Source organism: Deinococcus roseus, from assembly GCF_014646895.1.
GTDB classification, from domain to species: Bacteria; Deinococcota; Deinococci; order Deinococcales; family Deinococcaceae; genus Deinococcus_C; species Deinococcus_C roseus.
Map to the genome: position 1 here is coordinate 1 of NZ_BMOD01000009.1, position 57671 is coordinate 57671.

Genomic DNA, 57671 nt, shown 5'->3' on the forward strand with positions numbered 1-57671 from the left:
CACTCTGCCCATTTTTGTTGTCTCAGATGAGTTTTTGCTGAATGGGCCAAACAGTCCCGCATAGGTGCAAAATCTCAGTTAATGGATTCAAATGGAGCACTGCCTGTAGGTTGAAGGGATTCGGCTCCCAGGAGCACTGGCCAGAGCTCCCGAGGAGGCATGGATGTCACCCCAAACCAAAAAATCCAATGCTCAGGAATAAATCAAGGGTACCGTCCTCATTTATGGACATGTAGTAGTGCTGCTTTCGTGTCAGCAAAACAAAAGTTCAAGAAATGCCAAAGTATACAATTTTCTGCTCACCGTATTGATGGTACAAATAAACACAATAACTTATTTTAAGATGAATCATTTTGAGTATAAGATTTCCATACATAAATTATAATCAGTGATATAAAGACAGTATTTGAGTCTCTAGAGGAGAAATTGCGACTTCCAAAAGTGATTTGGGGACAATTTAAATTGTCCCCAAATCACTTTCTCTATCTCATGTCTTCTTTTAAATACTGAGTCTTTAATTCTAAATTTAGCAACTGGAAGGCCAGATGTAAAAAGTAAGTGTTGCTGTTTTGCTGGGATCGCCAATGCTTCTAGCAGAAACCACCAGTGGAACCGTCTGCGTACTGCAGTTACGAGGGACAGGAAGATATCCATTTATAGGTTTAATCTCACTGGTATACTCTATTGCACCATAATTTCTGTAATCATTTACCGCCATTCCACTAAAGGGATAGTTTCCCGAAAATACGGTCCCGCTTTGTTCACAATAGTTTCCCCCACATAAGTATACATATATTGATTTGATCTTTACAGTGTACCTAAAGAATTTTGTAGGATCTATTTTGCTTCGAGCTTCAACAATGGCCTCTGGGTTTCCAGAGGTGTTTCTTGGTGCAATATAAGTGAAATCAAGAGGATCAGATCCTACAATACCACTTCCAGGTCCTTGAATACTCCATGTAACACCTGAATTATTGGCATCAGGGCCAACAGAGGCACGTAAATTAATAATTTGACCCGACTCTACAGTTGCCTCACCACTGTAATTATATTCTTGCTCATTAGGGGGTCTATAAATCACTACAGAAACAGGAGTCAATCCAATATAAAAAGTGACTCTCTTTGAAGGGTCATTTTTACTAGTGAAAACAATATATTCAGTTGTATCATTGGGCAATGCCACAGGAGCGGTGAATTCAAGCCTATAATCATCAAGAATATTAATTCCCCCTCTACCCGTATAAGAGTAGTCCCATTTTCTTGTTGTGTAACCATCAGATAGCTGTGTAGCATCATTTTGCACATCTACATTTATAATATATTTTTTTCCGGCAGTTGTTAAAATTGATCCCGAGTTATTACTAAGAGCAGAAATACTGATTGGATACATGGAAACAGCAAATTTATCTTGACCATATTGCTTGTAGTCATTATAAATTCCTGTAATATATTTCACACTTGTATCAGAATTTCTTTTAGGCAACTCTACAACGATTTCGGATTGATCTGTCATGCCTTTCGGGTAACCCACAATACTAGCACCTTCCGGCAGATCCCATGAGATTTTAGATTTATCTGGATTTACAAAACCATCTAACGCTAAATACAAATTAAATCTCTGACCAGATTTTGCAAATAAGTATTCATTAGTTCTAGCTGGATTTCTATATGCATCAACCGATACATAAGGAAGAAAATGAATTTTTTGATAAGTCATCTCAATTTTATCACCCCAATTAGAAGGATTAACAGCATCATCTGGATACGGAGCTTCAGGTATAATCAGATCTTTCACAGAAAAACTAGTAACTGCTTCATAATCTGTACATACAGAAGGCAATGTGCATACGAAACGAACTTTAAATGTTGTTGATGCACCTGGAGCAAGTAAGGTTGCCGCACCTGGAGGAGTTTCAACAGTTGCTGCAACACCAGATCCAATACCATGACCCACAATATAATTAGATATCGCTAAATTAAGGACAGAATTATCATTATTTCTAATTGTAATAGGAACAACAACTTCATCTCTTACACTTACAGTAGTCTCAAAGTATTTCGGCCAGTATGTAAATCCATGTGGACATGGAGGTACTATTACATTAAGCTGAGAAACTACATCGTAAAAACTTCTCCCAAAAAATACACAGCTAAAATACAGCATTTCATCTTTAGAAAATGCGTCCAAGTTATCGTCATAACTATCATTCAATTGCAAAGCGCCAGTACCAAGAAGACACAACGCTAACGCATAGGAACTAAGACCCTTGCATCCAGCCATTGCCCCAACAGAAGTAGCAACATCAATTGCCAAATTTTTAAGAAAATTCTTTTCCCCATCCAATACTTTATCGAGTAAAGATTTGCAAGAATCACAACTACTAGATCTAACCAGTGAGTCCATAACAATATTTTGCTTTTTAAGTGTCTGATTTTCAGATTCTGAGTTCCTCAAAAGTGGGTGAATGTACTCGATTAATATTTTCCTTCCAACACTATTAGTAAATTCAGAATTAAGCAAATTAGAAGAATTTACAAAATCCACAACATTCCCTATTTCAATACTCTTATGTCTTTGCAAGTCTTCGAAAATAGCTTTCTCTCCTAAAATAGAGATGCTATAAATTCCTTCTATAATCCGATTTTTAATATTGATAAGATATATTTTATCTTTCCCCAAATAGTTTCCAGTAATCCTAACTCTATACGTTCCTTCAGAAAACTTGTGCACAAGAGCACTTTCGGGAGTAAATGCAATGTCTCTTGCTTCTATGCTTGTACTTAAAATACCCATGATTTCATTTTTTGGATGAGATATGGGATTAAGCGTCTGAAACGACACAGGAGATCGCGACTGGCTTTGACTAGACCATTCGAGAATTATTTTTTCTTGGGAAGAATTTCTTTTGTACCAAATAGATATGTCGTACAACTCTCCAGAATTAAGCTTTATAGTTCCAGCACCCACAGATAATGTGTTTTCACTCCAATTATCGATTACAACTTTTCCATTGACTATAACGCGACTTAGTGCATCACTATTTTTTGCAAAGTAAAAAGTATATTCTTCACTGTACTGGGGCTTGATGCTCCCACTCCAGCGCACACTGTAGCTCTCAGGAGAAACATAAGGTGCTGGTGAATACCCTCCCCAGTCAAAGTTCACACCAGCATCCAGACGCTCCAACCTCTTGTTGGTGAAATCTGCATTGTCAAAGTATTCTGCTTTGAGGCCCTGTTGCGTATCGCTGAACGTTGCTTTCTGAGACACAGGTGCAGCAGGCATGATCACAGAATGCCGCTGGTAGATTCCCTTCTCCACTGCAAAGGTTTTGCTGATACAGTTCTTGTCGTTGGCATATCCAGGGGTGCCCAGGTTCCAGTTGGTCTGGGTGGTTGCAGTGGCAGCATTCACCACAGGTTCCCCGTTCGCATCCAGCGTTGCAGAAGCAATTTTCTGGTTGTACAGGTTCCAGCCCAGCACAAAATCTGCACGGGTGTCCAGCCAGCTGTTCAAGGCCACCTGATCCCCAGAAGCAATGGTGCTGGGACGGGTGTAAGCAATCCCCTGGTGCATCAGGAATCTGCGGTCATTGGTCACGCTGTTGTTGTATCCCCGCAGGATGAACTTGAATTTGGGCAAGGGGTTTATGCTGGTCTGGTAGGTTTTCACTCCTGTGGGCTCGTAGACCACATAACTGGGGGTGGTCACCTTCAGGTAGGCTTCCTGATACGGCATGTCCACCTTCACCCAGTCGGTTTTGTTGGCTCCTGTGGTGGGATCCTTGTAGGTCGCCTGAATGATCTCCTTGCGGGTCTTCGCTGCAGGGTCCAGGTAGAACTCCAGCTTCAGGTTCTGCCCTCCGGGGAAGCGCACCCGGTTTCCGTTGATGCTTGGGGTGTAGGTCTGGCTGCCTGAATTGATGATCTCGTTGCCGCTGGCATCCTTGATCACGTTGCCACTGGCATCCAGCAGTTTGAAGGTGTTGGCAATGCTGACCACAGGAAGGTCATATTGTTTGGCACTGCCTGAATACAGCGGACCATAGCTGGCGCTGGCAGACAGGGTGAGCTGTGGAACGGTTTTTCCGGTGGACACCTCGATCCCGGAGATGGACACGGCAGGGCTGTACAGGTACTGGTAGATCAGCGGGCTGGGGTAGGTCACGCCACCTGTGCTGTTGTAGACATAGGTGTTGAGGCTCACGTTGCCAGAAGCAGGCAGGTCCGTGGTGAAACTGGAGTAATTGAGGGGAGTGGTGCCATCATTGAGGTACACCCACTGTCTCCACATCGGTCCACTGCTGCCATAGGGATAATTGCCACCTGGAGGGATGTTGGTGCACAGGGGAACGGTGCCCAGGGGAAGGATGTCCGGGGTGATTTCGGTGGTGGGATTTGGGGACGGACTTTTAACAGCTGGGGGCGTGAACAGCCCACAGCCAGTCAATCCGAGTGCTGCAAGCAGCACCAGACCGCGTTTCAGATTGTGCATTTATTGACCTCTTGGAGTGTGTGGAAAGCTATGGAACGATTGGATTTTGGAACAGACAATTTTATAGAATCATTTCACCTCTGTTACCAGAATACAGCATCATAAGGATTTGGTGAGGTTGTATTAAGATCAATTCACATGAGGTGTCCAGACAGGTATTTCTGATCAAATCCCTTTCTACAAGAAGAAAATCCCTCATGGCATCACCCAAAAACAACCAATGCCCTCCATCCTGATCGGTTCAGGTTCTGTCCGGGTACAATGAACACCCATGAAACGCCTCTTGGGTCTCACCCGCCTGATTGCAGTGCTGGGCGTGGTGTCCAGCCTGATCCTCTCTTTCTTGATGTTCCTGTTCGTGGCCGTGCGCACTTTTGTGCTGGCAAAAGAATCGCTGCAGCACATCAGCGAAGCCAAAACCGGAAAAAATCTGCTGGTGGCCAGCATCGAACAGGCCGATGCACTGCTGGTCGCCACTGCACTGCTGGTGATTGGTTTTGGTCTTTACTCCCTGTTTGTGGGGAAAATCGACAGCATTCCCTCTTTTCTGGAGGTCAAATCCTTCACGGACCTGAAAGACAAACTGGTCAATGTTTCGGTGGTGGCCCTGGTGGTGGCTTTCTTCTCTCTGGTGATTGAACACCTGAACGACTGGGGGGTGCTGGAGGTGGGTGCGGGAATCGGCGCTGTGGTTCTGGCGGTTTCAGTGTATGGATTTGTGAACGGGAAATCCAAAGAAACAGAGCAAGAACTGGAAAAAGAGCAGCCCTGACAGGCTGCCCTCTGGTTTGACGCTGGAGTCAACGGATCACAAAAGTGGCCTGCTGCCCAGAAAAATCTGCTTCTGAAGGCTGACTGCCTCCCACAAACACATCATAGGTTCCGGGCACCATCAGGCGCTCTCCCTGTTCATTGACCAGACCCAGTTCACGCAAACCCAGCTGGAATTGCAGTTGCTGGGATTCTCCTGCCTTTAATGGGGTGCGAGCAAATCCTGCCAGCCACTGTCTGGGGCTGCCTGCAGGTGCATTTCTGGGTCGAATGTACAGCTGGCTGACCTCTTCCCCGTCCCGCTGGCTGGTGTTTTTGACCTGCACGGTCACTTTCAGGCCGTCGCTGGCAGAGAGGGTCTTGCTGGACAAAGCAAGGGCAGAGTATCCAAAGCTGCTGTAACTCAGGCCATACCCGAAACCCCACAGGGGCTTGCCCTGGTAATAACGGTAGGTTCTGCCCTGAATGGCGTAATCGTTGAAATCGGGCAGGTCCTGCAATCCAGAATAAAAAGTGATGGGAAGCCGTCCGGCAGGATTGCTCTTGCCAAACAGCACATCTGCCACAGCATGCCCTCCCTCCTCACCGGAGTACCAGGACACCAGAATGGCTCCAGCTTTCTCTCTGGCATAAGAAATCGCCTGGGCACTGCCTCCCGTCAGGACCAGTGCCACGGGTTTTCCCGTTTCGATCACAGCTTTCAGAAGGTCTTCTTGCACCTGTGGGAGCCTGATGTCTTTGCGGTCTCCACTGGGGTTGTCCGGGCTCTCGTTCTCCTCGCCTTCCTGATGGGGGGTGATGCCCAGCACCAGCACCACCAGATCTGCATCTTTTGCCTGTTGCAAGGCCTCTGGCAAGTAAGGATTTTCACTGCCCAGGATGGGAGAGCCTTTGCTGTAAGAGAGTTTGATGCCTTTTTCCTGCGCCGCTTCTTGCAGCCCCTCCAGCAGGGTGGTGCTTTCTGAGGGGGTGCCGTTGTAATTGCCCAGCAGCACGTCTTCATCACTGGCGGTTGGGCCAATCACCGCGATGGATTTCACCGCTGAAGAAATGGGCAAAAGATTGTTCTGGTTTTTCAGCAAAACCAGGGATTTCTGGGCAGCAAGGCGGGCCAGCTGGCGGTTTTCTGCAGAGTCCACCACCGAGTAAGGAATCTGGTTGTAGGGCACCCGATCTTTCGGGTCGAACATGCCCAGTTTGAAACGGGCCGTAAAAAGCCTTTCCAGGGCAGTGTCCAGGTCTTTTTCGGTCAGCAGGCCCTGCTGCAATGCCTGGGGAATGCCGGTTCTGAAAGCATCTGCACACTCCAGATCCACCCCTGCTTTGATGGAAGCAGCAACAGCTTCAGCAATGTTCTTGCTGTATTGATGTCCATTGAACAGGTCGTACAACGCCCAGCAGTCGGTCACCACGTAACCCTGAAACCCCCATTTGTTGCGCAGCAAGTCTGTGAGCAGAAAGGGACTGGCACTGGCGGGCACCCCATTCAGGCGGTTGTAGGCAGACATCACCGACTCCACTTTGCCTTCCTTGACGGTCATTTCAAATTGGGGAAGATATGTGTCATAAAGGTCATGCAAACTGACCCTGGCATCAAAACTGTGTCTCAAGCCTTCTGGTCCAGAGTGCACCGCAAAATGCTTGGCTGTGGCCACGGTTTTCAGGTATCTGGGGTCATCTCCCTGCATGCCTTTGATGAATTGCACCGCCATTTTTCCGGTCAGATAAGGGTCTTCTCCATAGGTTTCGTGGCCCCTTCCCCAGCGCGGATCCCGAAAAATGTTGATGTTGGGGCTGAAGAACGTCAGCCCCTGGTAACGGGTGGTGTCGTAATTCAGTTTGGCGATCTGGTACTTGGCCCTTGCCTCGTCTGAAATGGCATCTGCCACCTGATGCATCAGCTTTTCGTCCCAGGTGGCGGCCAGGGCAATGGCCTGCGGGAACACGGTGGCCAGACCATTTCTGGCCACGCCGTGCAGGGCCTCGTTCCACCAGCCGTAACCTGGAATGTCCAGCACATCGTTGAACACCGGAGGGGCCTGGTCCATGAGCTGGGAAACCTTCTCTTGCAGGCTCAGGTGGGAGATCAGGTCGGTCACCCGCTCTTTCAGTGGAGCTTCAGGATTGAGATACAGCGGATCGGCAGCCAGGGCAGGTGGCAGCAAACAGAAGGTCAACAGGCTCAGTGCCATTCGGATGTTCACAGGGGCCTCCAATGCAAATGATGGTGCCCGCATCATACAAAGAAAAGCCTTTGAAAAATGATTTCATGGCTCATCAAAGTTTTCAGAAAATTTCAAAAGCATGCAGCAAAATCCACAAGAAGGTTGGACCTTGTTAAGACAAAGCATCCTGGTGCTTTTGATGGTCAACGGATTGATCCAGCTTCAGGCATGCTGAAGCCAGCCTCAAGGACATTTCAGGATTTTCAACATCTTGTGGCTCCTCCAGATCCCAGAAGAAAAATCTGTCTAGGCAGCCACATGAAGGGCATCTGAATAAAAAGCCCTCTTTGTGGAATAATCTGAAAAAGAGGTTAATGAACCCGTAATGTTTTGCTTACATGTCGGATGCAGGGCACGGGTGGCATTCCTGGCAAGGAGGCTTTGACCCGGAACGCACCCCAGGGGTGCCCACAAGAGTGAAGCACCACACCTGCAGCCTGTTGCTGTTGTGATGATGCACTCGGGAACAGACTGACCCACCTCACAATCCAGATTTGCCTCAATCAGAAACCCTGACCCTTCTGATGGGTCTTTTTATGGCACCTGTTGACCCGGATCAAAACAGTGATCAAACCGGTCAAAACTTTTGCAACAGGTGTGGGGTGGTTTGTTGTCTCAGACCCGCCCTGTCTTTCCATGCTGTTCGCCAACGCTGTCTTCTCACTGTCTGGTCTGGACAAGCATCCCAGCACACAAGAGGTTTTTCATGAACAAACGTTTCTGTGCACTTCTGGCCCTCACCACCCTGCTCGCCGCCTGCGGAACCACCCCCCGCGTGAACCAGGTGACCCCTCCCTCCAACAACCCCTCCAACATTCTGGGCTATGTGGACATGACCATCGGAGAAAACCCCCAGTTTCAGTGGGTGCAAAAAGATGCCAATGGCCAGTTTGTTCCCCAGAGCCTCGAACAGATTCCCCAGGGCATTGACCTGCAATTGCTCAGCAACGGCAACCCCTGGCTGGACAACGACCACGAACGCATCCTGATGTCCACCTACAAGGTGCGCAACGGCAAAGGCTCCACCGCATATCCCCAGCAGAAAAACGTCACCTTTCTGGCGATGGACAGCTACTACACCATCGACCACACCTCGATCATCAGCATGCGTGATGCCTACAACCAGGTGTTCTACAGCTCTGCTGTGGCCAACCGCATCATGCCCACCCATGGATCTTCGGTTTCCATCAGCCCCAACAGCATTGAGCCCAACCACTACACCACCATGGCCAACAGCGCCTACTCGGACCTGGTGTACTACACCGAAAACGAAATCCAGCACCTGCAAGGCACCAACAATGTGTTCCCCTGGGGCTTCGCGGTGCGCCACTGCCTGAACACCTCCTGCACCAGTTACGACCGCACCCTCCCCGCCAACCCCAACCTGTACCAGTACGATGGCAAGGTCACCTTTGCTTACAAGGTGCCTTTCTCTGCCTGCCTGCTCAGGTCCGTGCATGTGCTTTTCATGGTGGTCAAAGACGATGCCGCCGCTCCTCGCATTGTGCAAAGCGAAGACGAGCAGGCCAACAAGACCATCGCTGGCCTGGGCAGTGCACCTGCAGGCTGGAATGTGCTCAAACTCAATGGTTCCACCCTCTCCGGCGGCACCCTGTTGCAAAACGTGCGCATCACCGGCACCAGCAGCAGCCCTGAAGTGGTGATCAGCAAAAACACTGCTCCCACGGGCATCAACGTCAGCTCCACCAATGTGGCTTCTTACACTGCAGGTGCCGTGGTGGGCAACCTGACCCCCGTTGACAGCGGTGTGGCAGACATCTACAGCTACACCGTCAGTGACAGCCGTTTTGAAGTGGTGGCCGGGGTGCTGAAACTCAAAGCAGACCAGGCCATCGGCCTCACCCCCACCAGCATTCCCCTCACCGTCACGGTGACCGACAGTGCTGGCGGAACCTTCAACAAATCCCTCAACATTGCCGTGGTTCCCTCGGGCGGCCTGCGTGACCACACCTTCGGAGGGGGCCTGGGCATCGACATCACCAGTGTCAGCTCCAACGACGACCAGAGCTTTGGCCTGGATTTGCAAAGCCAGGGCAACAATGCTGGCAAAATCATCCAGGTGGGTCAGACCTTCAACCTCAACATGCCCGGCACCGGCAACGTCTACGACTTCGCCCTGGTGCGCCACAATGCAGATGGCTCTCTGGACACCAGCTTCGGCACCGGTGGCATGGTGATTGATCACGTTTCCAACGTTGCCAACGCCAGTGCAGGCAGTGATACCGCCCGCACCATCAAAGTGCTGCCTGACGATTCCATTCTGGTGGCTGGCATTGCCCGTGGGGGTTCCAGCACCAGCGCTGACTTCGCTCTGGTCAAGTACACCTCCAATGGCACCCGGGACCTCACCTTCGGCAGCAGTGGCAAGGTCCTCAGCAGCATCGGTGCAGGTTCGGCAGCAGATCAGGCCAACGGCATCGCCGTGCTGAACGACGGCAGAATCCTGCTGGCAGGCACCACCGTGACCAGCACAGGCAGGGACTTCGCCCTGGCCCTCTACAGCCCCAACGGTGTGCTGGACAGCACCTTTGGCACTGGCGGCAAAAAAGTGGATGTGGTGAGCAGCGGGCACGATGAAATCGCTGCTGTGGCCCTCGATGCCAATGGCAAAATCGTGGTGGCAGGCTACACCACTGTTGCAGGCAGCACCGATGTGGTGGTGGCCCGTTACAACACCGACGGCACTCCAGACAGCACCTTCGGCACCGCAGGCAAGACCGTCACCTCTGTGGTGGCAGGCAACGACAGGGCCAGCGGCCTGGTGATCCAGAGCGATGGCAAGATCGTGGTCTCTGGCACTGCTGTCAACAACACCACCGATGAAGATTTCGTGGCTGTGCGCTACAACGCCAACGGCACCCTGGACAGCACTTTCGGCAATGCTGGCACCACCACTGTCAGCTTTGGGGCAGGCACCGGAGTGGACCAGAGCAATGCACTGGCCCTGCAAAATGACGGGAAACTGCTGCTGGTTGGGCGCACCAAAACCGGCGTGGGCAGCTATGATCTGGCCCTGGCCCGCCTGAACGCCAACGGCACCCTGGACAACACTTACGGCAAGGATGGCAAAGTGATCACCTCTGCTGCCCCCAGCAGCGACACCGCCCAGGCGGTCAAAGTGCTCGGCGACAACAAGATCATCCTGACGGGCTCCACTTTCATTGATGGCAAAGCCAACGATTTCGTGCTGGCCCGCTACATCCCCTGAGCAAACAGGAACAGCACAAAAAGCAAAAAACAAAAGACAGACCGGAACATTCCGGTCTGTCTTTCTGTGGGATGGGACCTGTAGGATGGGGCTGCTGGAATGACAGCCGAAAGGTTCAGCCGCCCCAGGTCTGGTCACTGACAAGGGCAGCACATGCAACCAGAGACAGCAGGATCTGGCGTTTCATGGCAACCTCCTTTGAAATCAGATGTGCCCTGAGGACAAACAGATCAACAGTGAAAAATAGTCATGGTTTTTATTGGTGGCCTGTCCATTTCCAGAAGTTCATTCCTTTCTGGCTGCCCAGAGGAAGCCCCGCAGGGTCAGGGCTTCCACCTCGGGCACCTGCATGTCCGACAGGGCGTGTCCCAGAGAGTGGTAGAAGACCCGACCTTTGCCGTGCTGACGGGTCCAGGCAATGGGCATCACCGTTCCAGCAATCCAGGGGGCATGCTGGTCATCGAAGGTGGTGGTGGCCAGCACATGGTTGGCAGGATCCACATGCATGTAGTACTGCTCGGTTTGCACCTGAAAATCCTGCAATCCCTGCGAAATGGGATGGTCGTGGTCTTTGATCTGCACTGAATAAGGCCGGATGTTTCCAGGGTGGCAGACAAACTGCCCTCCGGTCATGAACTGGAATTCGGTGTCTTCCCGGAAAGCATCTCCCATCCCCCCATGAATCCCTGCCAGCCCGGTGCCGTTCAGAACAGCCTCGCGGATCAATTGGCTGGCCTGCGGGGTGAGTTTGCCCATGGTCCAATGCGGCACGATCAGATCCACCTGCACCGACTCCGGGGTGATGTCCTCGATGCGGTCCAGGCTTTGCACCTCAAAACCGTTGCGCTCCAGACGCTGTCTGAACCAGGTGTTGAATTGGGCGGGCGCGTGGCCTTCCCAGCCTCCGTAAACAATCAATGCTTTTGGCATGTGGGGTCTCCAGTCAGGATGTGAGAGGGGGCTGTTTTTGCTGCGACGTCGCAGCAGTAGGGTTTTCGATGTGTCACACCAGGGATTCTCTTTTCCAGCTTTTGTTCAGGCAAAGAGGCTCCGGATCTGGTCCAGGGCTTCCGGATTGGCCACAGCTGTGACGTTGCGCACCGGGCGACCATTGGCCAGATCGGTGACGGCCAGTTCCAGCAATTTGCCGTTCTTGGTGCGGGGCAAATCTGGCACGGCTTCGATGCGGCCCGGAACATGGCGTGGGGTGCAGGAAAGGCGGATTTTCTGCTGGATCTGCTTTTTGAGGTCTGCGGACAGCAGGGCCTCATCTTTCAGGCGCACCAGCAGCACCACCTGATCTTCCCCACCCACACTGCGCATGAACACCAGGGCCTCCAGAATTTCGGGGAAAGACTCCACCTGCCTGTAGATTTCTGCAGTCCCAATGCGCACCCCTCCGGGGTTGAGGGTGGCATCACTGCGCCCCAGCACCCGGAATCCGGTTTCTGTTCTTTGCACAAAATCACCATGGTGCCAGACGCCGGGGAAACGCTCAAAGTAAGCCGCCTGATACTTCTGGTGGTTCGGATCGTTCCAGAACTGCAAAGGCTGAGAAGGGAACGGACGGGTGCAGACCAGTTCTCCGGTGGCTGGACCCTGCAAAGGTTTGCCTTCCTCTGAGTACAGCTCAATGCCCATGCCCAGCATGGGAACCTGCAATTCTCCGGGATGGATCGGAGCCAGAGGGTTCCCTCCCAGAAAGCAACCACAAAGGTCGGTGCCCCCAGAAATGGAGCTGAGGTGCAGGTCAGACTTGATGTGGCAGTACACGTATTCAAAGCCTTCTTCCGAGAGCGGAGAACCTGTGGAAGCGAGGGTCTTCAAAGCAGAGAGGTCATGTTTTTGACCCGGAGAGAGCTCCAGTTTCCTGAGGGATTCGATCCATTTTGCAGACACCCCCAGAAAGCTCAGTTGCTCCTGCTCTGCAATTTTGAACAGGTGCTCAGGACCGGGCCAGAAAGGAGATCCGTCGTAAAGCACAATGGTGGCTTTGCTGGCCAGGGCCGTGACCAGCCAGTTCCACATCATCCATCCGGTGGTGGTGTAATACATCACCCGGTCTGCAGGCTGGATGTCACAGTGGAGCTGGTGCTCTTTCAGGTGGTTCAGCAGAATGCCCCCGGCCCGGTGCACAATGCACTTGGGTTTCCCGGTGGTTCCACTGGAATACAGGATGTAAAGGGGGTGGTTGAACTCAAACGCCTCTGCTGCTGGAATGGGCAGGTCATGCTGGATGGCCTGCAGAAATGGCTTTGCGTTTGGAACAGCTTGCAGGTCCATGTCTTCAGACTGGTAGGAAACCACCAGCACTTCCCTCACAGAGGGCAAGCCCTCCACAATTTCAGCCAGTTTTCCCAGGCAATTCTGGGGCTTGCCGTTGTAGGTGTATCTATCAGCAGCCACCAGCAACACCGGTTCAATCTGACCAAAACGGTCCAGCACCCCATCCACCCCAAAATCCGGCGAGGTGGAAGAGTAAATGGCCCCGATGCGTGCAGCTGCCAGTGCAGTGACCACAGCTTCCAGGCAATTGGGAATCCAGGCAGCAATGCGGTCTGCAGGTTTCACCCCAGCAGCCACAAAATAAGCAGAGAGCTTTTCCACCTGGGAACGCAATTCATCCCAGCTCAGGGACCTTCTGCGGCCTGTTTCGCTGTGCTCGATGATGGCTTCCTCTGGACCAGAATGCCTGAGCACATTCTCCGTGAAATTGAGTCTGGCCTCTGGGAAAAACTGGGACAGCATCATGCCTGCAGAATCATCCAGAACAGTTGCCCCACGGGTTTCTGCCTGGATTTGCACAAAGTCCCACAAGAAGCTCCAGAATTTTTCTGGATGATCCAGGGCAAAACGGTTCAGGTCGGTGTAGCTCTGGAAGGATTGTGCTGTTTCCTGTTCCAGACGCTGCCAGAAATGGTGCAGCAGCGTGTTTTGAATGCGCTCAGGCGAGGGTGCCCACAGCGCCTGGCTGGATTGTGTTGTCATGCCCTCAATATAACCCGCCCCTGTTGCAAAAAGGGAACAGGGAGAACAGTTGCCGAGGGCCGAGAGCCGAGGGCGGAAGACATGCTTTCCTCAACCCTGAGGGGTGGTTTATTTCTCTGACAAATGCCAGCCCAGCACATCCAGCCCCATGGCCAGTTCATCTGCTTCAGGGCTGTCCAGACGCACTTCATACCAGAGCTGCATCTTTTGAAGTTTTTGAGGGTCCAAAGTCCATGCCAGCACCTGCTGGTTAAGCCTGGAGTTTTCTTTCAGCCACTTGCCTGATTTCAGGTCTGCCAGATTCAAATACACAAATTCAGCGAAATGAACCCAGGGTTCCCAGGATTCCTGGCTGTCCCAGAGCTGCAGATAAGGCTCCAGGGTGTATTCTGCCCGGGCCAGTTCTTCAAGGTCCTGCCCCACATTGGCTGGAGGTTCAATTTGCAACAGCTGTTTCCACCACAGCAAAAGCACGGCCCTCACGCTTTCCTGTTCTTCCTCTGACCAGGAAGTCCAGTGGGCGTAAGAAAGTTTATAAAGAGGCAACAAATTGCCCTTTTGCACATGCAATTCCAGCAATCTGGGCAGGAAATGCCTGAAGTCCTCTTCGCTGCCCCAGGTGGTCATGGCTTTGAAAGCGTATCTGGACAGATCCTCTGCTTCCAGAAAACGCAGGGGTTTTGAGCGGATCCGGGCATGGTCCCCATTTTTGACACAGCAGGGGCATCCCTCCACCCGGTCATGCAGGGTGTCATTCTGAAACACCTGATACACCTTTTCCAGGGCTTCTTGCATATGAGGATCCAGAGCTTCCCTCATGAAGACAGGCTTCCCAGCAGATCTTTGACCCTCTGGGTGTCTCCCTGTCGGATCAAACGCAAAGGATTGCGGTTGCCCAGTTGACGTGAACGTCTGGAGAGCCAGCGGGTGGCCTGATCCCCCAGGAGTGCCCTGGCCTGCTGATGCACATCCAGAAAATCCAGCAGACAGCGCACGGTGTGGAGTGACCCGGGCTCATGTGGAGCAAGCCCTGTGAGGTCTGAGAAGCCCTGCACATCCAGTCCAGTGCCCTTTGCAAACTGCTGAAAATACACCTGGCAGGTCACAGGGTGGGAAACAGCCTCCTCTGTGGCATGATCCGGGTGGGATTTCACCACTTCAAAAAGCGCATGAATCTGGTCCACAGACAGGATCTGTGTCTCACAAGACATCAGGCTTTCCAGGCGCTCAAGCAGAATTTTCAGGTCGGTCATGTGAAATCCAATGTATCAGGGTTCTGGCAAATCCATCAGGCGTCCGGCACTGCTGATCCAGTTGGCAGAAAGCGCAGCACGGGCTTCTGGGAGATTGTGTTTTTTCAGGGCTTCCAACAAATTCCAGTGTTCGGTCACGCTGGGGGCAGCACTGCCCTGGGTGCGGTAGTAATACCATTCCAGACGCATCAGGCGGGTTTTCATCTCGCTGACCAGTTTGTACAGCTCCGGGTTGCCGCTTTTTTGCAGCAAAACCCCGTGAAAAGCCTCGTCGTTTTTGAGGGCAGAGCGGGAATCCTGCTGGCTCAGGGCATCCTGGAAGTCCCGGTTGGCCTGCTCCATGGCCTGCAAGTCTGCTTCCTGCAATTGGGGAAAAGCCAGTTCCAGTGCCAGGTCTTCCAGGTGGGCGATGATGGGGTAGGCGTGCTGGCTGCTGCGTAAATTTAAGGGAGCCACCCGGGTCCAGCGGTTCTTGGCGGTCTCGATCAGGCCCTCGTCTTCCAGTCGGCGCAGGGCTTCCCGCACCGGGGTTCTGCTGACCCCCAGTGTCGTGGCGAGTTCCTGGTCGCGGATGTTTTCTCGGGGAGCCAGGGTGCCCTCGATGATCCAGGTTTTGAGGGTCCGGTACACCTCGTCACGGGCCAGGGCACGTTTGAGGGGAACCAGATCGGCAGGGACGGGTGACATCGCCTTCAATGTAGCACATTCGCATTTTCGGTTGTAATATGTAATATATTACTTAAAGGGGCAAATGAACCCCAGCCTGGAGCACCAACCATGCAAACCCGAGGAGCACCATGACCCTGACCCTCCGACAATCTGACTTTAAACTGGGCTTTCTGGCCGTTGTTCCCCTGTGGATTGGCTTTCTGCCCTTTGCCATTTCTTACGCACTGCTCGCCAGAACTGCAGGTCTATCCATCTGGGAAACCCAGCTGATGAGCCTGACGGTCTTTTCAGGTGGAGCGCAATTCATAGCAGCCAACATGTTCCTGCAGCAGGCCAACCTGTTCAGCGTGGTGCTCACCACTTTCCTGCTGAATGCACGTCACCTGCTGTATGGCCTCTCTGTGAGCCAGAACCTGAAGCTGGGTCCCCTGCAACGCAGCAAAGCCGCCTGGGTCCTGACAGATGAGGCTTTTGGCGTCACCGCCAACGCCCATTACCCCAGTTACGCTTACCTGATGGGGGCCAGCATGAGTGTTTTTGTGAGCTGGAATGTCTTCACACTGATTGGGGCCCTGCTGGGGAGCAGCATTCCTGATCCTTTGCAGTACGGGGTGGATTTCGTGTTCCCGCTGGCTTTTCTGGCCCTCCTGATGCCCACCCTGAAAAACAGCCCGGCTTTCATTGTTGCCGCGTTCAGTGCATTGCTGGCCCTGCTGCTGCAAAAAGTCCTGCACCTGCAAGGTGGGGTCAGCGTGCTGCTGGTGGGGATTTTTGGCAGCATGCTGGGAGCAGCCCTGACCTTCAAGGAGAAAGCATGAAATTTGTTCTGCCCATCTTGCTGATGTTCCTGGTGACTTACGCCACCCGCTTTGCGGGCCTGAGCCTGGGAAATGCCCGCGTTCCGGCTTTCTGGTTGCACTTCCTGAAATTCATTCCGGTCAGTGTTTTCACTGCTCTGGTGGTGCTGAATTTTGGCTCAGAAAGCAAAGAATTTCCGGTGCGCCTGATTGCTGCCCTGGTGGCAGGGATTGTTTTTTACTTTCACAGGCAGCTGTGGAGCTGCATTCTGGTGGGCATGGCGGTGTTCTGGGGGCTCAGGGCTTTTTTGTGAGTTCTAAATTCCACCCATCCAGCAAAAAACACCGGGACATTCCCGGTGCTCTGTCTCCCATTGCAGAAGCTGGAATCAGTTTTTGCGAATGGTGTAGGTGTTGTTGCGGTAACTGTCATAGGAGCTGGAATTGCAGGCCGCACTGTAGTAGTTGGAGCTGACGGTCCAGCCACTGGGAATGCTGGACATGTCGCATACCCCGCTGATCTGGGTTTTTCCAGAGGTGTTGACCAGGTTGTAGGTGTTGTAGCGGTAGCTTTCGTAGGCGCTGGATTTGCAGGCACCGCTGTTGTAATAACCCGTCACCACCCAGCCGTAAGGGGGCAGCTTCACATCACAGGCTCCATTGAAGCTGCTTCTGCCCGACAGGTTTTCAATGACATAGGTGTTGTATTCGCTCCCTGCATAAGGGCTGGTCCGGCAACCATAGCTGTAAGAAATGGATGTGACGGCATATCCAGAAGGTACAGATTGAGAAGAGCACAGCACACTTCCCTGGGCAGTGATGTCAGACTGGGTGGTTTCAACTGGGATTTGCTTGCTGCATGCAGCAAGCAACACTCCCAGAGCAAGCAGAAGGTACTTCTTCATTTGGATCTCCATTCTGATTTCACACATCAGGACAAATATGGCCACGTGGCCATATTGTTGATTTTTCTGGTGAAAACCGACATTTATCCTAGAGATAAATGTAACAACTTTGTATCGGAATTCTCCCGATGGATGGATAGGTGGTTTCCCCAGTCCAATTCATCTCTGTGCGACCAGGGCACAAAAAGCACCTCCACCAACCTTTGTCCCACAAAAAAAGAATCTGACAGAAGAAAATTTTGATTGAACTGCTTTATTTGATTCGGTTCAAATCAAGCTGGATCGGTACAGTTTGACCAGGTGCAGAAAAACATTGAAGTGTGTGTCCAGAAGCAAAGATCTGGCCCTGACAAAACCCTGATCTGAACCAGAATTCCAGGCAACTTGTTACCAAATTGTAATTTTTTGCATAGAATGGAAGCCATGCAGATCAAGACACTGCTGGCCTTTCAACACATCCCAGAGGCAAAAACAGGTTTTTGTCTCCCTTTCACCTGCACAAAGCATGCAGAAGTGCCTCAGACGGAGCACCCCAGCATGCTTGCTGATTGACCTCTGAATGCTGCCCTTTCATCGCAATGCCCAATCTTCCACACAGACCACCACACCCTCCATGCCTTTTTTCAGTTTGAAGCGTCTTGCCGGGACCTTGCTGGCCCAGCCCCTGCTGCTTGCAAACCTGTTTTCCATGTTGCTGGTGCTGCTGATCTTTTTGCAGTTGCATCACCAGCATCCTCTGCAGGCCTGGATCTGGAGTGGCATCATGGCCCTTCAACTGGTGCTCCAACTTGTCACAGACCTCAGAACATCGCCTGGGGAATCGAGTCTGGGTTCACCCCGCCCATTTTTCTCCCTGGATGCCCGTCTGACGGTGGGCTGGTCCGTGGGCAGCATCCTGATTTTCCAGCTGGGACAGCCCCACACCCTGCCTTTGCTGCACGTGACCCTGATGATTGCGGTCAGTTTGCAGGTGTGGCGGCGACCAGGGTCTTCACTGAAGCGCTCTGCCTTCCATCTGTTGCCGCTGGCCTGCCTGCTGGTCCAGTTGCTTCTGAGTCATCCTCACCACCCCGGGCAATGGTCTGTGGCGCTGGGCTTTACAGGATGGGGAATGGCCCTGCTTTACATCCAGCAGCAAATTCGCAAACACCGCCAGAAACGTCTGGAAGAGCAAAAGCAGCACCACAAAGCCTTGCAGGAGCTGCAAACGGCCCACGATCAACTTTTGCAACGCCATGAAAAATTGCAGCGTTCCCGCCAGCGCCTGCAAGAAGCCCTGAAATCCAGCAGGCAGATGGCCTCCACCGATGAACTGACCGGCTGCCTGAACCGCCGGGGGTTGTTCCGTCACCTGCAACACCACCTGGATCCCCTGACCTCCCAGGGTGCACTGCTGATGCTGGACCTCGATCACTTCAAGCAGATCAATGACCTGCATGGTCATCCTTTTGGTGATCTGGTGCTGAAAACCATGGTGGAACGCATTGAAATGCTGCTGGGTTCCAGCGCCATGCTGGCCCGTTATGGCGGAGAAGAATTCCTGTGTGTGATGCCAGGGGTTTCCCTGGAAATGGCCCGCACCACCGCCGAACACCTCAGGCAGATGGTGGCCTGCGCTCCGGTGGTTGAAAACAGCCGTCTGCAATGGGTCACGGTGTCCATTGGGGTTTCCAGTTTCCATCCCGGTGAAGTCCTGCAGGTGGCCATTCAGCGGGCAGATCAGGCCATGTATCAGGCCAAGAACTCCGGGCGCAATCGGGTGCAGGTGATGCCCACACCAGCTTCTTCCCTGCTCAGGACAGTTCCTCCTGCAGAACCCTGAAGGTGGCCCGATTGCGCCCCGCATGTTTGCTTTCATAGAGGGCTTCATCGGAGGCCTTGATCAGCATCTGTGGGGTCACGGCATCATGGTCCTGCACCTGGGAACTGACCACCCCGATGCTGAGGGTCACACGGTCTGACACTTTGGAAAATGCGTGGGGAAGGTTCAGGTTGTAAAGTTCGTTTTGCATGCGCTGGACCAGCAATTCGGCCTGTTCGGGTCCGGTGTTGGGGAGCACCATGGCGAATTCCTCGCCGCCATAACGGGCCACCACATCCCCTGCACGGCGGAACATGGCTTTTAATGTGGTGGCCACCTGCCGGAGGCACTGGTCCCCTTCTGGGTGGCCGTAATTGTCGTTGTAGAGCTTGAAGTGGTCGATGTCGCAGAGGATCAGGGTAAGGTACTGGCTGGTGCGTTTGGCACGACGGATTTCCAGGGCGATCATCTCGTCAAAATGCCGGCGGTTGGAAAGCCCGGTCAGGCCATCCTGGGTCGCCAGTCGGGTGAGCATTTCGTTGGCCTCGGCCAGTTCACGGGTGCGTTCCAGGATGCGCTGTTCCAGCACGGCATTGGCTTCACGGAGTTGCTCGGCCTGGTCTGCGTTTTCTGCGTACAGGCGGGCATTGGAAAGGGTGAGGCCAGCCCGGTCTGCCATGTTTTGCAAGAGCGTCTGGTCTTCGGTGCTGTAAGGGCGGTCCTGCTCCAGACGCAGCAGGGTGATCACCCCGATGGGACGGTTCTGCACCAGCATGGGAACCGAGATGGAGGCGTACACCTCGTGCGAATCAAAAAACGGCGAGAGTTCCTTCTTGAAGCGGTACCTGCTTTCCCTGCCTGAAATGCCATTGAGCACCACCGCAGCCCCGGAACGGAACACCTCTCCACTGAGTCCCGTGTTGACGCTCAGCAAGCGGTTTCCCAGCAGGAACTCGATCTGGTCCCGGATTTTTTCATCTGGATGGTGCACTGCCGCAAGACGGGTGTGACCGGGCTGGTCTGAGAGCAAAACCACCATGCAGAGGTCTCCGATCAGGCGCACGGAGTTTTTCACAATTGCTTGCAACACAGCATCGTTGTTGAGGCCCACATCGGCCAGTTCACGGGAAACCGTGTCGAGGATTTCCATGCGGTACAGGCGCTCGGTGCGTTCCTGCTCCACCCGTTTCTGTTCGGAGATGTCCATCATGGCCCCGATCATGCGGGCCGGATTGCCCTGGGCATCCCGCAAAACCACCCCACGGTCATATACGTCTGCATAACTTCCGTCTGATTTGAGGAAACGGTAGTTGTGGGACCACACCGGGCTGCCTCCGGCAATGACAAACCTCAGACTGCGCCCCACCTCTGCGCGTTCATCCGGGTGAATGTGATCATCCCACTGGTCAATGTGGTCTGGCGCTGCACCATGCCCGAACACCACCGAGTAATTCTCGTTCCACCAGAGCCTGTCGGTTTGCAAGTCCCAGTCCCACATCACATCACTGGTGACCTTTGAGACGATCTCGAAGCGCTCGTAGCTTTCCCGCAGGTCTTTTTCGGCCTGCATGCGCACGGTGATGTCACGCAGGAACATGATCACGCTGTCCTCGTTCAGGGAGACCACACGAGACTCAAAAATGCGCAATCCCTGGCTGGGATGCCGGAATTCCATCTCGAAGGTCTGCATGCCATAGCCCGAAAGGGACCAGCTGATCGCCTGCATGGTCTGGTCGGTGCTTCTGGAGGTCAGAAATTCCTGCACCCTTTTGCGCAGCAGGGCTTCTGGGCGGGTGGGCCAGTTGGCCTGTTCTCCGATGCTGACGTCCAGAATCATGCCGTCCGGGGAGAGGCGAAACACGATGTCTGGCAGGGCTTCCAGAATGGCACGGTTGCGGGCCTCAGAGGTCTCGAAGGCCCGGTGGGTTTTCTCCTTCTGCTGGGCCGCTTCTTTCACGGCAGCTTCACTGCGGTTGAACAGCAAGAGCATGGCCCGTTGCAGCAGCACCGCCGTCAGCAGGATCAGGATTTCGGTGAGCCAGATGGAGGGTGGGGGGTGCCTGAATTCAAAATGCAGCACCCCGGTTTGTTGCAAAGTCAGGACCACCAGCACAGCAGCCAGCGCAAGACCTCCGTATGCCCAGCCTTGCCGTCTGCCCAGCAAGATGAACGCTGCAGCCACCAGCAACACCCAGGCCCCCAGCAGCGGTGAAAACACCCCGGTGATGCTCACCATGAACACCAGCAGCATCAGGCCCATGCCCCCCAGTGCAGTGATGGTGGTCCAGTACAGGGATTTCCCTTTGGAGGGCAGGTAGACCACACCACACAGGGCTCCCAGCAGCAGCATGCCTGCAAACCACAACCAGGAGGTGTAGCTGTCGTAAATGAATTGCAATGCACCCAGGGCTGCAATCACTTCAAAGAGCAGCACCAGCATCCAGGGAGACAGCCTGGGTTGTGGAGCGGGAGTGGAAGGAATCATGGCTTCTGTCACCTGACCTTTGGGGTCTGTTGAACATCATGCAAGACGGGGAGAAGCACCTGAAAAGCAGGCCGAAGGGATCTGCCCAGTGGGAAGTGATAACAATTGTAACACCCTGGGTGGATTCTTGTGGATTCTGGCTGTCTTTTCTGAGCTCCAGCTCCCTGAGGCAAACGTTTGCACGATCTGACTGCCCAATGTGCTATAAACTAAAATTCAGTCACATGGTTCGGTTTTTTGGTCAGCTTGAACGGTTTTGCAGGTCCTCTTGGGACAGAGGCCCTGTCAGACGGTTGCTGTTCTGGCACCTCCGGTTTTCCAGCCCCTCAACTTTGCAGTGCCCCCGCCTTCCTGAAGCCTGGCAAGATGCGTGTGTTGCAACATCTCAACTTCTGAAAGCAGGAACTTGACCATGTCCAAAACCCCTGAAAAAACATCTGGGAAAACCCCCGGCAAAACCCCTGGCAAGTATGCCACCATTCAGGATGTTGCTGCCCGTGCAGGGGTCTCCCCTTCCACGGTGTCTTATGTCCTGAGCGGCAAACGCAGCATCAGCGAAACCACCCGCCAGAAGGTGCTGCAAACCATCGAGGAGATGAACTACACCGCCAGCAGTCTGGGCCAGCGCATGCGGCAGGGCAAAACCCACAGCATCGGGGTGGCCAGTCCGGCACTGAGGGCCAATGACTGGAGCTTGCCCGAGTTTTTCGGCTCCATTGCAGGGGCCGCCGGAATGCACGATTACACGGCGGGTTTCTTTGTGGACCGCACCCCCCAGCAACTGGTGGAGCTGGGAAAAAGCCGTTTTGTGGATGGTTTTCTTTTGATCGACACCACGGCAGAAGACCCCAGGGTGGAAGCCCTGAAAGCACACCACATTCCTTTTGTGGTGATCGGGCGCGTGCGGGACAACACCGGCATCACTTTTGTGGATTTCGAGTTTGAGCAGGTGATGCAGGCCGCCTTTCGCCACCTGTCCGAACTGGGGCATAAAAAAATTGCCTACCACCGCCTGCCCGACCGCACCAGCCAGGACATCAACAACGGCTTTTACATCCAGGACAGCCTGGAGCAGGCCAAAAAGGAATTCAACATGCAGGTTGTTGAGCAGATTGTTCCGATGTACCGGGATGAGGCTTTCACAGCCACGCTGGATGTGCTGGACCACCACCCGGACGTGACTGCCATCATTGCCCACAACCACATCGAGACACTGCACGCCCTGCATGAACGGCATGTGCGGGTTCCAGAGGAGATCTCGGTGGTGGGGATCACCACAGCGGTGGCGGCAGAGGGCTGCATCCCGCCCCTGACCAGTGTGGATGTGCCGATTTCTGCAATGACAAAACTGGCTGTGGACCAGCTGATTCGCATCATTGGCGGGGAAGCACCGCTAGACAATGTAATCAAGCCTGCCCACCTGATTGCCCGCAAGAGCACGTCTGCACCGATGGAAAGCAAACTGGTGGGGTCGGTTTCAGAACATTTTTAGACCGGGTCTGGGTTGGGAAGGTTAAAGGCTGCATGCCTTGACAATCGAATCGATTCGATATTAACATGGGATCAACCAAAAAACCGCCGACAGAACGCCGATGGCATCGTGTCCAGTCCTGATGTTCCGCCAGCATGGCAAGGAGGTTTCACCATTCGAATCGATTCGCCAAAAATCCCAGAGGAGGTTCGTCTGGTGGTTCCCATCCCAAAGTTCATGCCTTTCGCTGTCTCCTCCGCCTTCTCTTCTTTCAAAAACCCGAGGTTCCGATGAAGTTCACCGATGGAAACTGGCTGCTGCAGCCAGGCATCAAAGCCCATTACCCCGCAGAGGTGTTCGAGGCCGACAAAAAGCCTGCCGAGCTCGAACTCTACGCCCCCACCCGCCACATCCGCCACCGTGGAGACACCCTGGAAGGCCCGGTGCTGACCATCCGCCTGTCCTCTCCTTTAGAAGATGTGATCCGGGTGCGCATCAGCCACTTTGAAGGGGTCAAAAATCCCGGTCCCAGCTTTCCCCTTTTTGAGGAAGACATTGTGCCAGACATCCAATTGGATGCCAGGACCGCCAGCCTGAGTGCTGGAAGGCTGACTGCACGCATCAACCGCGAGCATTATGGTCTGGAATTTGTGGCAGATGGGAAAGTCATCACGCGCAGCCCTTCACGCGGCACCGGGTACATCAGAAGCGAAACAGATGGCGCCTTCGTGCACGAGCAACTGACCCTGGGTGTGGGCGAACTGGTTTATGGTCTGGGAGAGCGTTTCACTTCCTTTGTGAAAAACGGCCAGACCGTGAGCATCTGGAACCGGGACGGCGGCACGGGCAGCGATCAGGCCTACAAAAACGTGCCTTTCTACCTGACCAACCACGGGTACGGTGTGTTTGTGAACCAGCCCGAGGAGGTGTCCTTCGAGGTCGCCACCGAGAAGGTTTCACGGGTGCAGTTCAGTGTTTCTGGTGAGAGCCTGGACTACTTCGTGATTTATGGCCCCACCCCCAGAGAGATTCTGGAAAAATACACCCGCCTGACCGGAAAACCTGCCTTGCCCCCGGCCTGGAGTTTTGGCCTGTGGCTGACCACTTCGTTCACCACCAGCTACGACGAGGACACCGTCAACAGCTTCCTGGACGGCATGGCCGAGCGGGATCTGCCGCTTTCGGTCTTTCACTTTGACTGCTTCTGGATGCGGGCTTTCAGGTGGTGTGACTTCGAGTGGGACCCTGAGGTGTTCCCCGATCCCGAAGCCATGCTGACCCGCCTGCACGAACGTGGCCTGAAGGTCTGCGTGTGGATCAACCCCTACATCGCCCAGCGCTCTCCCCTGTTTGCAGAAGCTGCCCAGAAAGGCTACCTGCTGAAACGCAAAGACGGCAGTGTGTGGCAGTGGGACCTCTGGCAACCTGGCATGGGCATCGTGGATTTCACCAACCCGGAGGCCGCAGAGTGGTTCGCAGCCCATTTGAAACGCCTGACCCGCATGGGCGTGGACAGCTTCAAAACCGATTTCGGAGAGCGCATTCCCACCGAGGACGTGGCCTGGTTCGATGGCAGCGACCCCCAGAAGATGCACAACTTCTACCCCTACATCTACAACAAAGTGGTCTTTGAGGCCCTGCAGGATGAACTGGGAGAGGCTGCACTCTTTGCCCGTTCTGCCACCGCCGGGTGCCAGCAGTTCCCGGTGCACTGGGGCGGCGACTGTGACTCCACCTTTGAGAGCATGGCCGAAAGCCTGCGGGGAGGCCTCTCCCTGACCCTTTCCGGGTTCGGGTACTGGAGCCACGACATCGGCGGCTTTGAAGGGATGCCCCCTGCAGAACTGTACAAACGCTGGATTGCCTTTGGCCTGATGGGGTCGCACAGCAGGCTGCACGGGTCCACGAGTTACCGGGTGCCCTGGCTGTTCGATCAGGAGGCCGTGGACGTGCTGAGGCGCTTCTCTCACCTGAAAAACCGCCTGATGCCCCACCTGTTTCAGGAGGCCGTGCACACCAGCCAGACCGGAATCCCCATGATGCGGGCCATGCTGCTGGAGTTCCCCGAGGACCCCGCCACCCACACCCTGGACCGCCAGTACATGCTGGGCTCTTCCCTGCTGGTGGCCCCGGTGTTCAATGCAGAGAATGTGGCAGAATATTACGTCCCAGAAGGCATCTGGACCGATCTTCTGACCAGCAGGACCGTGCAGGGTGGGCGCTGGATCCGCGAAGAACATGATTTCTTCAGCATGCCTTTGCTGGTGAAACCCGGCTCCCTGCTGGTCACGGGCAGCGTGGAAACCCGCGCAGATTATGACTACGGAGACGCTGCTGTGCTGACCATCTACCAGCTTGCAGACGGCCAGAGCGCCACCGCCACCGTGCCCACCCTGACCGGCGAAGCAGATTACACCGTGACCGTCACCCGTGAAGGGGATGCATACCGTGCAGAGCACTCTGGCAATGTGCGCCCTTACACCCTCAGGCTGGCAGGCAGCGAGGAGCCTGTGAAAGTGCTGCAAGCCGAGGCTGTTCCGCTTTGATGTTCCTGTGGGCTGGGAGGGCAACCCTTTGGCCTTCCCCCCACACAAACCAAATTCAGGTGTCTGGTGGATTTCACAGCAGCAGGCCTGACTCTTGTTTAGCACTAAACAGCCAAAAACGAGGTCCCAGATGCATTTAAGAACGCACACAGCTGTACAGAAAATCATTGACAATCGAACCGTTTCGATAGTATGCTTTGAACAGTTCTTTCAAACTTTCTGTGGCCAGAGCAAACACGCCGGGCCGTCTTTCAGGCTGGCTTTTTAAGCCATGTCCCTCCCAGACGACCCCCCACCTGCACAAGGAGGCAGGCACATGCAGATGGAACGCACCATCCCCGCTGAAACCAGAACCAAACGAGGGCTGTTCAGAACGCTCCTCGACCAGAAGTACCTGCTGTTCATGAGCGTCCCCTTCGCCATCGTGGTCTTCATCTTCAGTTACATCCCCATCTGGGGCTGGACCATGGCTTTCCAGAAGTACCGTCCCTCCAGAAGTTTCTTCGAGCAGGAATGGGTCGGCCTCGCCAACTTCGTGAAGATGTTCGAGGACCCCAACTTCTACCTCGCTTTAAAGAACACCCTCGGAATGAGTGTCCTGGGCCTCCTGATCGGCTTCACCATGCCCATCATCTTTGCCCTGATGCTCAATGAGCTCAGAAACGGCATGTTCAAACGCTTCGTGCAGACCGTTTCCTACCTCCCGCACTTTGTGAGCTGGGTGGTGGTTTCCGGCATCGTCTACAAAATGCTCTCTACCGATGACGGACCTGTGAACCAGCTCATCGCCCTGTTCGGGCACGAAAAAGTCCAGTTCATGGCCAAAAGCGAATACTTCTGGTTCATTGTGGTGCTCTCTGACCTCTGGAAAGAACTCGGCTGGAACACCATCATTTATCTTTCTGCCATCACTGCCATTGACGGAAGCCTGTATGAGGCCGCCAAGGTGGATGGGGCCAACCGCTGGCAACTCATGCGCCATGTGACCCTGCCCGGCATCAGCCAGGTGATCATCATCCTGCTGGTGTTAAGCATCGGGCACCTGATCGCCATTGGTTTTGAGAAACAGCTCTTGCTGGGCAACCCCCTGGTCAGCGACGCTTCCCAGGTGCTGGATCTGTACGCCCTCAAATACGGCATCGGTCAGAACAACTTCTCCTTCGGAACCGCCATCGGGGTCATCAACAGCGTGGTCGGTCTGGCCCTGCTGTTCACCGCCAACGGCTTCTTCAAGAAACGCACCGGAGAGAGTGTCATATGAGCCAGTCTCCTTACCGCAACAATTTCCAGAAGCCCACCCTGTCTGACCGCATCATTGACATGGTCATCCTGACGGTGATGGTGCTGGTGGTGATCGTGACCCTGTACCCGTTCCTGAACGTGCTGGCCGTGAGCCTGAACAGTTCCTCGGACACTGTGAAGGGCGGCGTGACCATCTTCCCCCGAGAGTTCACCCTGGACAACTACAGAACCATCTTCAACTTCGGGTCCATCCCCCGGGCTTTCCTGACTTCCATCCTGAGGACCGTGATTGGCACCGTGACCAGTTTGCTGGCCTGCTCGATGGTGGCTTACGTGCTCTCCAGGAAAGATTTCATGTTCAGGAACTTCCTGAGCCGCTACCTGGCGATCACCATGTACATCTCTGGCGGCCTGATTCCCTTCTTCATCCTGATCCGGGATCTGCACCTGATGAACACCTTCACGGTGTACATCCTGCCCGGACTGGTCAACGTGTTCTTCATCTTCATGATCCGCAGCTTCATTGACGGCCTGCCCTACGAGTTGCAGGAAAGTGCCAAGCTGGACGGAGCGAACGATTTCACCATCTTCTGGCGCGTGATTTTGCCCCTGTGCAAACCCGTGCTGGCGACGGCGGCACTGTTCATTGCAGTGGGGCAGTGGAACAGCTGGTTTGACACCTACCTGTTCAACGGATCAAACCCGGATTTGACCACCCTGCAGTTTGAACTCATGAAGATTTTGCAATCCACCCAGACCGGACAGGACGCGGTGAACGGCAACGACATGGCCAAACAGATGCAGCAGGTCAGCCCCGAGTCGATCAAGATGGCCATCACCATGGTGACCACCATTCCGATCCTGCTGGTGTACCCCTTCCTGCAACGCTACTTTGTCGCTGGCATGACCCTGGGAGCAGTCAAGGGCTGACCTCAGCCCACACTTCCTCCAATCTTGACCGGTCAAATTGCTGACCCACCCCCCAAAACGAAATTTCACTCCCCGAGGAAAAAGGAGAAACACGCATTATGAAACGCACCGCTCGCATCACCCTTGGTCTGATCAGTTTGGCCCTCAGCAGCGCAGCATTCGCCCAGAGCATCAACGCCAGCGCCTTCTTTGCAGACCCCAACCCCAACTGGATGAACATGCAAGACGACGTGGGCAAGGTGATCCTGCAAAAAACCGGCGTCAACCTGAAAGCCGAATACGCCATCGGGGACCCCGACCAGAAAGTCAATCTGCTGGCCGCTTCCGGCCAGGTGCCCGACCTGATTGCCCCCAAAGGCGCTGCAGGTGTGCTCATCGATGCAGACGCCATGCTGGACCTGACCGACCTGATCAACAAGTACGCCCCCAACATCAAAAAAGTGATTGGCAAACAGCTGAACCGAATGAAGTTCAGCAACAAAAACCAGGGCATTTTCTTCATTCCCAACAACGACACCATCGGGCAGATCTACTTTGACAACGACGCCTGGTTCAAACTGCAACTGGGGGCGCTGAAAGAGCAGAAGTACCCCAAAGTCAAAACCCTCAAAGACTACGAGAAAGTCATTGCCGATTACGTCAAGAAGCACCCCAAAACGAGTGATGGCAAACCCACCATTGGACTCTCTCTGCTGGCAGACGACTGGCGCTTCGTGATCAGCGTGACCAACCCCGCTTTCTGGGCCACCGGCGGCTGGGACGACGGCGAATGGTACATCGACCCCAAAACCTTCAAGGCCGTGCCCCACCACTTCCGTCCTGAAGAGAAAGAATACTTCCGGTGGCTCAACCACATGAACGACATCGGGCTGCTGGACAAAGAATCCTTCACCCAGAAGTACGACCAGTACCTGGCCAAAATCGCCTCGGGCCGCGTGGTCGGTCTGATTGATGCCAACTGGGAAATCGGTGACGCCCTGAACTCCCTGAAAGCCGCAGGCAAGTTTGACCAGATGTACGGGCGTTTCCCTGCAGTGATGAAGAGTGGCATGAAAGCGGCCTACAACGCCCCCACCGGATTCCGTGGCGGATACGGCATCGGGATCAGCAAGAACGCCAAAGATCCTGTAAAACTGATCAAATTCCTGGATTTTTTATCCAGCGATGAAGGTCAGGTTCTGATCAACTGGGGCATCGAAGGCAAACATTACAAAGTGGTCAACGGCAAGCGGGAATTCCTGCCCAAATACGAAGAACTGCGCAAGAAAGACCCCGCAGCTTTCCAGCGTGAAACTGGCATTGGCAGTTACGGCATGTCGCTGCGTTACGGCGACGGCGTGAAAGACAAGACCGGCAACTTTTACACCACCAACTTCCCCGACCAGATCCTCACCAACTACACCGACGCAGAAAATGCTGCCCTGAAGGCCTACAAGGTGAAATTCTGGGGAGACCTGCTGCCCAAAGCTTCTCAGTTCAAACCCATCCCCTGGGCTGCTGCATGGTCCATCCCTGTGCCCCAGGACAGCGCCCTCAGCGAATTCTGGACCAAAGAGCAGGACATCACCCGCAAATATATCCCCAAAGCGATCCTGGCCGACCCCAAAGACTTTGACAAGATCTACGATGAGATGCTGGACGTGATGGACAAGCAACTCGGCAAGTACAGCGAACTGCAGACCCAGCTGGTGCAGGACCGCCTGAAACTCTGGGGCGTGCTGAAGAAGTAAGCTGTCCCGTTCAGCCTCCCTGTCCTTCGCCCCCCTGTCCTTCGCTGACGCTCAGGACTGTCCCCCCTCTGCGAGGGGGGACTTTACACAGAGGTTCCCATGCCACCCCGTTTGCATTACACACAACCCGCCACCACCTGGAATGAAGCCCTCCCTCTGGGCAACGGGCACCTGGGAGGGATGGTTCATGGAGGGCGGTCAGAAGAGACCATCGACCTGAACGAAAGCACCCTCTGGTCGGGGTTTCCCCGGGAAGACGTTCAATACGAAGCCCGGCGTTCCCTGAAAAAGGTGCGGGGTTTGCTGGCCGAAGGTCAGTTCGCAACCGCCCAGGAGCTGATCGAAAGGAACATGCTGGGGAAAACCCCGGAAGCCTACCAGCCGCTGGGCACCCTGAAGATCACCCGAAAATCAGAGGCCTCAACAGAGCCTTACCAGAGAACCCTGGATCTGGATTCGGCGGTGTTCACGGTGCAGCAAGGTGGAGGGCACCGGGAGGCTTTCATCAGCCACAAAGACCGGGTGCTGGCGTACCACTGGACGGTTGAGGAGGGGGCACCGTCTGATTTTTGGATTGCCCTGGACACGCCCCATCCTCACACCTTGCAGGCAGAAAAATCAGGGCTGCTGTTAAAAGGCCAGCTTCCCAGCCGTGTGGTGGACAACTGGATGCAGGACCACCCCGAACCCGTGCTGTACGAGGAAGGACTGGGTTTACAGTTCTGCTGTCTGCTGGAGGTGCAAACCGATGGGGAGAGCATCCTGTCCACCCCGGGAGGCTTGCTGGTCAAAAGCGCCAGAAGCATCACTGTTTTGCTGACCGCCGTTTCAAACTTTCAGGGCTGGAATACGATGCCCGTATGGGATGACCCAGAACCAGAAGCCCGTTGCAGAAGCATTTTGCAGGACGCACTGCAGCATTCCTGGGCAAGCCTGAAAGAGCGCCACATTGCAGACCATCAGGAGCTGTTTGGGCGGGTAAAGCTGGATTTGCATGTGCAAGAATCCAGAGACCCCCTTCCCACAGATCTGCGGTTGCAGGACTACAAAAACGGCGCAGAAGACCCTGAGCTGGAAGCCCTGTATTTTCAGTACGGGCGTTACCTGCTGATCGCCTGTTCCCGTGCAGGAGGGCAGGCGGCCAATTTGCAGGGCCTGTGGAATCCGCATGTGATGCCGCCCTGGTTTTCGGATTACACCCTCAACATCAACACCCAGATGAACTACTGGATGGCGGAGGCGTGCAACCTCTCTGAGTGCCACACGCCCCTGTTTGATCTGCTGGAGGACCTGTCCCAGTCCGGGCAACGCACGGCACACATTCACTATGGGACCAGAGGCTGGACCGTCCACCACAACACCGATCTGTGGCGCATGACCACCCCCACCAGCGGCAACGCAAGCTGGGCCTTCTGGCCGATGGGTGGAGCCTGGCTGTCCCGCCACCTGTGGGAGCATTACCTGTACACACTGGACCGGGACTTCCTGCAACAGAAAGCCCTGCCTGTGATTGCAGGGGCCAGCCGTTTCCTGCTGGACTGGCTGACCGAACAGCCAGACGGCACGCTGGGCACCTGCCCTTCAAGCAGCCCGGAGAACCTCTTTCTGGACGCTCAGGGCAACAGATGCGCGGTCAGCAGCACCACAACCATGGACCTGGGCATTCTGAAAGACGTGCTGGGGTTCACCTTGCAGGCCTGCGAAATTCTGGGTCTGGAGCAAGAACTGCAGCAGGACATCCGGGAAACCCTGCCCAGATTGCCTGAATTCAGAACGGGTTCACGGGGTCAGGTGCTGGAATGGGAGCAGGAATTTGAGGAGGCCGAACCCGGCCACCGCCACCTGTCCCACCTGTATGGCCTCTTTCCTGCTGATCTGTTTGATGCGCCTTTAAAAGAAGCCAGCAAAATCACCCTCTCTGAACGCATGCAGCACGGCAGCGGACACACCGGATGGAGCGCAGCCTGGGCCGCCAACCTGTTCGCACGCTTGCAGGACGGCCATCAGGCTTACGCCATGTTGCACAAACTGCTTAAGAATTCCACCCTCCCCAACCTGCTGGACGACCACCCCCCTTTCCAGATTGATGGGAATTTCGGGGGCACTTCTGCCATTGCGGAAATGCTGCTGCAAAGCCACGGGGAAGTGCTGCACCTGCTGCCTGCCCTGCCTGAAAACTGGCCTTCTGGTTCCGTGCAGGGTTTAAAAGCCAGAGGCGGCATCACCGTGAACCTGCGTTGGGAAAAAGGTCAGCTGGTTGCCGCAGAACTGGAAGCCAGCCGCCCCATCACCCTGCCCGTGCGTTACGGACACACCCTCAAAGACCTGACCTGGACTGCAGGCCAGAAAATACAGCTGGATTTTGCTGTCCTGCAGGTCAACGCTTGAAGCACTGCTTGCTGTGAACTGTCTACTGTAAACTGTCTGCTTTCCAAAAATGGCCTGCTGACACCCTTCTCACACCCATCACAAGGAGAAAAGAATGATCGACCCTGGACTGCACAAAATCCCCTACGGCGGCGACTGGAACCCCGAACAGTGGGAACGGGAAATCTGGGATGAGGACATCCGGCTGTTCAAAGAAGCTGGAATTGACCTGCTGAGCATCAACATTTTTGCCTGGACCCGCCTGCAACCCGATGATGACACCTATGATTTTGCCTTGCTGGATGAGATGATCCAGCTGCTGAAAGCCAACAACATGCGGGTGTGTCTGGGAACAGGCACTGCTGCCCACCCGGCCTGGATGGCCACCAGATACCCGGACATCCTGCGGGTGGATTTTCAGGGCCGCAAGCGCAAATATGGGGACCGCCACAACTCCTGCCCATCCAGCCCCACCTACCGCCGTTTTGCCCCCAGGCTGGCAGAAGAACTGGCAAAACGCTACCAGCATGAGGAAGCCATTTCCATCTGGCACGTTTCCAACGAGTACACCGGCATCTGTTACTGCGACACCTGCGAAAAGGCCTTCCGGGAATGGCTGAAGCAGCGTTACAGTTCTCTGGACGCCCTCAATGCAGCCTGGAACACCACCTTCTGGAGCCAGACCGTCACCGACTGGGACCAGATCGTGGTGCCCAACCAGCTCACGGTACAGTGGGCAGAGCGGGGCATGTGCCAGCAGGGACTGGTGCTGGATTACCTGCGCTTCAATTCGGACAACCACCTGGAGTGCTACACTCTGGAAAGGGATGCCATCAAAAAGCACATCCCAGAAGCCATTGTCACCACCAACCTGATGGGGGCCTACCGGCAGTACAATTACCGCCAGTGGGCCAGCAAAATGGACGTGATCAGCTGGGATTGTTACCCCTCCCCCACCCAGCCGCCCTCCCACACTTCATTGATCCATGACCTGATGCGCGGCCTCAAAGATGGGCAATCTTTCCTGCTGATGGAGCAAACCCCCAGCCAGACCAACTGGCAGCCCTACAACTGGGTGAAACGCCCCGGACAGATGCGTCTGGGCAGTTATCAGGCGGTGGCGCACGGAGCAGATTCGGTGCTGTTCTTCCAGATGCGCCAGAGTGTGGGGGCCTGCGAGAAATTCCACGGTGCCGTGATCGACCACACCGGACGCAACGACACCCGCGTGTTTAAAGAAGTGTCTGCACTCGGGGCAGAACTACAGAAACTGGGGCCAGACCTGATCGGGTCCACCATTGAAAGCCAGGTGGCCCTGTGGTTCGACTGGGAAAGCTGGTGGGCTGCAGAGAACTCCGCTGGACCCAGCGTGGACATGCATTACATGGAGCAAATCGCCCTTTATTACAGCGCTTTCAACACGGCAGGCATTCAGGTGGATCTGGTGGGACCGGGGAGTGATCTTTCCAAGTACAAAGTGCTGGTCACACCCGTGATGTACCTGCTGCACCCCGAAGATGTGGAAGCCGTGACTGGCTTCGTGCAAAACGGGGGAACCCTGGTCAGCAGTTTCCTGACCGGTGTGGCAGACGTGAATGACCGGGTGTTCAGGGGCGGTGCCCCCGGCCCCCTGCGTGACGTGTTCGGGCTGTGGAGTGAGGAAATTGACGCGTTGCCTCCCCAGCAGAAAAACCGCATCGTGATGCAAAACAACATGCAAGGACAGCCGGGCTTTGCCGAAAGTTACGAATGCAACCTGCTCTTTGACCTGCTGCGCCTGAACGGAGCGGAAGTGCTCGCCGCCTACGCATCCGATTTCTATGCCGGTCATCCGGCCCTCACCCGCCACCGTTCTGGCAAAGGAACGGCCTATTATGTGGCGACCAGTCCAGAAGAGGCCTTCCTGAAAGATCTGGTCCGTCACCTGATCCAGGAAACAGGCATCAAACCCGTGCTGGCCAACCTCCCTGCAGGTGTGGAGGTCACAAAACGCAGCAAAAATGGCAGGGACTTCCTGTTCCTGCTCAACCACAACCCCACAGAAGTGGAAGTGGACCTGGGAAACACGGCCCTGCACAACCTCCTGAACGACCAGAAATCCTCTGGAAAACTGGTCATGAAGGGTCGGGATGTGGTGGTGGCAGAAGAGGTGGGGGTGCTGGTTTAAGTTGCCGAGAGCACTGTAGGGGCGCAGCGTGCTGCGCCCTTCGCTGTCCGTATACTGTGACCATGAGCATCAAAGCCTTATGGGACACCCTTGAAGCCTGGTATGCCGAGAATGTCCCTCATTCTGAACAGGCTTTTATGCCTCCCGCTTCAGAAGCAGAAATTTCAGAACTTGAAACACTTCTGGGGGCACCTCTGCCTGAAGATTTCAAGACCTCCCTGCGCATCCACAATGGGGTGAGCTGGTATTTCGTTCTGGGGCTGTTTACTGTTGAGGAAATGAAGCGTTATCTTCTGGAAGAGGAACCATTTCAACATCAAATTTCCCCCAGATCTCTTTATTTCCACTCTTATGATCAGTTTTCCCTATACCTGTCCATAGACCCGGATTTTCCAGATCTGTACGGCAGCATCAACCAGGGAGATCTCGGTGTGCTTTATCCCAGCTTCACTTCCTGGCTTGAAGAAGTTGTGGAGTACGCTCAGGCAGGAATATTCGTATGGTTCAATGGGTATATCATCAACATCTTGAACCATGGCTTTGGCATGTGCGATCACTGCATCCACAGAAGCACCAAACCAGGGTTGAGGGAACTGCGAACCTGCAAGGCTTTTCAGACGATTCCCGTGGCTATTCACAAAGGCCTGCATGACCACCGTTACCCCTTTGATGGGGATGGTGGAATTCGATTTGAAGCAATGGCAGATGCTCCAGCGTGGGTGCATGAAAAATGGCCTCCCCTCGATGACCCTTCAGAACCCTAACCGCCTCGAATGGAGGGGAAGCTTTGGAAGCATTTTGTAGGGCGAGGCGTGCCTAGCCTTTTGCCTGGGCATCGCAGGTTTGACATTCAGCCATGGCGTTTGCACCCTACGCTCTCGGCTCTCGGCTCTCGGCTCTCGGCTCTCGGCAATGAAGCGTTCTGGCACATATGCACCTTCCATTCGAATCGATTCAGGTATAAAGGTGCAGGAGGCACAACATGCACAAGAGAATTCTGGGAAAAACCAGCCTGGAGGTCACTGAAATTGGATACGGGGCCTGGGGCATTGGACAGAGCATGTGGATCGGGGCACAGGACGACGAGAGCCTGAACGCCCTGCGGCGTTATGTGGAACTGGGCGGCAACTTCATTGACACGGCCCTGGGCTACGGAAACGGGCACAGTGAGGAACTGGTCGGGCAGATCGTGCGGGAGTTTCCCCATGTGCTGGTCGCCACCAAGATTCCCCCCAGGAACATGATCTGGCCTGCACCAAAAGGCATTCCTGCCAGCGATGCTTACCCTGCAGAGCACGTGATTGCCTGCACCGAGCAGAGCCTGAAAAACCTGGGGCTCCCCCACATTGATGTGCAGCAGTTCCACGTCTGGGACGACAGCTGGACCGATCAGGGGGACTGGCTGGAGGCCATTGAGCACCTCAAGAGAGAAGGCAAAATCCGCCATTTTGGGGTGAGCATCAACGACCATCAGGCCGACAATGCCGTGAAACTGATCGAGTCTGGTCAGGTGGAGAGCGTGCAGGTGATTTACAACGTTTTCGACCAGAGCCCCCAGGACCGTCTGCTGGACGCCTGCCTTGAGCACAACGTGGGTGTGATTGTGCGGGTGGCCCTGGATGAGGGGGGACTCACCGGCAAAATCACCCCTGAAACCAGCTTCCCTGAAGGGGACTGGCGTCACCGTTACTTTGGAGGCAACCGCAAAGCGGAGCTGCAGGGCCGTTTGCAGCAGATTGAGCAGGATCTGGGCATCTCCACAGCGCAGCTTCCCGAAACCGCTTTGCGTTTTGTGCTGTCCCACAAGGCTGTGTCTACCGTGATCGTGGGCATGCGCAGTGTGACCAATGTGGAGCGCAATGTGGTGCTGGCAGATGGTCAGGGCCTCCCCGCAGAACAGGTGCAAAAGCTTTACGGGCACCGCTGGGACCGCAACTGGTACCAGCCCGCCACCGAATAAAACGGTTCTGCATCCTTCCCTCCCTGACAACTTCAGGGAGGATCTTTCTGTTTTGAAGGTCATCGCATTTCAGGTCCAGTCCATTTCAGGTGCAATCCATTTCAGGTAAAGTGAAAACAGATGACCCTGCTGTCTCAAGTCACCCCGGAGTGCAAAGCTTTTGCCGAAACCTGCGAGGACCTGCTGCAACGCAGGCAGACCTCTCCCACGCACCTGTTCAAAACCTGGAGCCGGGATGAGTTGTGCGACCTGAGTTACAGCTCTTACAAGGCCCTGTTGCGGGGGGTGGTGCGAAATCCGCCCAGACGCTCCCAGGTGCTGGATCTGGCGGATTACTTTGAATGCACCCTGGCGGAACGCAATGCCCTGCTGGTTTCTGCAGGCTATGCCCCCCTGAATCTGTACCTGACCGGACAGCCCTTGCAAGAAGCCCTGCAGGTGGGGGAAGAGACCCTGCACGCTTTGCAGGTGCCTTCGGTGCTGATCACCCGCGACTGGACGCTGCATGCGGTGAATCAGGCGGTGCTGGACCTACTGAACATTCCGCTGGAACTGTTTCAGCAGTTGCCTCTGGAGCAGCGCCATTTGCTGCATCTGGCGTTTGATCCCCACTCTCCCCTCTACCCCAGAATGCAAGGGGGAACCCAGGGGTGGTGGGACCTGATGGTGCGGGATGTGCTGACCTTCCAGCGGGAAAACCAGTTTGCCACCCAGGAAGGGTGGTTTCAGGAGCGTCTGGCCCGTTTGCAAAAATTACCGCGCTTTCAGGATGCCTGGTTGCAGGCTGCAGAGGAGCACCATGCACTGGAACTGAGCCCCCTGCACCTGCTGCATTTCCACATGGGCACCGGTGAGATCCTGCATTTGCGCCTGACCTACACCCTGCTGGGTGAACTGGATTACCCCAGGATCATGAGTTACGTGCCCCTCTGAAGCAAACAGCCCACTGGCAGCACCCGTCAAGAAAAATTTTTTCTGGCCCTGAAAGGCGTTCTGCGTCACACTGACTGCATGAACACACCCAGAACCCTCACCCTGAAACAGGGACCCCTGCAGTACCTGGACACCGGCCAGGGCGAAGCCATTCTGTTTTTGCACGGGGCCATGCTCAGTGCACGCCTGTGGCGCAAGGTGATTCCGCAATTGCAGGGCCAGTACCGCTGCATTGCCCCCACCCTGCCCATCGGAGGACATGCCCTCCCCATGCACCCAGAGGCAGACCTCAGCCCACACGGGGTGGTGCAGATCATTGTGGATTTCATGGACCATCTGGGCCTGAAAGTGGTGACCCTGGTGGGCAATGACACCGGAGGGGCGCTGGTCCAGTTCCTGATGAACCGGATTCCAGACAGGATTTCCCGCGTGGTGCTCACCAATTGTGATTGCTTTGAGGTGTTTCCGCCTAAGGTTTTTGAGTATCTGGTGCATGCCTGCAAGGTGCCTTTCTTTGTGGACATGATGGCCATGAACCTGCGCATTCCTGCACTGCGCAATTTGCCTTTCATGCTCGGAGGCATGAGCGTGCGGCCCGTGGAGATCATGGAAGAGTACCTGCAACCCCTGTTTGATCAGAAAGGCGTTCGGCGGGACCTGGGCAAACTCTTTGTGGGCATTCAGAAAAAACACACCCTGGAGGCCGCACAGAAACTTCCGCACTTCAAAAAACCTGTGCTGGTGGCCTGGGGCAAAAAAGACCGCATGTTTGCTCCCCGTCTGGCAGAGCGTCTGACCGGGGCGCTGCCCAACAGCCAGCTCATCTGGTTGCAGGACAGCAAAACCCTGGTCCCAGAAGATCAGCCTGCAGAGCTGGCGAACCTGATTGAGCTCTTTCTGCAGGGCAAGCCCCTGCATCAGGGATCGGTTCCATCGGGAAGAATCGAAAACCGCCAGAGTCAGGCATGACCTGAAGCAGGCCATCCAGCAATAGGCATCCTCACCTATGCTGGATGGTCGCAGATTTTGGGTCTGGGATTTGTTACCATGACTCTCGTGATGAAATTTTTACATTTTAAATGGCTTGTGACCTCCACCCTCCTGCTGTCCAGTGCTGCCAGTGCCGCCACTGTGGATGCCCTGCTCAAAGACCTGAAAAGCGCGAGTCAGGACATCCGCCAGAAAGCCCTGGATGAACTTGCCGATGTTGGCGATGAAGGCTTCACCGAGAAAGAAGCCCTGCAGGTGATTGCAGCTGCAGGCGGCAGCTATGCACCCACCGGAAAATACAGCATCAATGCTGAACTGGTGTCTTTCCTGCGCACCGATCCCAGCCCCAAATTGATCCAGCCCATCGTGAACCTGTTTCCCAAACTGGATGCAGATGCCCGCTGGTATGCCCTGGATGTGCTGACCCGCTATCCCAAGAACACCGGAGCGCTCAAGACCTACCTGGGTCTGGTGGGCAAGAATGCCGCTGCGCTGGATGGCCTCCCCGTGGGCCAGCTGAAAAAACAGACCGACACAGCAAACCTGCTCTTTCCAGCCCTGCTGCAATACACCAAATTTCCCAGGCTGCAGTACGACATTTACGATCTGATCCTGGCCTATGCCTACGACGACCAGGTGCCCGCCGCCACCCTTCGCAAATACGAAAAACCCATCCTGAACGATTATGCTGTGCTGTCCAAAAGGCTGCAAACCCAGCAGCAGAATTCGGGCATCGCCTGGAGGTGGGAAGACCCTTATCTGGATGACCGTTATCTGGGGGGCATCCTGCTGGACCTGATGGGCTTCTTCAACACCAAGACCGCCAACACGGTCCTCAAAGAGGCTCTGGCTTTTAAAGACCCTTATTTGAAGGGCTGGGCTGCCATTTCCATGGTCTACAACGATCAGGAGGTTCCCGAAGAGAACCTGCACGAAATTGCCGCCAGCAATGAGATGCGCTGGACCCTTTTCGATTACCTGCAGGACGCCAAGAGCCTGGACCTCTTCCCGGACGAATTCCGCAACCAGCGTGACCTGGGGGCCTCAGATCTGGCGAACCAGTTGCTGAAACCAGACGCCCTGGGTTACGAGCCCGAATCCATCGAGTTTGTGCAGAAGTTCACCCGCCAGTCTGGAGATGACCTCTCGGATTACTACCTGTACAGATTCACCGATCAGGATGGGGTGGCTTATGCAGGTCTGGCCGGACCCTATTCTCCTGCCAAAGTCGCCACCGTGACGGGCGGAGAGGACACCTACAGCCTCTTTGAAAAATGGGACGATCACACCCCTGAAGAACACTACAAAGCCTTCATGGAAGACCTGTACTACCTGCCCGATGGGGGCGAGGATCTGGACGAGTAAAACCCATGCTGCAAAAAAGCCGCCCGGATTTCGGGCGGCTTTTTCATGGAGAAGCTCTGGATTTACCGTTCGACTTTGGCCTTTGCTGCTGGAACCACATTCAGGTTCCTGGAAAAGAAGTTCTCTGGATCCAGATGGGCTTTCAGGGCTGCCAGGCGGTCCAGGGTGCTCTGGCTGAAGGCTTCTTGCACCTTTTGGCTGTCCCGACTGCTGGCAAAGTTGGGGTACAGGCCAGAGGTGTACTGCTCAAGGGCACTCCAGACACGTTCGGTTTCAAACCACAACTGGGGAAGCTGGTCCTGGCTCTGACCCATGTGGGACACCATCAGCAGGTATTTCTTGTCCCGGTGGGCGAAAGCTGCGCTGCTGGCAGGCAGCTGGGCCATTTTGCCTCCCAGCACCCGCAATTGCACCAGCTGGGTGGGGGCCATCTCCTGAACACAGGTCCGGGCAAGGGCAGGAATGAAATCCTCTGGGAGGTCCTTCAGAAATCCAGAACGAACGGTGTGAAAGAGCCCCTTTTGTTCTGCTTCTGCCATCAGGGAAAACAGGGCAGGGTAAGGCATCACGCCTGAGAGGTCTGCAACCGGGGTACCCAGTTCACGGAAGGGTTTGAACACCTGCTCTCCGATTTCCACATCTCCGCTGTAGCAGGCCACGATGCCCACCACGGGTTTGCCCACAGCTTCAGCAGGCACGAAAGGCGCAGGAGGAGCAGCCAGAATGAAGGTCTGGGAGGTCAGTTCTGCAGGGGCCAGGAAGGACAGTCGGGCATATTCGCTCAGAACGTGCTCGGCTTCCAGACCAGAATAGAAGACCACACCGCCGTAAATCATGCCGCCCTCGTGGGCCTGGTATTCCAGTCGGGTGATGATTCCGAAGTTGGTGCCTGCCCCTTTGATGCCCCAGAACAGCTCGCTGTTTTCGGTGGCAGAGGCGCGCAGCAGTTCTCCGCTGGCCGTGACGATTTCCACGGAGAGAAGCTGGTCCACATTCAGACCGTATTTGCGGGCCATCCAGCCGATGCCTCCACCCTGGGCCAGTCCGGCCACACCCACACTGCCCGTGTCTCCTGCAGTGATGGCGAGGTTGTAAGGATGAAGCTGGTTTGCCACTTCTCCCCAGGTCCAGCCTGCACCCAGCACCACCCGACGGGTGTCTGCATCCACTTCAAAAGCCCTCAGGCTGGAAGTGTCGATGACCAGGCCATCCCGGATGCTGCCAAATCCTGCAGGGCTGTGGCTGCCACTGCGCACGGCCACCGCAAGACCCTGTCCCAGAGCAAAACGCAGGGCAAGTGCCACGCTTTCACTGGTGATGGGGCGCACAATCAGGGCTGGGGTTTGTTGTTCGGCTGCATTCCAGATGCGACTGGCGGCTTCAAAACCTTCTGAGTGGGGAAGCAGCACCTGTCCGTCAAACTGGGAAATCAGGTAAGCGATGGCATCGGGGGTCATGGGGGTGGTCATGGGGGTGGTCATGTCGGTTCTCCTTGCGCTGGAAAGGCTGGAATAGAGGGCCAGGCATCCACCTGCTGTGCAGCTGGACACTGTAACTGTGGGGATGAATGTGCATGGTGCTGCCTGAGCAGCAAAAGACTTTCCCTGAAGGTTTTTGCAACCAGACCTTCGGGCCTGGGTATAAGGTATCTGGAGGGCCATGATTGGGAAATGGTTCACCTGTTGGGATCAAAACCCAGATAAAATTGAGAGGTTTTTTGACGCACCAAACGAGATTTTTTTTATTTTTAATCTCTGGAGCATTCGGGCAGCCAGGAAACGCCTGCTTCAGAACCTGTGCAGGCCAGCAAAAGGAATCACGCTGGAACCATGTTTCAAAAGCGACACGAAAACCTGAATGCGATGCTTCGCACATCTGAACCTGAAGCGTTCCTTCATCCACGGATTTTTTCATTCCCATTTGTTACATTGAAGGAACCCATGCGACTTCCTTCTGCCGGGCAACTGAGTCAGCTCATTCACTCCCCAGTGGAATACCTGAACCTGTACCTGCAGTGCGAACAGCAAGAGTGCCTGCCTGAACTTCTGGCTGCCCTGGAAGAAGTACCGTTCCATCCCATTCGCGAAGCCCGCAAAGCCCGGATTTTGTATCGGCTGGGTCGCAACGATGAAGCTGTGCAGATGTTGCAACCCCATCTGTCTGAACCTCTGTGTCTGGCGTGGTACACCGTTCAATGGGTACAGCTTGGGGGTGAGGAAAACCTCAGGAGGTTGATCACCCGCCACTCCGTCACGTGGCCCATCAACTCCAGGCCCACCAACATGGAAGCCAAAGCCCGTTTGCACATTGTGCGTGGGGTGGCCTTTGTGACCCTCAACATGATGGACTCGGCAGAGCGTGAATTCTCAGAAGCCATCCGCTTCTCCGAAATGCTTGGAGACCACCTCACCCGCAGTGTGGCTGTGATGGAATTTGCCCGACGGGACCTTTTCAACAACCATCTGGAACGGGCCGCAGCCACCTACAGGCAGGTGCTGAAAGATGTTCCTGCCTCCACAACTGTGGCAACGTACAGCATGTCTTACCTGACCTTGCTGCACTGGATGCTTGATCTGCCAGACGTGGGACTGGCTGCCTGGGGAAGCCATGCCCTGCGTCTGGCCCGTCTGGAACCCCATGATGGTGAACCCCCACTGTACCCCAGTGATGTTCATCTGGATCGGATTGGACAGGCCATGCAGCTTTTGCAAAGCATGAAAATCCGTTTTGACTTGGCGCTGATGCAAATTCCCCTGGATCCTCTGCAACAAGACCTGATGCAAGAATTGCCAGCCCTGCAAGAGTTGCAAAACAGCCTCGAAACCAATGAGATTGTGCGGCACATGTTGCACATCTACACCATTTTGGCTCTGGGACTTTGTGGCCAGCTTCCTCCCAGGGAATGGCTCTCTCAGGGAGCAGAACCTCCAGTCCATGGCATCCCACAACTTGTTGCCCTGGGTCATGCCACCCATCTGGAAGCCCACATCCAGCAAAAAACCTTGACCCCAGCAGGTGAGCTGGCTTTGAAAAACCACCACATGGCTTTTCTCGAATGCTGGCCCCGGCTCTCCGAAAAAACCCAGACCTGGGTTGCAGGGTGGATGTCCTGTTTTGCCCCTTATGCCACCTGCCTGCTGGCAGAACTTCCCCAGATGGCACTGGCAGCGCAAAAGTGTCTTCTGGTGGACAGCCAGAACGCCTGGTTTGAAAACAGGCCTGTGGAGGGTTATCCTGCAGTGCAATTGAACCACCACCTTCAACAGAACCAGCACCGCGCCGACCTGTCCCTTCTGAAAATCCATCAACAGGTGCTGCAAAAACTGGGATGTCCTCCAGTGGTGTTTCAGTCCAGGTTGCAATTCTGGAAGAATGTGCTGAAAGATGAAGGTTCTGGCAAGGAACATCTATGGGAAATCCCTGATCCATCATCTAAGCTGAATTTATGAAAAGAAAAATGCTTCTGCTGGTGGGTGTGCTTATGGCACTGGGCACCCAGACGGTCCTGGCTGATCCAGCCTTCAAATCTGCTCCTCCTGCAGCTTCTGCACAAAGTGAACCACCTCTGGCACCTTGTGGCAATTGCTGACCCAGGTGTAACCCCAGTGTGCAGATCACTGGATAAAATGAAGGCATGTCAAACCCCATCGCACTGGTCACTGGTGGCACCAGTGGCATCGGACTGGGCATTGTTCGCCGCCTGAAACAGGACGGCCTGACGGTGGCTGCCCTGGACCTGGACTCCGACCACAACCGTCAGGTTGCAGATGAAGAACAGGTGCTGTTCATTGCTGCAGATCTGTCGAAGCGTGCCCATTGCAAGCAGGCCATTGAACGCATCGAAGCCAGGCTGGGTGGGCTGGATGTGCTGGTCAACAACGCTGGTTTTCAACACATCAGCCCCATTGCAGACTTCCCGGAGGACACCTGGGACACCATGCTGCACGTGATGCTGACGGCTCCTTTCTTGCTGTCCCGCTACGCCTGGGAGCTGCTGGGACGCTCTGGTCAGGGGCGCATCATCAACATTGCCTCGGTGCATGGTCAGGTGGCGAGTCCATTCAAGAGTGCCTACATCAGTGCCAAGCACGGCCTGATCGGGTTCACACGCACCGCTGCACTGGAAGGGGCGGCAACAGGCATCACCGTGAATGCCATTTGTCCTGCCTACGTGAGGACCCCCCTGGTGGACCGGCAACTTGAAGCGCAGGCCCAGACCCGCAACATTCCCATCGAGGAGGTCATTGCAAAGGTCATGCTGGAACCTGCCGCCATCAAAAAGCTGCTGGAACCTGAAGATGTGGCAGCACTGGTGTCTTATGTTGCCTCTAAATCGGCCTGGGGCATGACTGGATCGGTGCTGAACCTGGACCTCGGCTGGACTGCAAGGTAAACCCATGTGGCGTGAGCAGATCTCTGAACACCGCACCCGTCCGCCCCAGTTGCGCGGGGTGATGGACCGTCCGCACCTGCTGCAGGACATCACGTCTTCCCGGTTGTGTGTGGTGCAGGCTCCGGCAGGATACGGCAAAACCAGTGTGCTGTACCGGCTGTACCATGCCCAGAAGTGTTTGTGGTACAGCATGGACGCCGAAGACCTGCAGCCTGTTCAACTGCTGGGGGCATTGACCCTGGGGCTGGAACGCCTGGGGTTGGCAGACCGGCTGATTCATTTGCTGGACGTGCAAGCGCCCATCAGCAGGATGCTGGACGCCCTGATTGACACGCTCTTGCAACACGACATCCTGCTGATCATCGATGAAGCGCAGCACCTGCCAGAAAGCCCTTTGCATGGTCTGGTGGGGAAACTCCTGGAGCAGGTCCGGGTGGTGCTGGGCACCCGCAGACCCCTGCACCTGCCTGAACTGGTGCGTGCAAGGGCTTCTGGAGACCTGGGGGTGGTCAGTTCCAACGAACTGGGTTTCACAGCCTCAGAGTTTGAAAGCCTGCTGGTCCGGGCACAGGTGACCCTCTCCCCTGCTGAAATCCAGCTTTGCCTGAATGTGACAGAAGGCTGGCCCATCGCCACCCGTTATCTGGTGCAGGCCCTGGCCAGCGGAAGGGTGACCCCCAGAACCCTGGAAGATCTGGAATTGCGCGGGGCAGGCCTGGGAGAGCTTTTTGCTTATGTGGCCCAGGAGGTGCTGGAACCTCTGGAACCCGCTGTGCAGAGTTTCCTCAGGCGCAGCAGTGTTTTTGAAGTGCTCACCCCTGAAATCATGGAAGAAGCCCTGGAAGAACCGCTGTCCAGAACCCATCTGGAAACCCTCACCCGCTCCGGGACGTTTCTGTCCAGAGATGCCAGCGGAGCCTACCACGCCCATCCCCTGCTCAGGACCCACCTGAGAAACACCCTGCCTGAAGAGGAACAGCAGCACATTGCCTCCAGAGGAGCCCTCGCTTACGAGAAGCGCCAGAGGTTCCGCAATGCCCTGAACGCCCACCTGCTTGCTGGGAACCTGCAGAGGGCTGCGGAACTGCTGGAAACCCACGGCAAACGCTGGCTTTCAGAAGGGCGCATCCGTCTGGTGGGGCGGGCACTGAATTTGCTCTCGGACCTGCTGCCAGAACACCCCTACCTGAACATCCTGCAGGGAGATGTGCTCAGGCATGCCTGCCGCTATCCGGAGGCCATTGCTGCCTACCGTCAGGGACCGGAAGTGGAAGCCTTGCTGGGAGAAGCGCAGGTGTACCTGGATACAGTGAGTCCCTTGCAGGCCGTGCCATTGCTGGAACAGGCCGCACACTTGCCCTGCACCCCTGAGCAGCAAACCCGCAGAGCCGCCATGCACACCGAAAACAGCCTGAACCAGGGGCAACTGGAGGAGGCCCGAACCCACACGGAGCACCTTCCCAGTTCAGCCCGTTTGCACTTGCGCTCTGGTCAACTGCGGGAAGCGCTGCATGCTGCCACCCACGCTTCCAGAGGGGAAAAGGGACATCCCAGACTGGCTTCCGGGCACCGGGAAGGTTTGCTGCTCTCCAGTTTGCTGCATGCTTTTCTGGGCCATCCTGAAGAAGCCGTGCAAAATGCCAGAGAAGGCATCCGGGAAAGCGAAAGGCTGGTCAGTCCCTTCAGTCTGTCCCTGGCAGATGCACGTCTGGGACACGCCCTGATTTGCTCTGGTCAGTTTGAGGAAGCCAGAAACGCTTACCTGCAATCTTTAGAGCACGGTCAATTCACCATGGCCCCCAGACTGCTGATCGAGGCACAGATGGGACTGGCCCACCTGGACGCCCGACTGTACGGACGGGGTGAAGAACACGCCGAAAAAGCCAGTCGGGTGCTGCAGGACTCCGGGGACAGGTGGATGTGCGCCCTGCTGCACCTGATGCACGCTTATGGGCTGCACCGTTCCAGCACCCAGAAATCCAGACTGGCCCTCAAAGAAGCGGCCAGTGCACTGCAGGACCTCTCTGATCCTTTTCTGCAATGCCTCCATGATTTCCTGTCTTACCTGCAAACCCCGGAGCCAGCACTGGCCCAGCACTTCCTGCAAGGGGTGCAAAGCCAGGATTACAGTTTCCTGCTGCTGAAACCTTCCCTGTTCTGTCCTTTCGAGAACCCTTCAGAGCGCATGCAAACCCTGATTTCCCTGAAAGCCCACAGTCCACAACATGCCCATTATCTGGACCATCTGGCCGCACAACTGGGCTACTCCAGCCTCCCTGACAAACACCCTGGTTACCGCCTCAGAATTGAACTGCTGGGTCCCCTCAAACTGTTCCGGGACCAGGGAGGTGTGGAAGACTGGGGACGGGCAAAAGCCCGGGATTTGCTGGCCTTGCTGGTGGTTCACCCGGAAGGTCTGGTGCGGGATGTCGCCATTGACACCCTTTACCCCGAAGAATCCCCTGAAATTGCAGAACGCAACTTCAGGATCGTGCTGCACGCTCTGGGACAGGTGCTGGAAGGCGAGGAGGCCAAAGGGTACTTTCTGGAACGCAGCGATGTGCTGAGGCTCAAACCCAGCCCGGATTTGCATGTGGACCTCTGGGAAGCCCTGAAACTGCTGCAACGCCCTGCCAGTGCCCAGGAGTTGCTGGACTTGCCCCTCAACCTGAGCACCCAGTTTGACCTTGCCCCCCTGGAAGACCAGCGTGTGCTGTACCGCACCCGTCTGGAACGCGCACTGGTGCAGGCCGGAGAGAAAATCCTGAACCAGAACCCCTTGCAGGCTGGCACCCTGGCCGAACGTGCCCTGATGCTGGAAAAAGCCTCCGAAGATGCCACCCGCCTCCTGATGCGCTCTGCCCACCTGCAAGGCCAGATGGACGTGCTGCACCGCAGTTACCAGCGTTGCGAAGAAGCTTTGCAGGACCTGGGTTTGAGACCATCCAGTCAGACACGCGGGCTGTATCAGGAGTTGAACCGGTCTCTGCTGCATTGATGGTCAGGTACAATGGTCGCAATGAGCAAAGAGGATTTTCTTGACCCTGAAGACATGACCTATGATGGATTCAATAAAAGGGCAGTAACGACCATAATAAAAACATATCGAGATTCATTCATTGATGAATTTGGCAGAACCATAGAGCTGGATATTGAAAATACTCCTGTTCAAGAAATTGTATGTTTCAATGATGGAATCGAGTTCGACAGGATGATTTTACTTGACAATGTCACCAGAGATCGAATTGATTTTTATATCAGAAGTCTTAAGAATAGGGTCAATCAAACAAACAGCAAAACGAGGACCTGGTTGTTTTGTATTGACTTTGAAACTGGTAAATATCATTTAAAGTCTGAATAAAAAAAGTTACTCACTCTCCCACAAGAACCTCCCGGTTTCCAACCGGGAGGTTTGCATCCGTTTATTTTAGGCCATTCTTCACAGACCCTTTTTCACCTTTCAATCGTTCCCCGAACCCGCCACCTTGGTGGGAGCTTTCACCTCACGGGTCAACCTCAAATCAGGCAACCCTGCAGAAACAATAAACCCGATCCCTGCAAACAGTGCTGCCAGCAGGAACACATGGTCCACCGCCTGAGACAGTGCACTGCGCATGGTGTGCAGGATGGCATCAAAGCCTTGCTGACCCACCACCGAGACCACCAGGGGTTCCACTTTGGCCAGCGCTTCAGGGTTGCTGAGCAGGTTGGGATTCATGACTGCAGAGGCGAGCTTTTCAGGCAGTTTGCTGGCCTGCTCTGGAAGCTGATCCATCACTTTGTGCAAATCTGCAGACTGAATGGCCCCAAAGAGCGCCGCTCCGATGGTGCTTCCCATGCTGCGGAAAAACTGGTTGGCACTGGTGGCCATGCCCAGGTTTTCTCTGGGGGTGGTGCTTTGCACGGCAATGGTGAACAGGCTGTTGGTGGGGCCAATGCCCAGACCCAGCACCACCATCAAGAGGGTCACGGTCAGGGTGGTGGTGTGGGGGCTCAGGGTCGTTCCGTACAGCAAAGCGAGTGCCATGATGCCCAGACCGCCCAGAATGAAAGGTTTGTACCTTCCAGTTCTTGAGACGGCAAATCCAGCCAGGGTGGAGGTGATCACCAGTCCCAGCATCATGGGAGAGAGCACCAGACCAGAATTCGCAGCAGACACCCCCTTCACACCCTGCATGAACAGGGGCAGATACAAAATGGCGCTGTACATGCCTGCCAGACCCATGAAACCTGCAATGTTGGAGATGGTGAAGGTTTTGTTTTTGAAGAGGCTGAGTTGCAGGATGGGACTCGGTGCCCTCCCCTGCCACCAGATGAACACCAGCAGCATCACCACAGAAAAGGCAAACAAAGAGAGGGTCTGCCAGGAGCCCCAGGCATAGGTGTTGCCGCCCCAGGTGAGGGCCAGAAGCAAGGGCACTGTGAACAGGATGAGCAGGGCTGCTCCCAGGTAATCCACCTGTGCTTTCTGTCTGGGAGCACTGGATTTCAGAAAGCGCCAGATGAACCCGAAAGCCAGCAGTGCAAAAGGCAAATTCACGAAGAACACCCAGCGCCAGGACAGGTGATCGGTCAGAAAGCCCCCGACCAGTGGCCCGACCACGCTGGAAATCCCGAACACGGCTCCGTTCAGACCCTGGTATTTTCCGCGTTCCAGAGGGGTAAAAATGTCTGCGATGCTGGCGAAGGCCATGCTCATCAGGGCACCACCCCCCAGCCCTTGCAGGGTTCTGAACAGGATCAGTTCTCCCATGTTCTGGCTGAAACCGCCCAGGGTGGAGCTGAGTGCAAAAAGCACAATCCCGAACAGCAAAATCCCCTTGCGACCGTAAATGTCACTGAGCTTGCCATAAATGGGGGTGCTGACCGTGGAGGCCAGCGTGTAACCCGTGAAAGCCCAGGTGTACAGGTTGAGGCCGCCCAGTTCTGCAATGATTCTGGGGAGGGCCGTTCCCACCACGGTCATGTTCAGCGATGAGAGGAACAGCACCAGCATCACGCCACTGAAGGCCAGCATTTTCTCCTGCTGGGTCATTTCGGGCTGGGTCATCTGGGTCATGGCTTGATCTCCATGCCCAGGTAATCTTCCAGTTTCTGCAGGGTGCCAATGGCCTCCGTGATGAAGTCTGAGGGGACAGGATTGAATTTGTCCTGAATCAGGGTGCGGGCCAGATTGAGGGCGGTTTGTAAGGTGCTTCTCCCCTGATCGGTGAGGTGGATCTGCAGTTTGCGGCGGTCCTGGGGGTCCAGTTCGCGGCGCAGGTGGCCTGCTTCAATCAGGCTGTCCAGCAGGCGTGTGGTGGTGGGGGCAGGCAAACTCAGGTGCTCGCTGATCTGGCCGGGGTGTTGCAGACCGCCAGAGACCACCCTCAGCACCAGAAGTTCCTTGTAGTGCAGGCTGAGTTCCTTTTCCAGCACAGGCCCAACCAGTGCCTGAATGGCCCGTGACACCCCGTTGATGTGGCGGATCAGGGTGACGGGGTCTTGCAGGGGATTTATTTCCATATGGAACATTTTACTCTGGAACAAAAGCATAGAATGGAAACATGACACACTCTCAAGACCTCTCCAGCCCCTACAGTCGGATTCTGGTGGCGACAGGTGGTGCATCCCATTCACAGGTCGCAGAACAGCGGGCCATGCATCTGGCAAAGCAATTTCAGGTCCCTTTAGAAGTGGTGGTGGTGGCTCCTCTGATGGGCGGCCCCCTGGTGCAAATGGCCATTGCCCTGCCTGGCAGTGAACCCTTAGAAGCCCAGGCCACAGACACCCTTTTGCAGGAAAGACAGACCGTGCTAAACCGGGTGCTGCAAGATACCCAGCAGCAAGGCATCCAGGCCCGTGGGCACCTGATCCAATCGGTGAATGCTGCAGAGGCCATCTTGCAAATTGCCCAGCAAACTGGCGCAGACCTGATTGTGATGGGCAGAAGGCACCTGACCGCACTGGGAGCCGCTTTTTCGGGCAGTACAGGTGATCAGGTCAGCCATGCTTCCGGGGTGGATGTGCTCATTGCAAGATGAAAAGATCAGAGGACCGGGGGTCCGGTCCTCCTGGGGTCTGTCTGTTTGAGTTGGAAATGTTGTTTTGAGTGCTTTATTAATCCGTACCCAGCGCTTTCCCGGTCTGGTGCTGGCTGCGGGCAGACACCAGCACCCCTGCCACCAGAATCCCAATGCCTGCCAGCAATCCTGCTCCAGAAAGCAAAGTGGTGGTGCCAGGATGCAGGATGGATTCATCGCGCAGGGCCTGCCAGACCAGCCATCCCACCACACCCAGGTATCCTGCGGCTCCAATCCAGAGAAGCTGGATGCGTTTGCGTTCGGTCAGCCAGCGGTTTCTGAGGCCCAGCAGAAAGAAAGCCAGCAGGGGCATGAATTGCAGGGCGTGGGTGCCCACGAAGTGCCCAATGCGCAGATCGCCGTGTTCGGTGCTCCAGCCAATCAAGGGGATGCCAGGACCGCCATCTTTCAGGACACCCACGGTGTGTGCGCCAATCAGATCCAGTTTCTGCCCGGCTTCCAGGACGGCCTGCTGCATGGGGTTGGGGGAGGCCATCAGGTAGCCTTCCATGAAGCCCACCAGCGAAAGAATCAGGCCCAGACGGATGCTCCAGGTGATCAGCGGACTCGCGGTTTTCTGGAACAGCACCAGCACAGTGGCCACAAAAGTCAGCACCCAGAACACCGAGATCATTGCGCCCATGGCCCCCCACACCAGGGTGTCAAAGGAGGTGGCACTGTTGAAGTGGGAAGGCACCCCCCGAATGGTCTGCAGCAGGATCAGCAGCACTTCTGCAATCAGGATGCCATTGGTGGTTTTGAAGATGCCCCGGATGATTCTGGCTTTCGGGGGCAGCACCGAAACCACCCAGTTGAGGGTAAATGCATAAAGAAAGGTGGAAATGGCAAATTTGAGGGTTTTGCTCCAGGCAGGCACACCCAGAATCTGTCTGGGGTCCACCACCAGTCCAATCACGGCCACCAGAACCAGCAGCAAAGCTCCAAAGGTGACCGCTTTGAGGGTCCGGGAAGGTGCAATGGAAGTCAATGCAGTCATGGGCGTTCTCCTTGCGTTGTGCATGAGGTCCAGAGGGATCTTGCGTTCATGAGATCACTGTAAGAAATGGGAGGAAGCCTTTCCTCATCCAAAAGTTGGAGGAAGCCAACCTGGCTCGAATAAGGGATTTCCCTGAGCAAAAACCTGGGGAATCACAGGGAAATTCAGGCATCAGAAATCTTTCTGAGAGAGCAATGCTGACATAATGGAAAACATGCATGCGAACACACTGCTCGGGACTTTTTTTGACCTGACCCCGGACTGGCTTGTGATCCATGACCTCCAAGGCAAACACGTGCGGGTGAGTTCTGCCTATGCCCGTGCCCAGAACAGGCCAGCAGAAACCTTTGTGGGCCATTCAGACCAGGAACTGGGGTTGATCAATCCTCTGGCCCACCTTCCTGTGCTGGATGTTCAAAACCACCCCTCCAGATCAGAGCTGCTGACCGAACTGCAGGTCACCTTGCAGGGCAAAGACTACGCGGTGTGCGCCACCCGCCTGATTTTGCGTGACCCGGATGGAGCACCCTGGGGCACCTTCAGCTATGCCCACGAAGTCACCCGTGAAAGAAGCATGGAGCGGGAACTCGAACAGCAGCATGCCTTCCTGAGAAACATCCTGGACAGCGATCCCAGCCTGATCTTTGTGAAAGACAGGGAAGGCCGCTTTACCCTGGTCAATCAGGCCATGGCCGACCTGTACCACCAGGAACCCGAAGCCATGCTGGGCAAGACCATCCGCGAAATCAATCCCAATGCAGCAGAGGTGGAACGTTTTGAAGCCCAGGACCGGGAAATCCTCAAAACCCACCAGCGCAGGCAGTTTCCACCGTACTTTGTGGTGGGACCGGATGGGCAGAAACGCTGGCTGTACACCACCAAACAGCCGCTGTACAGCCAGGACCAGCCTCTGGATTACGTGCTGGGGGTCACTTCTGACCTGACCCACCTGAGGGCCACCGAAGAAGCCCTCAAAACCCGCGAGGAGCAGTACCGGCAGCTCTGGCAGGAGGCGCACCGCAAGACCAGAGAACTCACCCTGCTGGACCGGGTGCAGGCCGCCATTGCCAACAAACTGGACCTGGCCATGCTCTATGACGCGGTGGTGGATGCCATCTCCGATCAGCTGGGGTACGCACTGGTGATCATGACCGTGCCCGAAGGAGACCGGGTGGTGCGGGTGGCTTACCGGGGCTATGCAGATCTGCCCCTGACTGTTGCTTCTGAGGGAAGTGCTTCTGGGTACACCATTCGCACCCGTCGGCCTTTGCTGATTCAGGATGTCAGCACCAGCAGCAATTACACCGCTGCCATGCCAGGGGTCACATCATGTGTCAGTGTGCCGGTTTTCTCGGGAAGCCGGGTACTGGGGGCACTGGTCATCGAGAGCGAGGACCGCGTTCTGGACAACCAGGACCTCTCTCTGATGCAGCGGGTGGCAGAGCAGCTCGGAATTGCCATTGAGAACGCCGAGCTGCACGAAAGAACCAAACTGGATCTGACCCGGGCACATGCGCTCTATCAGGTCAGCCAGACCCTGCACCACACCGGAAGCCAGGAAACCCTGCTGGAACAGATCTGCCAGAGCGTGATGCAGGCGCTTCCTGCCCGCTGGTGCCTGATCTACATCATGGATTTCGAGCAGGAGCAGGTGGAATATGCCGCCAGCACTGCCAGGGACGCCTCTCCCCTGCCCATGATTTCCTTTCCAGAATTGATGTCTGGTCTGACCGGATGGACCCTGAAGCAGCACCGCCCCACCCTTTCCTTAAAAGGCCAGGCCGATGAACGGGAAGGCCCCCAGGTCCAGCAGCACCGTTCCTCCAACGACATCGGTTCCCTGATTGTGGCCCCCCTGATCTACCAGGGGAAACCCATTGGCACCCTGACCGCCCTCAACAACCTGGACGACCCGGATTTCTCTGAAGCCGATGTGGACTGGATGATGAGCATCGCCAACCAGGTGGCCATTGCGCTGGCCCAGCGCAAACTGATCAACCAGATCCAGCACCTCGCTTACCATGATCCCCTGACCAGCCTGCCCAACCGCCTGCTGTTTGAAGAGCAACTCAAACAGGCCATTGCCCGTGCCAAAAGGCTGGACACCAAACTGGCCCTGCTGTTCATTGACCTGGACGGCTTCAAGAATGTCAACGACACCCTGGGGCACCACATTGGGGATTTGCTGCTGCACACCCTCTCCGGGCGTTTCAAAGAGAGAACCCGGGAAAGTGATTCTTTTGCCCGCATGGGCGGAGATGAATTTGCCATGATCCTCAACGACCTGCGCGACCCGGCAGATGCCGTGCAGGTGGCGCAGAAATTTCTGGATTTGCTGAAGATGCCCTTCCACATCAACATGCATGAGCTGTTCATCTCCGCGAGCATTGGGATCAGCGTGTACCCCGACAACGGCACCGACGTGAACACCCTCTTAAAGCACGCCGACACCGCCATGTACCGGGCCAAGGCTTCAGGCAAGAACGACATCCGAAGTTTCACCCCCGAACTGGCCGAAAAAGCCCGTGAACGCCTGTCTCTGGAAACCGACCTGCGGTACGCAATGCAACGCCAGGAGCTGCAGCTGTATTACCAGCCAATCATAGACCTGCAAACCCTGCAGACCATCGGTCATGAAGCGCTTTTGCGCTGGATCCATCCAGAACGGGGGTTCATCCCGCCAGACCGTTTCATTCCAGTGGCAGAGGAATCTGGTTTGATCACGGCTCTGGGGGCCTGGGTGATCCATGAGGCCTGCCGCCAGAATGCCGAATGGCAACGCGCAGGACGCAGGGCTGTGCGGGTGGCCGTCAACATCTCCATGATCCAGTTCGCCACCTCCAACTTTGTGGACACCGTGAAAAGCGCCCTGCACGAAAGCGGTCTGGGGGTGGAATGGCTGGAACTGGAGGTCACCGAGAGTGTGGTGATGCACGACGTGAAAATGGTCACCGAACGCCTGACCGAACTGCGGGAATTGGGGGTGAGGGTGTCCATCGATGACTTCGGGACCGGGTACTCCTCCCTGAAGTATCTGCAGGAACTCCCCATCGACACCCTGAAAATCGACCGTTCTTTTGTGAACACCATCCAGAAAGACGCCCAGGAAGCGCCCCTGGTGAAAACCATCATCCTGATGGCCCAGAGCCTCGGTCTGAACGTGATTGCCGAAGGGGTGGAAACCATCTTTCAGCAGGAATATTTGCAAAGCCTGGGGTGCAGCGAGGCGCAGGGGTATTACTTTTCGAGGCCGCTTCCGGCCTCGCAGTTGTGAAGCCAAGAGCCGAGCGCAAAAAGCATTTTCCAGAGAAAGCATGGCTTTTGCTGATTGCTGACCGCTCCCTCCAAAACCCGTTACAGTGAAGCCATGCCCAGCACGGACGCACTGGCGGTACAGGTGGCCCGCCTGTACTACCACCAGAACCTCACCACCGAAAAAATTGCTGCAGAACTGGGGCTGTCCCGGCCCAAGGTCAGCCGCCTGCTCACCCATGCCCGCAAAACTGGGCTGGTGGAAATCCGCATTCATGACCCGCAGGAATCCAGCCGTTCTCTGGAAAGCCTCCTGACCGAGCATTTTCAGCTGGACCGGGTGCATGTGGTGCTGACCCCGGAAAACGCTACGGAAGCAGAGTGCATGCAGCGGGTTGCGGTGTATGCGGCCCACCATGCAGCCACCCTGATTCAACCTGGAATGACGGTGGGACTGGCCTGGGGCACCACCCTGAATTTGCTGTCACAGCACCTGCAGCCCAGACCCACCCCTGGCGTAAAACTGGTGCAACTGAATGGGTCTGGGAACCCCAGCAATTTCATCAGTGACCATGCATTGGGTTTGCTGCAAAGGTTCGGGGACAGCTTTCAGGCGGCCCTGAATCCCTTTCCGGTGCCTGCTTTTTTTGACCACCCGGAAACCAAAACCGCCCTCTGGAAAGAGCGCAGCATCCAGAGGGTGCTGGATTTGCAGCAGAAAGCAGATTTGCTGCTGTATTCGGTGGGAAGTGCAAAAGCCAGTGTGCCCAGTTACGTGCACGCTGCACCCTACCTGGACCCTGAGGACCTGCAGGAGATGCAGAACATGCAGGTGGTGGGAGACATCGCCACGGTGTTTTTTCGGGAGGATGGCAGTTTTGATGGCATTCCACTGAACAGAAGGGCCAGCGGTCCTGATCTGGGCCTGTTCAAGAACCGCAAAGGGGCCGTGTGCATCGTGGCCGGGGTCAGCAAAGCCCTGGCACTGTGGGGCGCTTTAAGAGGGGGCCTGATGTCCGAATTGATCGTGGATGACAAAACGGTCAGGAAAGTGCTGGAATTCAGCGGGGTGAAATGAAAACAGAAAGGCCAGCATGCATGCTGGCCTTTCTGGGAACAAAAATCAGCGGTTCAGGCGGCGGGCCACGGTGGACTGGGCTTCATCCAGCGCGGTCTTGATGGCGACGTTGTTGTTCAGCACCCTGTCCAGGGCTGCAGCGAAAGCGTCGGTGGCCACGGATTCCAGGCGGTTGGACTCAATGCCTTTGACCTTGTTGGCAGCGCGCACCCACATGGGACGGGCAACCTGACCCCCCAGGAACTCCACGGGCTGCTTGAACAGGGCGTCGCTCTGGGCTGCTTTGAGGGAGGGCAGGGAGCTGTTGACCCGGAAGGAATTCAGCTGCACCTCTTTGTTCAGGGCGAAGAACTTGAGGAATTCCCAGGCCAGCTCTTTTTGCTTGCTCTGTTTGGGAATGGCCATGAAGCTTCCGCCCCAGGTGGCGTAGCTTTTCTCTGGCAGGTCCACAGAGCGCCATTTGCCTGCGGTTTCTGGGATCATGCTGCGCATGGTGCCTTCAAACCAGGCCCCGAAAGGCTGGGTGGCGATTCTGCCTTTGTTGAGTCCATCGGTCCACTCGGGGCTCCACTCTGCAATGTTGGCATCCAGTCTGGCATCCCGCACCTGTTTGGCCAGGGTGATGGCCTGCACGAAACGGGCGCTGTTCAGGACAGGCTGGCCTTTGGTGTCAAAGAACAGGCTTTCACCCGCAGGCACTTTGGCGCGGATGTAGGCCTGGGCCACAAAGCCAGCGTTGTGCAGCAGGTATGCACCGGTTTTCTCTTTGATTTTCTTGCCTGCAGCGATGTAGCTTTCCCAGCTCTTGGTCAGGCTGGCGGCAGACACGCCCGCTTTTTTCAGCACATCTTCCCGGTAGAACAGGGTGCCAGGGGCAATGTCTGCAGGAAACACGTACAGACCGCCATCCGGGTTGGTGGATTGCGCCCACGCATAGGCCGTCACTTTGCTCTGGTACTGTTTGGCGTTGTAAGGGGCTTTCAGGAGGTCTTCCAGACCGCCGGATTCACCAAATTTGGCGACAAAACCCACTTCCACACAGTCCACATCTCCTGCTCCGCTTCCGGTGGCCAGGGCGGTGGTGAGGGCGTTGTGGTGGTCGCCGTAGGCCAGGGTGTTGACCTTGATGTCCACATCGGGGTGCAGTTTTTTCCAGAGGGGAATGGCGGCTTCTACGGACACGTTCATGTTGGAGAAGCAATTGACGGTGAGGGTGGCGGCCTGGGCAGCATTGCCCAGCGCAAGCACAACGAAAAGACCAAGGATGCGTTTCATGGGGTCCTCCTGTGGAACTGAAAAAGTGGAGCTGTGGGGACTTCCTGCCCTGCCCCGGTCCAGACAGCAGTCCCCAGAGCAAGCCCTGATAGGAAAGGGTTTGCTGCTGTGAAGAATGGACGGGATGACCAGAATGCCAGCCTTTCAAGGCACCTGCAGGGTTGAACCCTGTCACCTGCCAGGAACAGTGCTGGAACGCCGGGACAGCGCGGGACAGCGTGAGACAGTGATTTGAAAACGTTTGCTCAAAGGAATTCTAACCCATGCCCTGCAAAATCCACATGTCAAAATGAAGCGAAAATTCCAGCGCAGCCGTGCTCAAAACACACCAGGGTCTTCCCTGAGAACAGAACCCTTTCAGGGTCCAGCATCAACAGCAAAAAGTGCGTACAAAAGCAGATTTACCACAAAAATCCCTGTTCAGCCCTGCCTTTTTGCACCCATCTGATGAAACATAACCTGCAGATGTGCTGCTGGATTTTGAAGGTCTTTTTTGCTTTCAGCACCAGAACATGCAGGCTGCCCCCTTTGTGGTTCAGCGGGACTGTTTCTTCTGGTTTTTGTGGGCATACATGCGCCCGTCTGCGGTGTGCATCAGGGCTTCTGCATCCTTGCCGTCCCTGGGGAAAGCCGCAAACCCCACACTGGCTCCGGCCTCTGGAAAGCCCATCTGCTGCAAATCCTGCACGGCCTGTTCCACCACATGCAACGCCCCCGGATCGGAGGTGGAGGCCAGAATCACCATGTATTCATCGCCACCCAGACGGTACACCCGGTCTTCCCGGCGGCAGGCAGCCCTGAGGGCATGTCCGAAGCTGGAAATCAGCTGGTCTCCCCTGGAGTGTCCCTGCAGGTCATTGACTTTCTTCAGGCCGTCCAGGTCGATGTTCAGCAGACCAAAGCCATCCTGGTGGCGTTCTGCCCGGCTGATCTCGGCCTGCAAATCCTGATGGAAACTGCGGCGGTTGAGGAGCCCGGTCAGGCTGTCGCGGGTGGCGGCATGCTCCATTTCACGGGTGTACTTCTGGCGCTCAATGGAGGTGTTGATGCTGCGCACTGCAGCCTCCAGCAAGGCGCGGTCCTGGGGGGTCCAGGGGCTGATCTGGTGCATGCGGTTCAGGGCAAAAAACAAAGCCTGCAGCTCGTTCAGACGCACCAGTGGGAGCAGGGCCGTGGCACGCACCCCCACCTCTACGGCTTCTGGCAAAGCCTGGGCATGGTGCAGGTAATCGTCCACGTAAATGGCCTGCTGGCGTTCCATCACCTGCCACAGCAAACTGGCCTGAGACAGGGAA

The 57671-nt window shown here is 55.5% G+C and carries 40 protein-coding genes (1 of these 40 running past the window's edge); 24 read left to right on the top strand and 16 right to left on the bottom strand.

Features of this window, described 5'->3' with window-relative positions; all coding sequences use genetic code 11:
• Nucleotides 1–526: 526 nt before the first annotated feature.
• Nucleotides 527–4495 carry a PA14 domain-containing protein gene (locus IEY52_RS12895; RefSeq protein WP_189003109.1) on the bottom strand — a complete coding sequence of 1323 codons (3969 nt, stop codon included), beginning with the start codon at nt 4493–4495 and terminating at the stop codon, nt 527–529.
• 271 nt (nt 4496–4766) lie between these two features.
• Here IEY52_RS12895 and IEY52_RS12900 point away from each other — a divergent pair, with 271 nt between their 5' ends.
• Entirely contained in the window at nt 4767–5267 is a 501-nt protein-coding gene (locus IEY52_RS12900) for a YqhA family protein (protein ID WP_189003110.1), read from the top strand.
• A gap of 28 nt (nt 5268–5295) precedes the next feature.
• On the opposite strand, the gene IEY52_RS12905 is transcribed toward IEY52_RS12900, so the two are convergent.
• Nucleotides 5296–7470: a glycoside hydrolase family 3 C-terminal domain-containing protein gene (locus IEY52_RS12905; protein WP_229684780.1), complete on the bottom strand. Its 2175-nt coding sequence runs from the start codon at nt 7468–7470 to the stop codon at nt 5296–5298.
• 727 nt (nt 7471–8197) lie between these two features.
• Here IEY52_RS12905 and IEY52_RS12910 point away from each other — a divergent pair.
• Nucleotides 8198–10720 (top strand): delta-60 repeat domain-containing protein, encoded by a 2523-nt coding sequence (locus tag IEY52_RS12910; RefSeq protein WP_189003111.1) that lies wholly within the window; start codon nt 8198–8200, stop codon nt 10718–10720.
• 285 nt (nt 10721–11005) lie between these two features.
• Here the strand turns inward: IEY52_RS12910 and IEY52_RS12915 are convergent, their stop codons facing one another.
• The 5 genes from IEY52_RS12915 to IEY52_RS12935 form a co-directional block, all read right to left on the bottom strand.
• Nucleotides 11006–11650: a ThuA domain-containing protein gene (locus tag IEY52_RS12915; RefSeq protein WP_189003112.1), complete on the bottom strand. Its 645-nt coding sequence runs from the start codon at nt 11648–11650 to the stop codon at nt 11006–11008.
• Nucleotides 11651–11755: 105 nt separating this feature from the next.
• Nucleotides 11756–13708 (bottom strand): acetoacetate--CoA ligase, encoded by a 1953-nt coding sequence (locus IEY52_RS12920; protein ID WP_189003113.1) that lies wholly within the window; start codon nt 13706–13708, stop codon nt 11756–11758.
• 108 nt (nt 13709–13816) lie between these two features.
• Nucleotides 13817–14527 carry a hypothetical protein gene (locus tag IEY52_RS12925; RefSeq protein ID WP_194510048.1) on the bottom strand — a complete coding sequence of 237 codons (711 nt, stop codon included), beginning with the start codon at nt 14525–14527 and terminating at the stop codon, nt 13817–13819.
• The gene (locus IEY52_RS12930; RefSeq protein ID WP_189003115.1) at nt 14524–14961 is read right to left on the bottom strand and encodes an MbcA/ParS/Xre antitoxin family protein; all 438 of its coding nucleotides are present in this window, start codon (nt 14959–14961) and stop codon (nt 14524–14526) included. The genes IEY52_RS12925 and IEY52_RS12930 overlap by 4 nt, the downstream gene beginning before the upstream one ends.
• Nucleotides 14962–14976: 15 nt before the next feature.
• Complete coding sequence (locus tag IEY52_RS12935; protein ID WP_189003116.1) at nt 14977–15648, bottom strand: GntR family transcriptional regulator; 672 nt, start codon at nt 15646–15648, stop codon at nt 14977–14979.
• 110 nt (nt 15649–15758) lie between these two features.
• On the opposite strand from IEY52_RS12935, the gene IEY52_RS12940 reads away from it, so the two are divergent.
• Nucleotides 15759–16448: an AzlC family ABC transporter permease gene (locus IEY52_RS12940; protein WP_189003117.1), complete on the top strand. Its 690-nt coding sequence runs from the start codon at nt 15759–15761 to the stop codon at nt 16446–16448.
• Nucleotides 16445–16741 carry an AzlD domain-containing protein gene (locus IEY52_RS12945; protein ID WP_189003118.1) on the top strand — a complete coding sequence of 99 codons (297 nt, stop codon included), beginning with the start codon at nt 16445–16447 and terminating at the stop codon, nt 16739–16741. Before IEY52_RS12940 ends, IEY52_RS12945 begins: the two co-directional genes overlap by 4 nt.
• A 75-nt stretch (nt 16742–16816) precedes the next feature.
• Here the strand turns inward: IEY52_RS12945 and IEY52_RS12950 are convergent, their stop codons facing one another.
• Complete coding sequence (locus IEY52_RS12950) at nt 16817–17332, bottom strand: hypothetical protein (RefSeq protein WP_189003119.1); 516 nt, start codon at nt 17330–17332, stop codon at nt 16817–16819.
• Between the two features lie 613 nt (nt 17333–17945).
• Between IEY52_RS12950 and IEY52_RS12955 the strand changes: the two genes are divergently transcribed.
• Entirely contained in the window at nt 17946–19154 is a 1209-nt protein-coding gene (locus IEY52_RS12955) for a GGDEF domain-containing protein (RefSeq protein ID WP_189003120.1), read from the top strand.
• On the opposite strand, the gene IEY52_RS12960 is transcribed toward IEY52_RS12955, so the two are convergent.
• Nucleotides 19126–21618, bottom strand: a complete 2493-nt coding sequence (locus IEY52_RS12960; RefSeq protein ID WP_189003121.1) for a GGDEF domain-containing protein — start codon at nt 21616–21618, stop codon at nt 19126–19128. The two genes, IEY52_RS12955 and IEY52_RS12960, sit on opposite strands and share 29 nt — an antisense overlap.
• 412 nt (nt 21619–22030) lie before the next feature.
• Here IEY52_RS12960 and IEY52_RS12965 point away from each other — a divergent pair, with 412 nt between their 5' ends.
• The 12 genes from IEY52_RS12965 (at nt 22031) to IEY52_RS13020 (ending at nt 39319) form a co-directional block, all read left to right on the top strand.
• Complete coding sequence (locus tag IEY52_RS12965) at nt 22031–23110, top strand: LacI family DNA-binding transcriptional regulator (RefSeq protein WP_189003122.1); 1080 nt, start codon at nt 22031–22033, stop codon at nt 23108–23110.
• Between the two features lie 269 nt (nt 23111–23379).
• Complete coding sequence (gene yicI / locus IEY52_RS12970) at nt 23380–25635, top strand: alpha-xylosidase (RefSeq protein WP_189003123.1); 2256 nt, start codon at nt 23380–23382, stop codon at nt 25633–25635.
• 316 nt (nt 25636–25951) lie between these two features.
• On the top strand, nt 25952–26896 hold the full coding sequence (locus IEY52_RS12975; RefSeq protein WP_189003124.1) for an ABC transporter permease: 945 nt from the start codon (nt 25952–25954) through the stop codon (nt 26894–26896).
• Nucleotides 26893–27807, top strand: a complete 915-nt coding sequence (locus IEY52_RS12980; protein WP_189003125.1) for a carbohydrate ABC transporter permease — start codon at nt 26893–26895, stop codon at nt 27805–27807. Before IEY52_RS12975 ends, IEY52_RS12980 begins: the two co-directional genes overlap by 4 nt.
• A gap of 98 nt (nt 27808–27905) precedes the next feature.
• Nucleotides 27906–29537: an ABC transporter substrate-binding protein gene (locus IEY52_RS12985; RefSeq protein WP_189003126.1), complete on the top strand. Its 1632-nt coding sequence runs from the start codon at nt 27906–27908 to the stop codon at nt 29535–29537.
• Between the two features lie 99 nt (nt 29538–29636).
• Entirely contained in the window at nt 29637–31925 is a 2289-nt protein-coding gene (locus IEY52_RS12990) for a glycoside hydrolase family 95 protein (RefSeq protein WP_189003127.1), read from the top strand.
• 94 nt (nt 31926–32019) lie between these two features.
• Nucleotides 32020–34071, top strand: coding sequence for a beta-galactosidase (locus tag IEY52_RS12995; RefSeq protein WP_189003128.1), 2052 nt, complete (start codon nt 32020–32022; stop codon nt 34069–34071).
• A 62-nt stretch (nt 34072–34133) separates the two neighbouring features.
• Nucleotides 34134–34835, top strand: a complete 702-nt coding sequence (locus IEY52_RS13000; RefSeq protein ID WP_189003129.1) for an SMI1/KNR4 family protein — start codon at nt 34134–34136, stop codon at nt 34833–34835.
• A gap of 218 nt (nt 34836–35053) precedes the next feature.
• On the top strand, nt 35054–36031 hold the full coding sequence (locus IEY52_RS13005; RefSeq protein WP_189003130.1) for an aldo/keto reductase: 978 nt from the start codon (nt 35054–35056) through the stop codon (nt 36029–36031).
• A gap of 120 nt (nt 36032–36151) precedes the next feature.
• Entirely contained in the window at nt 36152–36964 is an 813-nt protein-coding gene (locus IEY52_RS13010; RefSeq protein WP_189003131.1) for a hypothetical protein, read from the top strand.
• Nucleotides 36965–37042: 78 nt separating this feature from the next.
• The gene (locus IEY52_RS13015; RefSeq protein WP_189003132.1) at nt 37043–37933 is read left to right on the top strand and encodes an alpha/beta fold hydrolase; all 891 of its coding nucleotides are present in this window, start codon (nt 37043–37045) and stop codon (nt 37931–37933) included.
• 117 nt (nt 37934–38050) lie between these two features.
• Nucleotides 38051–39319 (top strand): hypothetical protein, encoded by a 1269-nt coding sequence (locus IEY52_RS13020; protein ID WP_189003133.1) that lies wholly within the window; start codon nt 38051–38053, stop codon nt 39317–39319.
• A gap of 62 nt (nt 39320–39381) precedes the next feature.
• Here the strand turns inward: IEY52_RS13020 and IEY52_RS13025 are convergent, their stop codons facing one another.
• Both IEY52_RS13025 and IEY52_RS13030 read right to left on the bottom strand, forming a co-directional pair.
• On the bottom strand, nt 39382–40800 hold the full coding sequence (locus IEY52_RS13025; RefSeq protein WP_189003134.1) for an FAD-binding oxidoreductase: 1419 nt from the start codon (nt 40798–40800) through the stop codon (nt 39382–39384).
• Nucleotides 40736–41233 carry a hypothetical protein gene (locus tag IEY52_RS13030; protein ID WP_189003135.1) on the bottom strand — a complete coding sequence of 166 codons (498 nt, stop codon included), beginning with the start codon at nt 41231–41233 and terminating at the stop codon, nt 40736–40738. The genes IEY52_RS13025 and IEY52_RS13030 overlap by 65 nt, the downstream gene beginning before the upstream one ends.
• Nucleotides 41234–41259: 26 nt before the next feature.
• On the opposite strand from IEY52_RS13030, the gene IEY52_RS13035 reads away from it, so the two are divergent.
• From IEY52_RS13035 to IEY52_RS13050, 4 genes are all read left to right on the top strand, one after another.
• Entirely contained in the window at nt 41260–42768 is a 1509-nt protein-coding gene (locus IEY52_RS13035; protein WP_189003136.1) for a hypothetical protein, read from the top strand.
• A 185-nt stretch (nt 42769–42953) separates the two neighbouring features.
• Complete coding sequence (locus IEY52_RS13040; RefSeq protein ID WP_189003137.1) at nt 42954–43712, top strand: 3-hydroxybutyrate dehydrogenase; 759 nt, start codon at nt 42954–42956, stop codon at nt 43710–43712.
• A gap of 4 nt (nt 43713–43716) precedes the next feature.
• Nucleotides 43717–46710, top strand: coding sequence for an AfsR/SARP family transcriptional regulator (locus tag IEY52_RS13045; RefSeq protein WP_189003138.1), 2994 nt, complete (start codon nt 43717–43719; stop codon nt 46708–46710).
• A 21-nt stretch (nt 46711–46731) separates the two neighbouring features.
• The gene (locus IEY52_RS13050) at nt 46732–47073 is read left to right on the top strand and encodes a hypothetical protein (RefSeq protein ID WP_189003139.1); all 342 of its coding nucleotides are present in this window, start codon (nt 46732–46734) and stop codon (nt 47071–47073) included.
• A gap of 99 nt (nt 47074–47172) precedes the next feature.
• Here IEY52_RS13050 and IEY52_RS13055 read toward each other — a convergent pair whose 3' ends face one another.
• Complete coding sequence (locus tag IEY52_RS13055; RefSeq protein ID WP_229684781.1) at nt 47173–48771, bottom strand: MDR family MFS transporter; 1599 nt, start codon at nt 48769–48771, stop codon at nt 47173–47175.
• Nucleotides 48768–49217 (bottom strand): MarR family winged helix-turn-helix transcriptional regulator, encoded by a 450-nt coding sequence (locus tag IEY52_RS13060; protein ID WP_189003140.1) that lies wholly within the window; start codon nt 49215–49217, stop codon nt 48768–48770. Before IEY52_RS13060 ends, IEY52_RS13055 begins: the two co-directional genes overlap by 4 nt.
• A 41-nt stretch (nt 49218–49258) precedes the next feature.
• Here IEY52_RS13060 and IEY52_RS13065 point away from each other — a divergent pair, with 41 nt between their 5' ends.
• A complete protein-coding gene (locus tag IEY52_RS13065; RefSeq protein ID WP_189003141.1) occupies nt 49259–49735 on the top strand; it encodes a universal stress protein in 477 nt (158 codons plus the stop codon).
• A gap of 76 nt (nt 49736–49811) precedes the next feature.
• Here IEY52_RS13065 and IEY52_RS13070 read toward each other — a convergent pair whose 3' ends face one another.
• Nucleotides 49812–50771 carry a hypothetical protein gene (locus IEY52_RS13070; RefSeq protein ID WP_189003142.1) on the bottom strand — a complete coding sequence of 320 codons (960 nt, stop codon included), beginning with the start codon at nt 50769–50771 and terminating at the stop codon, nt 49812–49814.
• Between the two features lie 214 nt (nt 50772–50985).
• On the opposite strand from IEY52_RS13070, the gene IEY52_RS13075 reads away from it, so the two are divergent.
• Both IEY52_RS13075 and IEY52_RS13080 read left to right on the top strand, forming a co-directional pair.
• A complete protein-coding gene (locus IEY52_RS13075) occupies nt 50986–54045 on the top strand; it encodes an EAL domain-containing protein (protein WP_189003143.1) in 3060 nt (1019 codons plus the stop codon).
• 93 nt (nt 54046–54138) lie between these two features.
• Nucleotides 54139–55101, top strand: a complete 963-nt coding sequence (locus tag IEY52_RS13080; RefSeq protein ID WP_189003144.1) for a sugar-binding transcriptional regulator — start codon at nt 54139–54141, stop codon at nt 55099–55101.
• A 45-nt stretch (nt 55102–55146) separates the two neighbouring features.
• Here IEY52_RS13080 and IEY52_RS13085 read toward each other — a convergent pair whose 3' ends face one another.
• Nucleotides 55147–56376 (bottom strand): ABC transporter substrate-binding protein, encoded by a 1230-nt coding sequence (locus IEY52_RS13085; RefSeq protein ID WP_189003145.1) that lies wholly within the window; start codon nt 56374–56376, stop codon nt 55147–55149.
• A 535-nt stretch (nt 56377–56911) separates the two neighbouring features.
• Nucleotides 56912–57671 carry the 3' end of a sensor domain-containing diguanylate cyclase gene (locus IEY52_RS13090; protein WP_189003146.1) on the bottom strand. The gene runs 2360 nt beyond the window's last position, so 760 of the gene's 3120 nt are visible here — the last part of the coding sequence; its start codon lies beyond the right edge, outside the window; it ends in the stop codon at nt 56912–56914.

Coding starts and splice junctions, on each gene's coding strand:
- IEY52_RS13085 (WP_189003145.1), bottom strand. CDS start 56,376: ATGAAACGCATCCTTGGTCTTTTCGTTGTGCTTGCGCTGGGCAATGCT.
- IEY52_RS12915 (WP_189003112.1), bottom strand. CDS start 11,650: ATGCCAAAAGCATTGATTGTTTACGGAGGCTGGGAAGGCCACGCGCCC.
- IEY52_RS13075 (WP_189003143.1), top strand. CDS start 50,986: ATGCATGCGAACACACTGCTCGGGACTTTTTTTGACCTGACCCCGGAC.
- IEY52_RS13050 (WP_189003139.1), top strand. CDS start 46,732: ATGAGCAAAGAGGATTTTCTTGACCCTGAAGACATGACCTATGATGGA.
- IEY52_RS12990 (WP_189003127.1), top strand. CDS start 29,637: ATGCCACCCCGTTTGCATTACACACAACCCGCCACCACCTGGAATGAA.
- IEY52_RS12910 (WP_189003111.1), top strand. CDS start 8,198: ATGAACAAACGTTTCTGTGCACTTCTGGCCCTCACCACCCTGCTCGCC.
- IEY52_RS12920 (WP_189003113.1), bottom strand. CDS start 13,708: ATGACAACACAATCCAGCCAGGCGCTGTGGGCACCCTCGCCTGAGCGC.
- IEY52_RS12960 (WP_189003121.1), bottom strand. CDS start 21,618: ATGATTCCTTCCACTCCCGCTCCACAACCCAGGCTGTCTCCCTGGATG.
- IEY52_RS12985 (WP_189003126.1), top strand. CDS start 27,906: ATGAAACGCACCGCTCGCATCACCCTTGGTCTGATCAGTTTGGCCCTC.
- IEY52_RS13070 (WP_189003142.1), bottom strand. CDS start 50,771: ATGACTGCATTGACTTCCATTGCACCTTCCCGGACCCTCAAAGCGGTC.
- IEY52_RS12925 (WP_194510048.1), bottom strand. CDS start 14,527: ATGAGGGAAGCTCTGGATCCTCATATGCAAGAAGCCCTGGAAAAGGTG.
- IEY52_RS12950 (WP_189003119.1), bottom strand. CDS start 17,332: ATGAAGAAGTACCTTCTGCTTGCTCTGGGAGTGTTGCTTGCTGCATGC.
- IEY52_RS13005 (WP_189003130.1), top strand. CDS start 35,054: ATGCACAAGAGAATTCTGGGAAAAACCAGCCTGGAGGTCACTGAAATT.
- IEY52_RS13060 (WP_189003140.1), bottom strand. CDS start 49,217: ATGGAAATAAATCCCCTGCAAGACCCCGTCACCCTGATCCGCCACATC.
- IEY52_RS12980 (WP_189003125.1), top strand. CDS start 26,893: ATGAGCCAGTCTCCTTACCGCAACAATTTCCAGAAGCCCACCCTGTCT.
- IEY52_RS13040 (WP_189003137.1), top strand. CDS start 42,954: ATGTCAAACCCCATCGCACTGGTCACTGGTGGCACCAGTGGCATCGGA.
- IEY52_RS13000 (WP_189003129.1), top strand. CDS start 34,134: ATGAGCATCAAAGCCTTATGGGACACCCTTGAAGCCTGGTATGCCGAG.
- IEY52_RS12995 (WP_189003128.1), top strand. CDS start 32,020: ATGATCGACCCTGGACTGCACAAAATCCCCTACGGCGGCGACTGGAAC.
- IEY52_RS13065 (WP_189003141.1), top strand. CDS start 49,259: ATGACACACTCTCAAGACCTCTCCAGCCCCTACAGTCGGATTCTGGTG.
- yicI (WP_189003123.1), top strand. CDS start 23,380: ATGAAGTTCACCGATGGAAACTGGCTGCTGCAGCCAGGCATCAAAGCC.
- IEY52_RS13010 (WP_189003131.1), top strand. CDS start 36,152: ATGACCCTGCTGTCTCAAGTCACCCCGGAGTGCAAAGCTTTTGCCGAA.
- IEY52_RS13035 (WP_189003136.1), top strand. CDS start 41,260: ATGCGACTTCCTTCTGCCGGGCAACTGAGTCAGCTCATTCACTCCCCA.
- IEY52_RS12895 (WP_189003109.1), bottom strand. CDS start 4,495: ATGCACAATCTGAAACGCGGTCTGGTGCTGCTTGCAGCACTCGGATTG.
- IEY52_RS12945 (WP_189003118.1), top strand. CDS start 16,445: ATGAAATTTGTTCTGCCCATCTTGCTGATGTTCCTGGTGACTTACGCC.
- IEY52_RS12930 (WP_189003115.1), bottom strand. CDS start 14,961: ATGACCGACCTGAAAATTCTGCTTGAGCGCCTGGAAAGCCTGATGTCT.
- IEY52_RS12975 (WP_189003124.1), top strand. CDS start 25,952: ATGCAGATGGAACGCACCATCCCCGCTGAAACCAGAACCAAACGAGGG.
- IEY52_RS13015 (WP_189003132.1), top strand. CDS start 37,043: ATGAACACACCCAGAACCCTCACCCTGAAACAGGGACCCCTGCAGTAC.
- IEY52_RS13080 (WP_189003144.1), top strand. CDS start 54,139: ATGCCCAGCACGGACGCACTGGCGGTACAGGTGGCCCGCCTGTACTAC.
- IEY52_RS12955 (WP_189003120.1), top strand. CDS start 17,946: ATGCCTTTTTTCAGTTTGAAGCGTCTTGCCGGGACCTTGCTGGCCCAG.
- IEY52_RS13055 (WP_229684781.1), bottom strand. CDS start 48,771: ATGACCCAGATGACCCAGCCCGAAATGACCCAGCAGGAGAAAATGCTG.
- IEY52_RS12940 (WP_189003117.1), top strand. CDS start 15,759: ATGACCCTGACCCTCCGACAATCTGACTTTAAACTGGGCTTTCTGGCC.
- IEY52_RS13030 (WP_189003135.1), bottom strand. CDS start 41,233: ATGAAAAAATCCGTGGATGAAGGAACGCTTCAGGTTCAGATGTGCGAA.
- IEY52_RS13045 (WP_189003138.1), top strand. CDS start 43,717: ATGTGGCGTGAGCAGATCTCTGAACACCGCACCCGTCCGCCCCAGTTG.
- IEY52_RS13025 (WP_189003134.1), bottom strand. CDS start 40,800: ATGACCACCCCCATGACCACCCCCATGACCCCCGATGCCATCGCTTAC.
- IEY52_RS12900 (WP_189003110.1), top strand. CDS start 4,767: ATGAAACGCCTCTTGGGTCTCACCCGCCTGATTGCAGTGCTGGGCGTG.
- IEY52_RS12965 (WP_189003122.1), top strand. CDS start 22,031: ATGTCCAAAACCCCTGAAAAAACATCTGGGAAAACCCCCGGCAAAACC.
- IEY52_RS12935 (WP_189003116.1), bottom strand. CDS start 15,648: ATGTCACCCGTCCCTGCCGATCTGGTTCCCCTCAAACGTGCCCTGGCC.